This is a genomic window from Desulforhopalus vacuolatus (genome assembly GCF_016918505.1).
Taxonomy (GTDB): Bacteria; Desulfobacterota; Desulfobulbia; order Desulfobulbales; family Desulfocapsaceae; genus Desulforhopalus; species Desulforhopalus vacuolatus.
In genome coordinates, this window is sequence record NZ_JAFFPZ010000025.1 from 1 (window position 1) to 40,389 (window position 40,389).

At 49.7% G+C, this 40,389-nt stretch carries 35 protein-coding genes and 2 pseudogenes; 26 read left to right on the top strand and 11 right to left on the bottom strand.

Features of this window, described 5'->3' with window-relative positions:
* Window positions 1–180: 180 nt before the first annotated feature.
* From JWG39_RS12735 to JWG39_RS12755, 5 genes are read left to right on the top strand one after another with little or no spacing between them, the layout of a single operon-like run.
* A complete protein-coding gene (locus JWG39_RS12735) occupies window positions 181–1,050 on the top strand; it encodes a menaquinone biosynthetic enzyme MqnA/MqnD family protein (protein ID WP_205219796.1) in 870 nt (289 codons plus the stop codon).
* A complete protein-coding gene (locus JWG39_RS12740; protein ID WP_205219797.1) occupies window positions 1,050–1,616 on the top strand; it encodes a UbiX family flavin prenyltransferase in 567 nt (188 codons plus the stop codon). The genes JWG39_RS12735 and JWG39_RS12740 overlap by 1 nt, the downstream gene beginning before the upstream one ends.
* A complete protein-coding gene (locus tag JWG39_RS12745) occupies window positions 1,616–2,491 on the top strand; it encodes a UbiA-like polyprenyltransferase (RefSeq protein WP_205219798.1) in 876 nt (291 codons plus the stop codon). Before JWG39_RS12740 ends, JWG39_RS12745 begins: the two co-directional genes overlap by 1 nt.
* On the top strand, window positions 2,491–3,378 hold the full coding sequence (locus tag JWG39_RS12750; RefSeq protein ID WP_205219799.1) for a DUF3108 domain-containing protein: 888 nt from the start codon (window positions 2,491–2,493) through the stop codon (window positions 3,376–3,378). The genes JWG39_RS12745 and JWG39_RS12750 overlap by 1 nt, the downstream gene beginning before the upstream one ends.
* Window positions 3,375–4,268 carry a phosphoribosylaminoimidazolesuccinocarboxamide synthase gene (locus JWG39_RS12755; RefSeq protein WP_205219800.1) on the top strand — a complete coding sequence of 298 codons (894 nt, stop codon included), beginning with the start codon at window positions 3,375–3,377 and terminating at the stop codon, window positions 4,266–4,268. The genes JWG39_RS12750 and JWG39_RS12755 overlap by 4 nt, the downstream gene beginning before the upstream one ends.
* A gap of 512 nt (window positions 4,269–4,780) precedes the next feature.
* Here JWG39_RS12755 and cysS read toward each other — a convergent pair.
* Window positions 4,781–6,253 (bottom strand): cysteine--tRNA ligase, encoded by a 1,473-nt coding sequence (cysS, locus tag JWG39_RS12760; RefSeq protein ID WP_205219801.1) that lies wholly within the window; start codon window positions 6,251–6,253, stop codon window positions 4,781–4,783.
* 110 nt (window positions 6,254–6,363) lie between these two features.
* Between cysS and JWG39_RS12765 the strand changes: the two genes are divergently transcribed.
* Window positions 6,364–7,956, top strand: a complete 1,593-nt coding sequence (locus tag JWG39_RS12765) for an AmpG family muropeptide MFS transporter (RefSeq protein WP_205219802.1) — start codon at window positions 6,364–6,366, stop codon at window positions 7,954–7,956.
* 183 nt (window positions 7,957–8,139) lie between these two features.
* On the opposite strand, the gene JWG39_RS12770 is transcribed toward JWG39_RS12765, so the two are convergent.
* Both JWG39_RS12770 and JWG39_RS12775 read right to left on the bottom strand, forming a co-directional pair.
* The gene (locus JWG39_RS12770; protein WP_205219803.1) at window positions 8,140–8,601 is read right to left on the bottom strand and encodes a PGPGW domain-containing protein; all 462 of its coding nucleotides are present in this window, start codon (window positions 8,599–8,601) and stop codon (window positions 8,140–8,142) included.
* A 1-nt stretch (window position 8,602) separates the two neighbouring features.
* On the bottom strand, window positions 8,603–11,941 hold the full coding sequence (locus tag JWG39_RS12775; RefSeq protein WP_205219804.1) for a DUF748 domain-containing protein: 3,339 nt from the start codon (window positions 11,939–11,941) through the stop codon (window positions 8,603–8,605).
* A 799-nt stretch (window positions 11,942–12,740) separates the two neighbouring features.
* Here JWG39_RS12775 and cdaA point away from each other — a divergent pair.
* The 12 genes from cdaA to murA all read left to right on the top strand — a co-directional run bounded on the left by cdaA (window position 12,741) and on the right by murA (window position 24,660).
* Window positions 12,741–13,535, top strand: coding sequence for a diadenylate cyclase CdaA (gene cdaA / locus JWG39_RS12780; RefSeq protein ID WP_205219805.1), 795 nt, complete (start codon window positions 12,741–12,743; stop codon window positions 13,533–13,535).
* 1 nt (window position 13,536) lies between these two features.
* Window positions 13,537–14,607 (top strand): CdaR family protein, encoded by a 1,071-nt coding sequence (locus JWG39_RS12785; RefSeq protein ID WP_205219806.1) that lies wholly within the window; start codon window positions 13,537–13,539, stop codon window positions 14,605–14,607.
* Complete coding sequence (gene glmM, locus JWG39_RS12790) at window positions 14,604–15,953, top strand: phosphoglucosamine mutase (RefSeq protein ID WP_205219807.1); 1,350 nt, start codon at window positions 14,604–14,606, stop codon at window positions 15,951–15,953. Before JWG39_RS12785 ends, glmM begins: the two co-directional genes overlap by 4 nt.
* Window positions 15,954–15,955: 2 nt before the next feature.
* Window positions 15,956–16,552, top strand: a complete 597-nt coding sequence (gene pth / locus JWG39_RS12795; RefSeq protein ID WP_205219808.1) for an aminoacyl-tRNA hydrolase — start codon at window positions 15,956–15,958, stop codon at window positions 16,550–16,552.
* 306 nt (window positions 16,553–16,858) lie between these two features.
* Entirely contained in the window at window positions 16,859–17,338 is a 480-nt protein-coding gene (locus tag JWG39_RS12800; protein WP_338032217.1) for a CarD family transcriptional regulator, read from the top strand.
* A gap of 65 nt (window positions 17,339–17,403) precedes the next feature.
* Entirely contained in the window at window positions 17,404–18,384 is a 981-nt protein-coding gene (locus JWG39_RS12805) for an RluA family pseudouridine synthase (protein WP_205219809.1), read from the top strand.
* Window positions 18,381–18,974, top strand: coding sequence for a dephospho-CoA kinase (gene coaE, locus JWG39_RS12810; protein ID WP_205219811.1), 594 nt, complete (start codon window positions 18,381–18,383; stop codon window positions 18,972–18,974). Before JWG39_RS12805 ends, coaE begins: the two co-directional genes overlap by 4 nt.
* A 715-nt stretch (window positions 18,975–19,689) precedes the next feature.
* On the top strand, window positions 19,690–20,940 hold the full coding sequence (rho, locus tag JWG39_RS12815) for a transcription termination factor Rho (protein WP_205219812.1): 1,251 nt from the start codon (window positions 19,690–19,692) through the stop codon (window positions 20,938–20,940).
* Between the two features lie 143 nt (window positions 20,941–21,083).
* Window positions 21,084–21,314 (top strand): 50S ribosomal protein L31, encoded by a 231-nt coding sequence (gene rpmE, locus JWG39_RS12820; RefSeq protein ID WP_205219814.1) that lies wholly within the window; start codon window positions 21,084–21,086, stop codon window positions 21,312–21,314.
* A 107-nt stretch (window positions 21,315–21,421) separates the two neighbouring features.
* Window positions 21,422–22,498, top strand: coding sequence for a peptide chain release factor 1 (gene prfA / locus JWG39_RS12825; RefSeq protein WP_205219815.1), 1,077 nt, complete (start codon window positions 21,422–21,424; stop codon window positions 22,496–22,498).
* Between the two features lie 11 nt (window positions 22,499–22,509).
* Complete coding sequence (gene prmC, locus JWG39_RS12830; protein WP_205219816.1) at window positions 22,510–23,373, top strand: peptide chain release factor N(5)-glutamine methyltransferase; 864 nt, start codon at window positions 22,510–22,512, stop codon at window positions 23,371–23,373.
* A gap of 18 nt (window positions 23,374–23,391) precedes the next feature.
* Window positions 23,392–24,660, top strand: a complete 1,269-nt coding sequence (gene murA / locus JWG39_RS12835; RefSeq protein ID WP_205219817.1) for a UDP-N-acetylglucosamine 1-carboxyvinyltransferase — start codon at window positions 23,392–23,394, stop codon at window positions 24,658–24,660.
* 282 nt (window positions 24,661–24,942) lie between these two features.
* Here the strand turns inward: murA and JWG39_RS12840 are convergent, their stop codons facing one another.
* From JWG39_RS12840 to JWG39_RS12850, 3 genes are all read right to left on the bottom strand, one after another.
* Window positions 24,943–26,691 (bottom strand): two-component system sensor histidine kinase NtrB, encoded by a 1,749-nt coding sequence (locus JWG39_RS12840; protein ID WP_205219818.1) that lies wholly within the window; start codon window positions 26,689–26,691, stop codon window positions 24,943–24,945.
* Entirely contained in the window at window positions 26,691–28,217 is a 1,527-nt protein-coding gene (locus JWG39_RS12845) for a sigma-54-dependent transcriptional regulator (RefSeq protein WP_205219819.1), read from the bottom strand. The genes JWG39_RS12840 and JWG39_RS12845 overlap by 1 nt, the downstream gene beginning before the upstream one ends.
* Window positions 28,218–28,411: 194 nt before the next feature.
* Complete coding sequence (locus JWG39_RS12850) at window positions 28,412–28,714, bottom strand: GIY-YIG nuclease family protein (protein WP_205219820.1); 303 nt, start codon at window positions 28,712–28,714, stop codon at window positions 28,412–28,414.
* A gap of 95 nt (window positions 28,715–28,809) precedes the next feature.
* Between JWG39_RS12850 and tatC the strand changes: the two are divergent.
* The 4 genes and pseudogenes from tatC (at window position 28,810) to JWG39_RS12875 (ending at window position 31,741) form a co-directional block, all read left to right on the top strand.
* Window positions 28,810–29,633, top strand: a pseudogene (gene tatC, locus JWG39_RS16575) (twin-arginine translocase subunit TatC).
* A gap of 56 nt (window positions 29,634–29,689) precedes the next feature.
* Complete coding sequence (locus tag JWG39_RS12865) at window positions 29,690–30,703, top strand: NAD-dependent epimerase (RefSeq protein ID WP_240192135.1); 1,014 nt, start codon at window positions 29,690–29,692, stop codon at window positions 30,701–30,703.
* Window positions 30,660–30,956 carry a DNA cytosine methyltransferase gene (locus JWG39_RS12870; RefSeq protein ID WP_205219823.1) on the top strand — a complete coding sequence of 99 codons (297 nt, stop codon included), beginning with the start codon at window positions 30,660–30,662 and terminating at the stop codon, window positions 30,954–30,956. Before JWG39_RS12865 ends, JWG39_RS12870 begins: the two co-directional genes overlap by 44 nt.
* Window positions 30,957–31,294: 338 nt before the next feature.
* Entirely contained in the window at window positions 31,295–31,741 is a 447-nt protein-coding gene (locus tag JWG39_RS12875) for a very short patch repair endonuclease (RefSeq protein WP_205219824.1), read from the top strand.
* Here JWG39_RS12875 and dxs read toward each other — a convergent pair whose 3' ends face one another.
* From dxs to JWG39_RS12890, 3 genes are read right to left on the bottom strand one after another with little or no spacing between them, the layout of a single operon-like run.
* Entirely contained in the window at window positions 31,742–33,685 is a 1,944-nt protein-coding gene (gene dxs, locus JWG39_RS12880) for a 1-deoxy-D-xylulose-5-phosphate synthase (RefSeq protein ID WP_205219825.1), read from the bottom strand.
* Window positions 33,685–34,581, bottom strand: a complete 897-nt coding sequence (locus JWG39_RS12885) for a polyprenyl synthetase family protein (RefSeq protein WP_205219826.1) — start codon at window positions 34,579–34,581, stop codon at window positions 33,685–33,687. The genes dxs and JWG39_RS12885 overlap by 1 nt, the downstream gene beginning before the upstream one ends.
* Window positions 34,571–34,807: an exodeoxyribonuclease VII small subunit gene (locus JWG39_RS12890; protein ID WP_205219827.1), complete on the bottom strand. Its 237-nt coding sequence runs from the start codon at window positions 34,805–34,807 to the stop codon at window positions 34,571–34,573. Before JWG39_RS12890 ends, JWG39_RS12885 begins: the two co-directional genes overlap by 11 nt.
* A gap of 168 nt (window positions 34,808–34,975) precedes the next feature.
* Here JWG39_RS12890 and xerC point away from each other — a divergent pair, with 168 nt between their 5' ends.
* From xerC to JWG39_RS12910, 4 genes are all read left to right on the top strand, one after another.
* Complete coding sequence (gene xerC, locus JWG39_RS12895; protein WP_205219828.1) at window positions 34,976–35,881, top strand: tyrosine recombinase XerC; 906 nt, start codon at window positions 34,976–34,978, stop codon at window positions 35,879–35,881.
* An 87-nt stretch (window positions 35,882–35,968) separates the two neighbouring features.
* Window positions 35,969–36,511, top strand: coding sequence for an ATP-dependent protease subunit HslV (hslV, locus tag JWG39_RS12900; RefSeq protein WP_205219829.1), 543 nt, complete (start codon window positions 35,969–35,971; stop codon window positions 36,509–36,511).
* Complete coding sequence (gene hslU, locus JWG39_RS12905; RefSeq protein WP_205219830.1) at window positions 36,508–37,905, top strand: ATP-dependent protease ATPase subunit HslU; 1,398 nt, start codon at window positions 36,508–36,510, stop codon at window positions 37,903–37,905. The genes hslV and hslU overlap by 4 nt, the downstream gene beginning before the upstream one ends.
* 22 nt (window positions 37,906–37,927) lie before the next feature.
* Window positions 37,928–38,500, top strand: a complete 573-nt coding sequence (locus JWG39_RS12910) for a zinc ribbon-containing (seleno)protein DG (RefSeq protein WP_205219831.1) — start codon at window positions 37,928–37,930, stop codon at window positions 38,498–38,500.
* A gap of 96 nt (window positions 38,501–38,596) precedes the next feature.
* On the opposite strand, the pseudogene JWG39_RS17135 reads toward JWG39_RS12910, so the two are convergent.
* A pseudogene (locus JWG39_RS17135) lies at window positions 38,597–38,758 on the bottom strand (neutral zinc metallopeptidase); the annotation flags it as partial.
* Window positions 38,759–38,996: 238 nt separating this feature from the next.
* Entirely contained in the window at window positions 38,997–40,001 is a 1,005-nt protein-coding gene (locus JWG39_RS12920) for an integron integrase (RefSeq protein WP_205219832.1), read from the bottom strand.
* Window positions 40,002–40,389: the final 388 nt, after the last annotated feature.

A 40,389-nucleotide genomic window follows, 5' to 3' on the forward strand; every position in this document is an offset into this window, starting at 1 on the left:
GGGCGGGTGTCTTGGGGAAATTAGACGAATATGGTAGAATACAACCTGGTTGCAGGGGCCATTTAATACTTGTCAACTCGCTGGAAATTACGGCCTGTCGCAGTGGAGAAGAGCTTGAACGGGTGCTGGTCAGTATGGGGCGCCCGGAAACAATTATCCATCTTTGAAGAGTCGGAGAACATGACGAATGATAATAGAGCGGGCGGAGAGCCCGCTGCACGGATCGGCATGGTGAATTATCTCAATGTTGCACCAATTTACGAAACGTGGAAAGAGAGCGTAAATCAACCGGAATGGGAGATTGTTGAAGATCATCCTTCAGGGTTGAACAGGCGCCTCCTTGAGGGGAGTATCGACCTCGGTTTTGTTTCAAGCTATGCCTGTGGACTCAATCCGGAAAAATATCTCATCCTGCCGGGACTTTCTATCTCGGCCAATGGCGCTGTCGGCTCCGTTTTTCTTTTTTCCCACGTTCCTTTTGAACAGCTTGGCGGGGCGCAGATACTGCTTACCGCTCAGTCTGCCACCTCGATTGCGCTGGTGAAGGTTATTCTTGAAAAGTTCATAAAAGTGAAACCGAAATATACATCGGGTAATATCATGGAACTGGAAAATGAGCACGACTATCAGGCCGTGCTCGCCATCGGGGATGATGCTCTCAAGCTGGTGGACGGTTCCGATTATCTCTATCAGTTTGACCTTGGTGATATCTGGAAACGGGAGACAGAGCTGCCCTTTGTCTTTGCTGTTTTTGCCGTGCGCCGTGAGTTCGCCGAAGAACAGCCGGAGCTTCTGCATCGTATCCACAAGGAACTGGTCCGCTGTTGTGATGATGGCCGCAGGGCGCTGCCACGAATCTGTGAGCTTGCAGGACCTCGTGTTCCCATTACTCAGAGCAAATGTGTGGAGTATCTCAAGGGAATTGAATATGACCTTTCTGCAAGGAAGAGAACGGCACTTGAAACATTTTTCTCCATCCTTATTACACAGGGGGAACTGCCAAAAGAGGCGCTGCCTCTGCAGTTCTTCTGCTGGGATCAGGATAAATAATGTCTGCTGATTCTCCCTTTGTCCTTGGCATAACCGGTGCAACAGGGATGCTTTTTCTACACGCTTTCCTTAAGGTTGCCCGTGAAGAAAACATATCCCTGCATGCCATTATTTCCCAGGCTGGTCGACGGGTACTTGAACTGGAGAGCGGTGTTGAAGCTGAGGCGCTGCCGGGTATTGAGCGCTGGTTTGCTGCAGACGATTTCGCGGCAACGCCCTCTTCAGGGTCGAGCTGTTACCGCGGCATGGTAATTCTTCCCTGCACGATGGGGACCCTTGCCGCAGTAGCCAGTGGTTTTTCCATTAACCTCATCCACCGTGCCGCTGCCGTTGCCCTGAAAGAGCGGCGTCGCCTTGTTCTCGCCGTTCGCGAAACCCCCCTTGGACGAGCTCATTTACAGAACATGCTGACTGCTCACGATGCCGGGGCCATCATTTGTCCAACCATGCCGAGTTACTATCTTAAGCCCGCATCCCTCGAAGAGGCGGCAGAAACATGGGCCTGGCGGCTCCTTGATCAGCTTGATCCAGAGCTTGAAATTACCGGCAGGAGGCGCTGGAAGTAATGAATTTTGTGTCATTCAAAAAGAAGATTGAGATTTTGCTGGAGATGATCAAGTTTAAGTTGACGATCTTTGCCCTGCCTTTCGCTTTCATGGGAGCAATGCTTGCTGCCAACGGTCTGCCTTCCCTGCGCACTGCTTTCTACATCCTGCTTGCCATGGTTGGCGCACGTACCTGCGCCATGGGGTTCAATCGTATTGTCGACCAGCACTTCGATGCTGCCAACCCCCGTACCGCCAGTCGTGCACTGCCAGCTGGTGAGGTGAAGTCCTCTGAGGCCTGGGCCATGATTATTATTGCGGGCCTTCTCTTCTTTTTCGCCTGCTGGAATCTCAACAACCTTACCTTGACACTCTCTCCGCTGGCCCTCGGGTTAACGCTTTTTTATTCACTCACCAAACGTTTCACTGTTCTGTGTCATGTCGTGCTCGGTGCAGCTCTCGCTTTTTCCCCTCTCGGCGGCTGGGTTGCAGTCAGCGGAAGCCTGAGCGGCTACCCTGCAGTGCTCTCTTTAGCTGTCCTTTTCTGGGTTGCAGGTTTTGATACCATCTATGCCTGTCTCGACGCTGATTTTGACCGCAATGCCGGACTGCACTCCCTGCCGTCTGTCCTGGGACGTCGCCGCGCCTTCCGGCTTGCCGGCCTCTTTCACCTTTTTGCCTTTATCTTTTTTGGACTGACCGGAGTGCACTGTGGTCTTAACTGGGCGTATTATGTTGGCCTTGCCCTCGCCGCCGGAGCACTTCTTAATCAGCATCGCCTTGTCCGGCCCAATGATCTTGCCAATATCCAGGCATCTTTTTTCTCTATGAACGGTTTTATCAGTGTGGTGCTTTTCACGGCCACGTTCACCGCGCTCTATCTCAATAAATTGTAATGAAAATTATTGTTTTTGCGGTTTTCCTGCTTGCCCTCGCTCTTCCTGTTACGGTTTCCGCCGATGAGGCTGCCTCTGTAACTCGTGAAGCAGAGGGGCTTGACGCTTTTCCTCTGGGAAAAATTCTTCCGCAGCTTGTCGCTGCGGGTTACTCGGGGAATGAACATCTGCACTATGATGTCTCGTGGAGTGGCGGGGTAAAGGCAGGGGAGCTGGATATGAAGATCACCGCTCTTGACGATGTGAAGGATGGTTACAAAATTGATGTCCATGTTACCACGAAAGGGAGCCTTATTGATCTTGCATATCCCATCCGCGACCGCCATATTACGTTATTAAAAGGTGCTGAGAAGCTTCCTTTCAGATCGGATCTATGGCAGAAAGAGGGCCGCAGTTACCGGGCACATCGAGAAATGATCTATGATCAGGAGAAGCATCGGGTGGTCTACTTTAAAAATGGGAAACAGCAGGGCGACTGGCATCTCAAGGGGCCTGCAAATAACGAATTTACCTCTTTTTTAAACAGTCGACTGATGGACTTTGTGGTAAATAAACCCTTTATTGTTCCTACTTTTGCGGATAAAAAACGGGTTGCTGTAAAGGTAACCCCTCTAAAAAAAGAAAAGATGGAAACCCTGCTCGGGAAGGTTAACACGGTGGTGATTATGCCCCGACTCACCTTCAAAGGGCTGTATGAGAAGCAGGGGGATACGGTTATCTGGTATACTGCGGACCACTGTCGTGTTCCGGTACAGGTCAATTCAAAAATAAAAATAGGCTCGCTGACCGCGCGCCTGAGTGGATATGAAAATCCCGCCTGTGATCTCTATCCCGGGCGATATGAACAGAATACAAGACCATACAAAAGAAAGGAGAGTATGAAATGACACAATCCGTTGAACTTGCAGGACTCACTCATGTACACAGCGGTAAGGTGCGCGATATGTATGCCATCCCAGGCCACGATGACAAACTGCTGATGGTCGCTTCTGACCGTATCTCGGCTTATGACGTCATCATGACCGATCCCATTCCTTCCAAGGGAAAAGTGTTGACCGCACTTTCACTTTTCTGGTTTGATCTCCTCGGCGATATTATTGAAAATCACCTGATTACCGCCAACGTGGATGAAATGCCGGAAGTCTGTCATCAGTATAAGGAATATCTGCAGGGACGTTCCATGCTGGTGAAAAAAAGTAACCCGCTGCCGATTGAGTGTATTGTGCGTGGCTATATTTCCGGATCTTTCTGGAAAGCCTACCAGAAAAATACTACTGTCTGCGGATTTCAAATGCCTGAGGGTTTGAAGGAGTCTGACAAACTTCCGCTGGTGATTTTCACTCCTTCCACCAAGGCGCAACTCGGGAGCCATGATGAGAATATCTCCCTTGAACGGCTTGAGGAAATTGTCGGAGCGGAAAAAGCCAGGCGGTTGTCTGAGATCAGTATTGCTCTGTATACCCGTGCCGCTGATTATGCCCGCTCCAAAGGAATTATTATCGCTGATACCAAGTTCGAGATAGGTGAGGTGGATGGCACGTTGATTCTGATTGATGAGGTACTTACTCCTGACTCTTCCCGCTTCTGGCCAGCGGATGATTATCAGCCGGGCCGTTCGCAGGCAAGTTTTGATAAACAGTTCCTGCGTGACTACCTCTCAACCCTTGACTGGGACAAAGAGCCGCCGCCGCCGGTACTCTCCGCCGATATTCTCAGCAAAACGAAGGCCCGTTATGAAGAGGCTGTTGAGAAGATTACCGGTAAAAAGCTCGTTTGATGTTTTAATACCATTTACATTTTGTATTGACCAGATAACGCAACTGCGTAGACATCTTTTTTGGCGATTGCGAATGAGTACTAATTCGTGTTTATCCGTGGTTTACCAGGAGCATGAGAACAGACCCTGCTCCAGATGGATCGATAAGCAGAAACAATACATTGCCACAATACTCATGTAGTTTGCTACCACGGAAAACACGGAAGGACACGGAAAACATCAATTACCTCAAAGCAATCACAAGGGCATTCTCTTATGGTTTTTTCAGTAATAATTCGTGTTTATTCGTGTCCATTCGTGGTTCCTTTTGTCGTTTGTAACTACGAATGGATAAACAGGATGCAAAACGGGTTACAACTTAATAGGAATGGTATAAGACGAAAGAGTAACTTGAAGAACCTTGCAGATGGGTGATTGTTCGATGTTCCATGAAGAAAAAAGGCGCCACTCCCTGTTGCAGGGGTGGCGCCTTTTTTATGAAAAATATCTCTGGAAACGTGGTATGGAATTCCTTATTTTGGACTCCAGGTGGTGCCGTCAACGTTATCTTTGAGAACAACCCCCTGGTTCAGGAGTTCATCCCGAATTTCATCGCTTTTTGCCCAGTCTTTTGCAATGCGGGCAGCAAGGCGTTCTTTGATCTTTGCCTCAATCTCCTCCGTACTGATTTTTATTCCGGCTGAACGTTCACTTTCCCGTGCCTGCAGCCAGGTGACAGGATCCGCCTGCAACAGGCCCATGACTGTGGCGAGTTTTCGCATCTTATCCATGCAACCACAGATTTTCTGTACGTCGGAGGCCAGCGGTGTTTCAGGGAGAGAGCGCAGTGCTTTGCCGAGACTCTTACTGGTATCAAAGAATATTCCCTGTGCCTGGGCAGTGTTGAAATCGTTGTCCATGGCTTCGAGAAAACGCTGCTCAAGGGTTTTCATTCTTTGCCATACCTTGTCAGTGATGGCACTTTTACCTTTTTTAATTACCGGGCGTGAAGCCAGCGCATCGCAGTCGGCGGCGGTGTGATAAAGCCGTTCCAGTCCGCTGGAGGCCTCTTTCAGAGCTGTTTCGGAGAAGTCGAGAGGATTGCGGTATTGCGTTGAAAAGACAAAAAAGCGCAATACTTCAGGGTCGTAATTCTCACGAACGTCTCGGATGGTAAGAAAGTTGCCGAGTGATTTCGACATTTTCTCATCCTTGATGGTAACAAAGCCGTGATGAATCCACAGATTGGCAAACGGTTTGTGGTTTGCCCCTTCACTCTGGGCGATTTCATTTTCATGGTGGGGGAAGATCAGATCCTGTCCGCCACCGTGGATATCAAAGGTCTCGCCCAGATATTTTCGGCTCATGGCGGAGCATTCAATATGCCAGCCCGGTCGTCCGGGACCCCAGGGGCTTTCCCAGCTTGGTTCTCCGGGTTTTGCTCCCTTCCACAGGACAAAATCAAGGGGATTTCTCTTCTGCTCGTTCACTGCAATGCGTGCTCCAGCACGCATATCTTCAATATTTCTGCCGGAGAGCTTGCCATATCCCGAGAAGCTTTCTACAGCATAGTAAACGTCGCCACCAGCGGGATAGGCTTTGCCCTGTTCCACCAGTTCGGCGATGAGCTGGATCATCTCCTGCACGTTCTCAGTAGCCCGTGGTTCGAAGGTGGGGCGGTCGGCTCCCAGTCCGTCCATATCGGTGTAAAACTCTTTGATAAAACGCTCGGCGAGCTCGTGAGGTGTGGTCTGCTGTTCAGCTGCACGGGCAATAATCTTATCGTCTATATCTGTGAAGTTTCGTACAAATGTAACCTTATATCCGCGATGACGCAGATATTTTACCACCATGTCAAACACCAGCGTGGAGCGGGCGTGTCCGATATGACAGTAATCGTAGGAGGTTATGCCGCAGACGTAGATTTTAACGTGACCGGGTTCGATGGGAGTGAGAAGTTCTTTTTTTCCACTGAGAGTGTTATGAATACGGATAGTGTTTTCCATGGATTTGCCAGATGATTTTTCGTGGAGGTTGGTGTAATTTCTGCGATTTGTGTAAACCCTCTAAAATACCCGCAAACCTCGGAAATTACAAGACAGCGAGAGAGAAGATAATGATGCGTAAGGTGAAAACAGACGGCAGGGCCGGAGTGATGAAAAACTGGCTGCGGCGGGAAGCGTGGGCGATGCTCTTTCTTGGTTTTTCGGCGGGACTTCCTATCCTGCTTATCTTTTCAACGCTGTCTGTCTGGTTGAGAGAGGCTGGAGTGGAAAAGTCGTCCGTGACCTTTTTTTCCTGGGCAGCTCTGGGATATTCTTTTAAATTCCTCTGGGCGCCGCTGGTGGATTTATTGCCGCTGCCGGTGCTCACCGCCCGTCTCGGACGCAGGCGGGCATGGATGCTCATCGCGCAGTTTGCGGTAGCTTTTTCTATTGTCGGCATGTCGTTTATCAATCCGCAGGATGGCAGACAGCTCTCTCTTGTGATGATGGCCTTCGCCGCGGTGGCGCTCGGCTTCTCTTCCGCCACCCAGGATATTGTCATTGATGCCTACCGCATAGAGTCTGCAGAGGCTTCTCTGCAGGCTTTTCTCTCCTCCATGTATATCGCCGGATACCGTATTGGCATGATTGCTGCCGGTGCCGGCTCACTTTTCCTTGCCGACAGCCTTGGCACCAGTGCTGCTCATTATGATTATGGATCCTGGCAGGTTACCTATCTTGCCATGGCGGCGTTGATGGGGGTTGGGGTCTGTACCACTTTATGTATCCCGGAACCCGTCGTGGAAAGGTCAGTGCAAAACAAATTCGGGGCCGGAGAGTATCGACAAATTATTATTTTCTTTCTGATCTGTGTTTCTGTTTTTGCCGTTTCCTTTTTTTACGGAGGTGCTCTGCTGAAGGATGCCGTCTCTTTTGAGCGGGGAGTTGCACAATTTCTTTTTGAGGCCCTGCGCTTTGCGTTCAGTCTTCTTCTCGCCAGCGGAGCTGCGATGATGTTGATTCGTCTTGGAGTTATAAAAAAGGAGATGGTGAGGCACAGTTATGTTGACCCGGTTCTCGACTTTTTCACTCGTTATGGTACAAGAGTTGCTCTAATTCTACTGCTGCTCATTGGCTTCTACCGTCTTTCAGATATAGTGCTCGGGGTTATTTCTAACGTTTTTTACCTTGATATGGGGTACAGCAAAACACAGATTGCTACGGCAGCTAAAACCTTCGGTCTGCTCATGACACTGCTTGGAGGTTTCCTCGGTGGTCTGCTTACCCTTCGTTATGGGGTGTACGCTATCCTTATGCTCGGCGCGGTGCTTTCTTCACTGACCAATCTGCTCTTTATGCTGCTCGCTTCAGTTGATGCTCAGATTGCCTTTCTCACTTCTTTTTTCGGGGCTGATTTTGCGGCTGCTTTTCAAAGTGTGGAGCTTTATGCGGTTATCGGGGCGGATAATCTTGCAGCAGGAATTGCCACCACCGCCTTTGTTGCTTTCCTCTCCAGCCTGACCGGGGTTTCTTTTACTGCAGTGCAGTATGCGATCTTCAGTTCCCTGATGACGCTGATTCCCAAAGTCGTCGGAGGGTATTCAGGAACTCTTGTCGAGGGTTTCGGCTACAGCGGATTTTTCCTCAGTACTGCAGTAATGGGTGTTCCGGTAATCCTGCTCGTCTGGCTGGTGAAAAAAATGATAGAAAAGGGTGCGGTGTAAAAGTTTTGGCTTTGAGATTGAGCGTTGTTTCTGACACTCTAAGGGGTATCTTGAATAATCTTGTATTTCGTTCATATTCAAGGCACAGGAGAAAATTTACCGGAGCTATATGTTTGATATCGCGAGGATAAATTTTTGACTGTAACGAAGAAGATGGGCGAAAGACTGATTATTCAAGGTTCCCTAAGGTAAAGGTGGCGTAATTTTACCGCCCCGCTGATTATCACCGCGACAGCGGGGTGGCCAGCGAAATTCACTCCTGCCTGTTTTTCGCCGAATCCAGTTGAGACTGTTGCGCAGAGCGGGACGGGTAAGCAGGCCGAGCAGCAGTCTCTGTTTGCCGGGAAAGGAGAGGAGTATAAGGCCGAGGATGATGGTGAGAAGGCCCTGGCCGGGGAGAAAGAGCATGGCGATACCGGCGATTACGAGTAGAGCTCCAAGGGTATTTTTAATGAGAAGGAGAACGAGACCGGGTCTGGCTGGCTGATGCCTGCGGACGACTATGAGAAAATAGTCCTGTGGCATGTGCGCGATCATTGCCGGGATCAACAGAAGGCTGAGCAGAAACGTTATCAGCGAAGCAATTGCGAGGAAGGAAAAGAAAGGAGCTGCTGAAGCAACAAGCTTGAGAAGGGTTTCCTGCATGTTATTTTATCTCCTGCGAAATGGCTGCGCTCTTTTCCCGGATAAAAATATGCACTGCGGGACTGCTTTCGATCAACATGTCCGCTGACTCAATTTTGATTCTTGCGATCGCACTTTCACCTTTGAGCAGCGTTTGCAGTGCCTCTGCTACAACAGCGCACCGTTTTTGTGCGAGGGCTTTAATAAGTCTGTCGGTTACCTTCACCTGTTTTACCGCCTTTCCTTTCAACTTTTTACGGAGCTGCTTCAGCAGCGCCTCATTATCTTTCGTATTGCTGGCGGAGGAGGTCAAGACGAGAATAATATTTGGATAAGCCCTCAATAAATCAGCATAACTGGCGATCAGCGAGGCACCTTCGGCACCAATTTCGCTCTTGCCGGGTGCAAAAAGAATGGATGGCTGTGTTGCAATATTTTGAAACTCTGGTGCAGCCATCAGCAGGGGGGCTGCTTCGCCGCGCAGAAGCTTTTGCTGCAGGTCCTGCAGGATAAAACTGATAAGGGAATCTTTTTCTGCTTTTTCTCTTGAAAAGTTGAACATTATTTTGAAGTTTTTTTCGTCATCGTTGAGCAGTGCAATTGCTGTTGCGGTCTTACTTAACGGGTCGAGGGCTTTCAGCCCATGCAGGAGAAGAGAGCCCTGGCTGCCTGCTGTACCATCCATCCACCGGGTATTCATTTCAAGGGAGGCCACGCCGGAGCTGCCACGTATCAGCCCGCCTTCTCCTATCTGATTTTTAAAAAGAGAGAGAGGAATCTGATCGGCAACGAAGGCAAGGCGTGAGTCCTGTTGCGGGTGCACAGTATTGGTTGTTCCCTTGAGGGAAAATTTGCCTTCATCAAGAATGCCGGTAAAACGAATTTTACTGCTTCCCCCAGGGAGAAAAGGTGCTATCTCCCCCGAAAATCCACTGACAATGGCCTTCCACGGAGGCATCGTCCGGCTGTCTGAGATGACCAGGTTTCCCTGCTGCAGCTTGAGACTGTTCACCTTCTGAAGAGAAGAGGGAAGGGCGTCAAGGGCAAAACTGCGCAACTCTGCACCTCTCTTCAGAGGTGGAGAATCCGTGGAAAAATTGAGGGGTATTGAGGGTTGAAGAATATTGACCATGCCGACTTTCATTTTTTCGCGGTGTTCAGAATCATGACGCTGATAGAGGACTTCCTCTGCCGTAAGTTTTTTCCAGCGTATCAGAGGTGTGTTTGTCTTGTTGACGAGAGCTCCGTCGGTAATGAAAAGTTTTCCTTTGTATCTGAAATCCGGTAATGAAATGAACCCCCGTCCGGAAAGAGTCCCGGTTACGGCAGGCTGATTTGGTTTTCGTGTTGAAGTAAGAAAAGCCAGTTCGTGTTCGAGCTGAAAATCTTTAAAGTCAATTCCACTGGAAAGCGTAAAGGGCCAGAATCCAATTTTCCCCCGTCCCTCAACGGTGGCGCTTTCAAGAGGGGCTCGGCCGTCACGAAGAATTGCATGGTAACGGATGTTCATTTGTCTCGGCCAGCCGTTCCCTTGGATGGAGGGATCTTCATCCAGGGTGAAGTGGACTCTGGAAAAGTTCCAGTGGCAGGGTGTGTCTTTTCGCTTGAGGTGCAGATCAAGGTCACCTTGATAATGCAGGGCCTGCAGGGAAAATGGTGGCGGAACAGAGAGCAGAATCTGTGTGGTCAGCGGTATATCATCCGGAGAGAGGGTTACGTTTGCGTGTTGCAGATTGACGGTGCCGAGTTGTATCGGGACGGAGCGGGTATCGATGGGGCCGATGTCTGTTCTGCCTGCTGTCAGTCTGAGAGCCTTTCCACCGAGCAGGGGGGAATCGAAGAAACTGCTGAGGTCCCCGGGACCCCTCAGGTTTTCTGCAACAAGCCAGGCATTGTGAATCTCCGGAATTCCCGCTCGGTGATACGGTGCGACAAGACCGCGCAGAGAGAAGTTGAAGAACCTCTTACCACCAATTTTCCTTGCAATCTTCACATCGCGGGTGGCTGTGAGATCAAAATTTCCCGAGGCTGTAGAGGGGGCATCCGCTTTATGGCAGGTATCGGCGAACAGGTTTTCAGCATTGAGAGAAATATCTTTCCACCTGTCGGCATGTGTTTCTCCCTGAAGAAGCAGTGTTCCCCTGCTGAGTTTAAATTGTTTGACCACAAGGGTGAAAATGTTGGTCTCCGGGATAATGTTGTTGCTGTTTCCCGATGTTCCGGTTGAGGCTGCTTTTCCTGGAGTGGGAAAAAGTGCATGCATATAAAACCCGGCATCCGGCAGAGAAGCGGTGATATCGGGGCTGAAGAGGCTGGCCTTTTCCAGGGTCAGTGTGTTGGCGATTGAGTTATAATTGCCGATCAGCTGCGCCGTGTGAAGACTGATTTTCTCAACTCCTTCACGGGCGGTCAGAGTGAGATCTGCAGCGTTGACAGCAAATATAAGATTGAGGGTTCGGTGGTTGTCGGTATCAGGTGAATGGAAGGCTATCTCCACTGTACCGTTGAGAATACCGCTCGACACATGAAAAGGGATTTGTCGGGGAATAAATTTATCATATTTTGCAATATCGAAATTGTGAATACGGGTGCTTAATACAGCGTTTTCTCCTTTCCCCCTGCTTTGAATCTCCACCGGGGTCCCATCGACGACCGCAGAGAAGGCGGGGGTAACGTAGCGGGGGAGTTCCCAGTTAAAATTGGAGATGGTTGGCAGATGCAGGGAGATCTGATCGACGCTGTGGGTTTGGCCGCTCGGTATATCTGAAAAAAGCAGGCTTGAGTTCTCAATCTCAATGTTATTCAGGGAGAAGTAGAACGGCAGCTCGGAGAAGTCCATGATCTCGTAATCACGATTGCGCCCATACGTGTGCAGGAGAGATCCCATATTATACAGGCCATTTTTCCGATGGCGAATATCCATATCTGCCTGCAGTACCTGGATGTCTCGGCAGACCCATTCGGCACGGAGAAGCGGCAGCGGTGAGAGTCGTGTTTTTACCTCGCGAATGGTAAGAAGGGGAACCTGTCCTTTTTCTGAGAGTACGAGATTGTTCCCGGTGAAGGTGAAAGTCCATGGATTAAAGGTGAGTTTCCCGGTGGTGAGGGTGAGTCCGGTGGACTGCTGCATTCGATCAACAGCAATATTTTTAAAGAGAGCAGGGATGCCAAACCAGCCAACGACAGTATAAAGAGAGAGAAAAACGATGAGACAGGACGTCCACAGGAAAAGCCTTCCGCTTGAATTCTTTCGGTGGCTGTCCTTCCAGTCTGATACCCGTTCATCTCCTCTCTTTTCAACTGGAACAAAAAGGGAGGGAGGGGAAGATTTTTTTTCTCGTTCGACTTTTTTTTCTTTCACGGGGTCTCTGGTACGTTATGGGACTGTATTGTATAGAATGTAACCGGGATACATTCAAGGCGGTACGGTGATGATCTTCCTGGTGAAGCAATCATTGTCAGGTTCCCAAAATACTGCATTGCAGGTATTCTGGGAACATTTCTGTTGTCTGTGCCCTGAGGGGGGAAACCTTCTTACTGTAAAGATACAGAGATACAGCCAAAAAAGAAGAGAGAAGAAAATTTCACTTCCAATAAACCAAAATTCTGCGTAAAATATATCCATGGGTTCCTTGAAACAGCCTGCATTCGTTCATATTCGAGGCTCAAAAAAAATTTACCAACAGTAGGGTCCCTTGAATAATCTTGTATTTCGTTCATATTCGAGGCACAGGAGAAAATTTACCGGAGCTATATATTTGATATCGGAGTCTGGCGCTTACCTGCGAGGATAAATTTTTGACTGTAACGAAGAAGATGGGCGAAAGACTGGTTATTCAAGACACCCATGGGTACTTCTGAAGTTCCCGCTGTTCAGCGCAGGGATGTAGAGAGTAAACGCCGAAGGCTTCAACGTATTTTTCTTTTCTAAGGACAGGACATGCCCGGTCAGCCTGTGAAGTGAACGGTGCGGTAAAACCGTTAATAACAGGTCCCCCCGCTGAAATGACTTACACAGAAAACGCGTGATCACCGCAGGTTTTTTCCCCTGGGGTGATATCTTCAGGGTACCTTGAATCAGGTATTTGAATTTCCGCTAAATTTAGAACAGACGCCATGGCGTCTTCTCACTATTAACGTTTTCCTCCCGGGCAGGAAGCATGTTGCTGGAACATTTCTCTTATATCAGATGGCAGGACATTCTTGATATCCTGGTCGTCGCCATCGTTATCTATCAGTTGATCTCTATCATTCGGGGCACCCGTTCCGTGCAGATGGTTGCCGGTCTCGGTGTGTTGACGGTGATTTATTTTCTCGCCAGTGTTCTTGATCTCTCCACGCTCAAGTGGATAATGCAAACTTTCCTCAGTTCCATCTTTATCATAATTATAATTGTCTTTCAGCACGACATTCGTCGTGCGCTGTCACAGGTTGGCAAGTCGCCGTTTCACCATCATAAGGATGTTGCTGTCCGTGAACTGGATGAAATTGTGCGAGCGCTGTTTTACCTTTCAAAACGTCGTATCGGCGCATTGATTGTCGTTGAAAAGGATGTTGGTCTGGGTGACTTCATCGAATCTGGATTTGAACTTGATGCACGGCTTTTCAAGGAGTTGCTGATTTCAATTTTCATGCCGGTTTCGCCTCTTCATGACGGGGCGGTGATTATCCGTGACGGACGAATTCTACATGCAGGCTGTATTCTGCCACTGACTCAGAATCCATATATCAACAAAAAATATGGGACAAGACACCGTGCAGCTCTCGGACTCTCGGAGGAGACTGATGCAGTAGTGCTGGTGGTCTCTGAAGAAACACAGGAGATATCCATTGTTCGTCATGGGACCCTGACGACGATCGAGGATGAAATTCAGCTTGCCACTCACCTGAAAAATACCCTCTCAGGACGCGGCACTGTCAGTACAACCGGGTTGAAAAGCTGGTTTGGGAGATAAAATGGCCCCTGTGAAAAAGAACAGCATGTACGGGAAACGTTTTCTTAAGTTCATCTCTCACGACTGGCTGTTGCGCCTTGCCTCACTGTTTCTTGCCGTCATTCTCTGGTATTTTCTTGGTGGCGAAGATCGTATTGATAAAAACATCATGGCTCCGGTGGAGATTATTAATCTGCCGCAGAATCTGGTGATTTCCAATCAGTACAAGCGTGAACTGGAGGTTACTCTGAGCGGGCCGCGTTCAGCCCTTGCCGAGTTGTCCCAAAGCGGGGTTACGCGGGTTATTGACCTGACGGAGGCACAACCCGGATCCATGGTTGTGAACAACACCAGCAATTCGATAGATGTCCCGCGAGGGCTGACCGTGCAGCGTATTCAACCCTCTTCAATTATCCTCTCACTCGACAAACTGGTGCACAAGGAGTTTCCTATCCAGGCACGAACCTTCAACAAGGTAATGAGTGGATTCTATCTTGAATCAGAACATATCAGCCCGGAAATGATTTCAATCACGGCCTCGCAGACTGCGTTGCAGCGGATTGAGAAACTTTATACAAAGCAGATTGACCTGACCGGGATGAAATCCTCTGTCAGTCTGCAGGTCCCTCTCGAACTTTCACCGGAGTTTACTGACCTGATTGGCGAAACTTCGGTTACTGTCAACCTGCGTGTTCTGCCGAATTCGAAGAATATCACTCTCAGAAATGTAACGGTTCATGCAAGTACAGGCGGGGAAGGCGTTGAGGTGTATCCACCTGCAGTGGATATGGTCGTTGCCATTCCTGAATGCTACCTTAATGAGGGACGCAAACCTGCCAGTCTGCTGACCGCTGCGGCAATTGGAGAGGCAGGACAGGATGAACTTGCGGTGAAGGTGGTTCCGGCAAAGGACGTTACGCTGCCTCTCGAGGTCATCTCTATTACTCCTGAGAACGTTAAGGTTGTCCCTGCCGATGTTGTCGGTCCTCCAGGTGAAGATGTAACAGGCCAGGAGGATGGAATCTTAAAGAACATCCCGTTTCTCCGTCCGGATAAAAAGAAAAAGAGAGTGAAAGAGAGCGAAAAAAAATGAGAAAACTGTTTGGAACCGACGGAATCCGAGGAGTGGCAAATACCTACCCCATGACAACTGAGATCGCCATGCAGGTGGGGAGGGCTATCGCTTTTATAGTGCGGGAAGAGAATCGACGTCGACGGATTGTTATCGGCAAGGATACCCGCCAGTCCTGTTATATGCTGGAAAATGCGCTTGCTGCCGGAATCTGCTCCATGGGCGTGGATGTATTGCAGGTAGGGCCGTTGCCAACGCCGGGCATTGCCTTTATCACGACTTCCATGCGTGCTGATGCGGGTGTGGTGATCTCCGCTTCACACAATCCTTTTCAGGATAATGGTATCAAAATTTTTTCCAGTGATGGTTTCAAGCTTCCTGATGCGGTTGAGATGGAAATTGAGGAACTGATATTTTCTCAGAAAATGTCAGCGCTGTGTCCGGTTGCCGATGAAGTTGGCATGGCCAGACGCATTGATGATGCCTGTGGCCGTTATATTGTGTTTCTCAAGTATGTCTTTCCCAAAAATTGTACTTTGGATGGGGTGCACATTGTCCTCGACTGTGCCAATGGAGCAACCTACAAGGTCGCTCCTCACGTCTTTGAAGAACTTGGTGCAAAGGTAACTGCCCTGGCCGTACATCCTAATGGACGGAATATCAACGATGAGTGTGGTGCGCTTTACCCTCAGAAAATGGCGGCTGCTGTCAGGGAGCTGGGGGCTGATATCGGTCTTGCGCTGGATGGTGATGGCGACCGGCTGATTGTCTGTGATGAGCATGGTGAGATCGTTGACGGGGATCATATCATGGCTGTTTGTGCCAATGATCTGATGAAGCGGCACAAGCTCAACAAAAACACCCTTGTTACCACGGTAATGTCGAACCTCGGGCTGGAAGTGGCAATGAAGGAGATGGGAGGGGGGCTGGTGAGAACCGCTGTCGGTGACCGTTATGTTGTGGAAGAGATGCGGCGCGGTGGCTATTCTTTTGGTGGTGAACAGTCCGGTCATCTCGTTTTTCTGGATGAAATTACCACGGGTGACGGTATTCTCGCCGCACTGCAGCTCCTTGCTGTTATGCAGAAGCAGGGAAAACCACTCTCTGAACTGGCAAAAATCATGACCAGCATGCCGCAGGTTCTGAAAAATGTCCGCATCTCAAGAAAAATGGATGTAAAGACCCTCCCTGGACTCAGTGCAGCTGTTGCGCTTCTCGAAACTGAGCTTGGCGAACGCGGCCGTATACTTATTCGTTCTTCCGGGACGGAGCCACTCATTCGGGTTATGGTGGAAGGGGAAGATGAAACACATATTAATGGTGTTGCTGATGACCTCTGTACTCTTGTTGAGAAGGCTGGCAATTGAATATGGCGATGAAACGGGAAGTTCTTGTTGTTGGTCTTGGTAATCCTGGAGCGGAGTATGAAAACACCCGTCATAATGCAGGTTTTAATTGTGTTGATGATCTCTCCAATCGGTTTCACTGTGGTATGTGGAAAGAAAAGTGGAATGCCCTTTACTGCGAAGCCACCCCTGGTGGGAACCGTCTTTTTTTTGTAAAACCTCTTACATATATGAATCGCAGCGGGGACGCCGTCTGCCGTTTCACCTCTTTTTTTAAAATTTCTCCTGAGAACATGCTGGTCATTCATGATGACCTCGATATGAATCCCGGGCGGATCAAACTGGTACAGGGTGGCGGGCACGGTGGTCATAATGGCATTAAATCGCTGGTTGACCGTATTGGCAGTCGCGATTTCTTCAGGCTTAAGATTGGTATCGGTCGACCGGGCCGGGGAGGGGTACATCCTGACTTTCCTGTGGAGAAATATGTTCTCAGTTTGCTGACTGATCAGGAGCATCTGATCTTCGATGCGAGAAAAGAACCAATTTTTTCAGGTGTTAAACAAATTCTTGCCGGAGATGTCGCCCGTGCGAAAAATACTCTCAACAGTCTCAAGTAGAAAAGTACGGCAAAAAGCCGACTTTTATGTTATATTGTCCTCTTAATGTGGAACCGGTTGTGATTTGTACAATCTCTCTGTCGCGCTCTTTCCCTTCCTTTTTTCCGTTCAGCCGAGAGTATTCTCAGACGGTAGAACTTTACAGAAAAACTGCAAATCAAATGTCCGTCTCTTCTGTTGACAGTGTCTTGTACAGGGTCGCATTTTAGTTTTTGCTGCTTTGCGGTCTGGGCATTGTTGTACTGCCCTACCCAATTTCGGGGCGCCGGTTCTCTCATACCCTTGTAATCCATAAAGGAGATTCCTGTGTTTGCAAAAGGCGATATGGCTGTGTATCCGGCCCATGGTGTTGGTGTCATCAAAGATATTGAAACGAAACATGTTGCCGGAGCTGATCACTTGTTCTACGTCCTTGAGATTCTTGAGAACAGAATGAGAATTATGATTCCCACGAATAGCAGCAAAAAAGTTGGATTGCGTGCTATTGTCGGCAAAGACGAAGTCGCTGGTATCTTTGCCATTCTCTCTGAAAAAGATGTTGAGCTGGGGACTCAGACATGGAACCGTCGTTACCGCGAGTATATGGAAAAAATCAAGACCGGTTCTGTGCGGGAAGTAGCTGTTGTTCTTCGTGACCTCTTTTTACTCAGCGTTGACAAAGATCTCAGTTACGGTGAGCGGAAAATGCTTGATACTGCCCGTAACCTGCTGGTCAAAGAGCTTTCCCTTGCTCAGGACGTTAAAGAAGACGAGGTGAGTAAAGATATTGAAGCTATCTTTTCCTGATTTTTTATCTCTGAGGTGAAGCCTCCCGCTCTGTGTGGCGGGGGCTTCACCATCTATTTTTTCCCATGAATGATTACAGTGCTTCACGTGTTACCGTATCAACACCAGGCCCTGGCTCAGGTTCACTTTGTGTAAATTCTCCTGTTGCAGGAATGCGGCTTGACCAGTTTCTTGTGCTCAAATTCCCTGAACATTCGCGAAGTGTGCTGTCAACGGCTATTCGCGAGGGATGGGTTCTGGTGGACTTACTGACCAAAAAAACCAGCTACCGCCTGAAGACGGGGGAACAGGTTGTTTTTGATTTCCCTGCGCTGACGTCCTCCCCCGGAAAATTACTGGCAGAACCGATTGATTTCCCTGTTCTCTTCGAGGATGAATATCTGCTTTTCCTTTCCAAACCTCCCGGCCTGGTTGTTCACCCCGGCAGTGGCAATCCGAAGGGGACGCTTGTTAATGGCCTGCTGCATTACTGTGAGCAGATCAGTACGGCGGGAAATCCCGATCGTCCGGGTATTGTTCACCGTCTTGACAAGGACACCTCTGGAGTTATGGTGGTCGCCAAGACCCCTGAAACCCACCGGGAGCTCTCCACTCTCTTTAAAAACCACCAGTTACAGAAAATATATCTTGCCATTGTTTGCGGGATTCCTTCACAGGAGAAGGGACGGGTTGTCGCTCCCATTGGCCGACATCCGGTGCGCAGGCAGAAAATGGCTCTGGTGTCGCAGGGTGGCAGATATGCAGCCAGTAACTGGGAGTTAGAGGAAACTTTTAGTGGATTTTCTCTTCTGCGGGTTGAAATTGAGACTGGCCGTACCCACCAGATTCGTGTTCACCTTGAAGGTGAGGGATTTCCGGTTGCTGGAGATCAGGTCTACGGCGGCAGCCGCAGACAGCGGAGAGCAGAACTCTTCCCGCGCCAGATGCTCCACGCCTCAACCCTTATCCTTACCCATCCTGTTACTGGAGAGACGTTACATATTACTGCACCTCTCTGGCCGGATTTTCAAAAAACATTGACACAACTCCGGAGTGAAATGAAATGATGATCGCAGTGACCGGTGGCCTTGGCAGTGGCAAGAGCACCATCGCACGGATTCTCGCTGCATTACTGCCCGCAGTTTTTATTTCAAGTGACGCCGTCTGCAGACGGGAACTGACCCCCGGCCATGAAGGTTTTGACCAGTTTGTCTGTGGGGAGGGGAAAAGATTTCTCGAAAAAGATGGCAGCCTCAACCGTCCAGCACTCAGCAGGGCGGTTTTTGCTGACAGTGGCCTGCGTGAAAAACTTGAGGCAATTCTCCACCCCATCGTTCGTAAAAGGATAGCAGAGGCCGCTCCTGCGGCAGGCTTTCTGGTGGCGGAGGTTCCTCTTGTTTATGAATCTGGCTGGCAGGGTGATTTCTCGACAACAGTCTGTGTTAGAAATCGTCTGGATTTAACAATCTGCCGTGTAGCGCAGCGTGATTTTCGCAGTGATGAAGAAATCCGAAATATTATGTCTGCCCAGATGTCACCCGTGGAGAAAGAGCGATTGGCAGATTTTTGTATTGATAACTCAGATACCTTTTGCAGTACCTTCGAACAGGTTTCATTCCTTGCCCTGCAATTAAAAGGAATCCTGAATAAAATGTAAAGTTGAGAAAAAAGGAATGGGGGGCATTTTCTTCGATTTTTTATTTTGTTGCGTTGTAATTTAAAAAAAAGCCTTGACACAGTTAAATGTTCAATTTATAAAACCTCAAATAACATCTTACAACCTTGCTCTACGATATTTTATTCCAAATAAAGGTTGCTTGTTCCTGCCATTCACCATTCCAGTACAGTTTGTTTTTCTCACCAATTTCATGATGAAAGTGAAACTGGTCACAAGGGTACCTTGGATACTCTTGTATTTCGTTCATCTTCGAGGCACAGAAGGAAATTTACCGCCCATAACTTTGATATCGGAGTCTGGCGCTTACCTCCGAGGATAAATTTTTTAGTGTAACGAAGAAAACAGGCGAAAGACTGGTTATTCAAGATACCCGCAATTCATTATTGATAGCCAGGCACCTCAACTGGAAGTAACACCGACAGTAGTCAAAACTGCAGGCGAAGGTCTCTGCTGAAAATCTCTTCAGACCAGTTTTTTCCCTATGTGCTTCCAATGTTGCGTATTCAAAGAGCCCTGCAATTTTTTGTGATATCATTTTGTGGCTGTAAAATCTTTGTTACATGCCGTGGATTTGATGTAACCACCTGATAAATCAAATAAATAAGTATTCCGTTTGTCGAAATTCCGGAAAGAATATTCATTTCTATTTAATATCTTTTACCATCCTCCCACCTGAAAAAGGAGAAGTACATCCATGAATCTGGCAGAGCTTAAACTGCTGAAAATCGGCGAACTGGTTCAGTTCGCCCGAGAGCACAAGGTCGAAAATTACAACTCAATGAGTAAGCAGGAGCTTATCTTTGCTATTCTCAAGGCACAATCTTCCAAAGATGGACAAATCCGAGGCAGTGGTGTCCTGGAAGTTTTGCCCGATGGTTTTGGATTTCTCCGTGCTCCTGATTACAACTATCTTCCCGGTCCGGATGATATTTATGTCTCTCCCTCACAGATTCGTCGATTGAGTCTGCGTACTGGAGATACGGTGGAGGGTCTGGTTCGTGCTCCCAAAGAAGGGGAACGCTACTTTGCTCTTCTCAAAGTTGACAGCATCAATTTTGATCCTCCCGAGGCTGCTAAATCAAAGACACTTTTTCAAAATCTCACTGCTCTTCATCCTAACAAGGCCTTCAAACTTGAATGGCAGCCGGACAATATGTCCATGCGCATCATGGATCTCTTTGCCCCCATCGGCAAGGGGCAACGTGGTCTTATTGTTGCTCCGCCGCGTACGGGGAAAACAGTGCTGATGCAGAAGATTGCCAATTCAATTGTGCGCAATCACAAAGAGGTCTATCTCATTGTCCTGCTCATTGATGAACGGCCGGAGGAGGTTACCGAGATGCTGCGCAGTGTAAAAACTGCCGAGGTTGTCAGTTCCACGTTTGATGAATTACCTCAGCGGCACATTCAGGTCGCGGAGATGGTTATTGAGAAAGCAAGACGTCTGGTTGAGCACAAACGGGATGTTGTGATTTTACTTGACAGTATTACCCGTCTTGCACGTGCCTACAATACGGTTACCCCTGCGAGTGGCAAGATTCTTTCGGGTGGGGTGGAGGCCAGCGCACTGCATCGGCCCAAACGTTTTTTTGGTGCTGCACGGAATATTGAAGAGGGCGGTAGTTTAACCATTATTGCAACGGCGCTTGTCGAGACCGGAAGTAAGATGGACGATGTCATTTTCGAGGAATTCAAGGGAACTGGCAACATGGAACTGGTGCTCGATCGAAAAATGGCAGAAAAACGTATTTTTCCGGCGATTGATTTGAGACGCAGCGGTACTCGTAAAGAAGATCTGCTGCTGGCTCCGGATGTACTCAACCGTATCTGGATTCTGCGAAAATTGCTCAGTTCCATGAATCCGGCAGACAGTATGGATTTTCTCCTTGATAAACTCAAGTCGGCCAAAACCAACGTTGATTTTATTGAATCCATGACTGGTTAAGGAGAAGACATAAAAAAGGATCTTGAAATATTCCTTCATCATGGTAATATATGGGGTCATATTTTTGAGAAGATGCGTGGATCTGGGCTGTAGAGTTCCTGTCCACGGATAATACCGTCACAATGCATGTTGGAGGAAGTACAATGAAAGAAGGTATCCATCCGGAATATCATAAAATCACGGCTGTATGTGCCTGTGGGAATGAAGTCGAGCTTGGTTCTGTTATGAAAGATATGAAGGTTGAGATCTGCTCTGCCTGTCATCCTTTCTACACCGGTAAACAGAAGCTGGTTGATACTGCGGGACGGATTGAGAAATTCAAACAGCGTTATGCAAAGCACTTCGCACAAAAGGAAGAACAAAAAAAAGAGTGATGCCTTTTCTTTTTTTTTTCGTCTGATTGATCTCAATGTCCACGTGGATGGCGGATGCCGTTTCGTGGACATTTTCTTTTTTTCCCTCCGGAACCTGCCTTCTACTCATGTCTCTTTTTGATAAATTTACCAATATCGATGAAAAGATTTCTGTGCTGGAAGGACGCCTTTCTGACCCCTCCCTCGTCAGTAATCAGAAAGAGTATCAAAAGGTGGTGTCTGAACACACCCATCTCTCCAGAATCAATGTAATATACGGTAAATACTGCTCTGTTCTCAGAGAGCTGGAAGAGAACAGGGTACTGGCTCATGATGAGTCTGAAGATGCCGAGTTGCGTGAGATGGCCCGAGCGGAACTGGAGGAGTTGGAAATACAGCGTGTCTCCCTGGAGCGTGATTTGAAGATCATTCTTCTGCCGAAGGATCCAAACGATGAGAGGAATATTTTTCTTGAGATTCGTGCGGGGACCGGCGGAGATGAGGCTGCACTTTTTGCAGGGGATCTCTTTCGCATGTACAGCCGTTTTGCCGAATCTCAGGGCTGGCATGTAGAGGTGGTAAGCACCAATCCCATTGGTATTGGCGGCTTCAAGGAGATTATCAGCCTTATTCGTGGAGATAAGGTCTACTCCAAACTTAAATATGAGCGCGGGGTGCATCGGGTTCAGCGTGTTCCGGAAACGGAGACTCAGGGGCGTATCCATACCTCGGCGGTCACTGTGGCTGTACTCCCGGAGGCCGATGAGGTTGACGCCCATATTGACATGAATGAGTTGAAGTTTGATGTTTTCCGCTCTTCCGGGCCGGGCGGCCAGTCGGTGAACACCACCGATTCTGCAGTGCGTATTACCCATCTGCCTACAGGACTGGTGGTGACCTGCCAGGATGAAAAATCTCAGCACAAAAATAAGGCCAAGGCGCTCACCGTTCTGCGTGCCCGACTTCTTGACAAGATTGAGCAGGAGCACCACAACCTCATCAGTGAGCAGCGCAGGAGTCAAGTCGGCAGTGGCGATCGCAGTGAACGCATTCGCACCTATAACTTTCCCCAGGGACGGATGACCGACCACCGTATTAATCTTACCCTTTATAAGCTTGATGCCATTATCAACGGGAAACTTGAAGATGTTATCTATCCCCTTATCGCTGAGGACCAGGCAGCGCAGCTCAAAGCGCTGGAGTAACGGCTCATTCCATGCGTTATTCTGAGTTATGGGCCAGGGGCAGCGAGAGACTTGCTGCTGACGGTATTGTTGAGGCTGAGTTTGATGCCCGGCTTCTGCTTGAGGCTGCATCCGGCATGAACTATACCGCGCTTCTCCTTGCTGCCAATACTGAGGCCGATCCAACTGCAGCCGGAAGTTACCAGAAAATGCTGGCTCGTCGTCTGCTCCGGGAACCCGTCGCCTATATTGTTGGTGAACAGGAGTTCTGGTCGCATCCTTTCCACGTTACTCCCTCTGTTCTTATTCCCCGTCCCGAAACAGAATTCCTCATTGAACAGGTGCTGCAGCTGGCCTCACCGGTAAATCTTGCCGGTAATGTCCTTGACCTGTGCACAGGCAGTGGTGCAATCGCCGTGGTACTCGGCCTTGAGCTGCCGCAGACTGCGACACTTTTTGCCAGTGATATTTCTGCCGCTGCCCTTGCGGTTGCTGTTGAGAACAGTTCTCGCCATTTACCAGTAAACCGGGTATCTTTTTTGCGGGGAAATTTGCTGGAACCCATTGCGGGTAACAGCCTCTCGCTTGTTATCTCTAATCCCCCCTATGTTTTGCGCCACGAAGTCGAATGCGAAATTGAACCCGATGTACGTGATTACGAGCCCCATCTTGCCCTTGACGGTGGAGAGGACGGGCTTGACCTTATTCGACAGATTCTTCTCCATCTGCGCCGCGTGCTCAAGGCTGATGGAGAGTTCTTCATGGAATTTGGGTCAGGGCAGGGGAATGCCGTGCGAGAACTCTTTGCCACAGATTTTGACCATGTTCAGATATATCAGGATTACGCCGGACATGATCGTGTTCTGCACGCACGCCTTGCTCCTCAACCACCATAAAAGAACCGGAAAGAAAAAATGGAAAAACTTGTGATTGAAGGGGGCATCCCCCTGTATGGTGATATCCGGATAAGTGGCGCGAAAAATGCCGCGTTGCCCCTTATGGCGGCAACCCTGCTTTGTCCGGGAAAACATACCCTGCGCAATGTCCCTGATTTGCGCGATACCTGCACCATGATACGATTGCTGGAGTATCTCGGCGTAAAGACCGGAAGAGAGGGGGATGTGCTGTACCTCGATTCTACCTGTCTTGAGCATGATGATGCACCCTATGAGATGGTGAAAACCATGCGTGCCTCCGTTCTGGTTCTCGGGCCACTGCTTGCCCGCTGCGGTAAGGCAAGGGTCTCTCTGCCGGGAGGATGTGCCATCGGCGAGCGACCGGTTAATTTTCACACGGCAGGCCTGCAGAAAATCGGAGCCCGCTGCAACATTGAGGATGGCTATATACAGGCTGAGGCTGAAGGAGGACTCAAGGGTGGGACCGTCTATTTTGATCTTCCCACCGTCACTGGCACTGAAAATCTGTTGATGGCCGCCACTCTTGCCGCAGGAAAGACGATTCTCAAGAACGCAGCACGGGAGCCTGAGATTGGCAACCTCGTTGATATGCTTAACTCCATGGGCGCGAAGATCTCCGGTCGCGGCAGTGATACCCTGACCATCGAAGGGGTGTGTGCGTTGAAACCTGCTGACAATAGTATCATCCCGGACCGTATTGAGGCTGGGACTTACCTTATCGCTATCGCTGCGAGTGGCGGGGCTGGGCGGGTCACCAACTGCTGCCCTGCACATCTTTCCTCACTGGTGGAAAAACTTCGTCAGGCGGGGCTTGATATTGAAGAAGGAGAGTCTTTTATCTCCATTGATTCCCGCCAGGGTTCTGCACTCACCAGTGTTGATATCCAGACTCGCCCCTACCCTGGTTATCCCACCGACCTGCAGGCTCAGTTCATGGCTCTGATGACACTGGCTGAAGGGAACTGCACCATCCACGAAACTATTTTTGAAAATCGTTTTATGCACGTTGCTGAACTGCGGCGCATGGGGGCAAAAATAAAGACTGACGGCCGTCTTGGCCTTGTCAATGGACTGGGGCGCAGTGGACTGCGCGGTGCACCTGTGATGGCTACTGATCTGAGGGCCAGTTCCTCACTGGTTATCGCTGCTCTTGCGGCTGAAGGACGCACAGATATATCTCGCATCTACCACCTTGAACGCGGGTATGAAAATCTGGTGGAAAAACTCAGCGCTCTCGGCGCAAAGGTATGGAAAGAACAGGAATAATACCATTTACATTTTGTATTGGCGGATTTAAAGACAGGGACGGGGACGGGGAGACAGGAGAAAGGAGAAAGGAGAAAGGAGACGGGAGACAGGGAAAAGCAAAAGACAGTAAGACAAAGACTGGATGACCATCGAAATACGCTAAGCACTCGGAAGAAAGCAAAAATCTTTATTCTCAAATTTTTTTTGCCTTTCTTCGCGTTCTTCGCGGTAAAAAATTGTCTTACCACTTTTCCCTGTCAACCACAGACGGTTGAAGCTTCGAAGAACTCCTGATGTTTTCTATTCTGGTAACGGGAGCCAGAAGGTAAAGCAGGCCCCCCGTGCTCCTTCGGAATTTTTCAGACCGGTGTTTTCTGCCACAATTCCACCGTGATGTTCTTTAATAATCTGGTGCACAATGGCCAGCCCCAGCCCCGTGCCGTTCGGTCGGGTAGTATAGAAGGGGTCAAAAATGGCCAGCAGAAAATCATCCGCAATTCCCTTTCCGTTATCTTCCACCTCAATTCGGATCACTGCCTGCCCGCCCCTTCTTTCTTCGAGTGCTGTCTCCTCAGCCTTGATACGAATAAGCTCCCGCCCCCGTGGACAAAACGGAATGGCGTTCTGTATGAGGTGATCCAGTACTGTAAACAACTGTTTTTCATCTGCCCAGACGGCGATATTGGGCGGGTATTCAGTGTGCAGGAGAGCCGTCTTCGGAAAATTCCCACCTGCTCGCAAGACCTGCATCACCTCAGTAATACAGGCGTCGAGGTGAATAAACTGAGGCTGCAGTTCCTCCGGGCGAGCGAATTTGAGAAATTCTCCGATGGTGAAGGAGAGTCGGTTGCATTCACGAATGATGATACTGGTCAGTTCAATGCCGGAGTTATTCAGCATGCTGCTCTCCTGAAAATCTGCAGCAAGGAGTTGCGCTGAGCCGGAGATTGCGGCAAGCGGATTGCGGAAATCGTGGGCAATGGAGGCGCTCATGGTACCAATGGCAGCCAGCTTCTCTGACTGGCGAACCTGTCGTTCAAGGTTCTCTACTTCAGTAATGTCACGCATGGTGATGATTATACGGGCATAGTCTTCCTCGTGGCTGAGATGGTCATCATGGGCAACATTCATGCAGGAAAACCCGAGCCGGCAGTGCTTGCCGCAGCGGGTTGTAAAATCGGTGGAGAGGCGTTCCACATTGGCTTCAATGCAGGTGCCAGGGAAGATTTCTTCGAAGGTTTTGCCGAGTATTTTACGCACTGTATAGCCGGTTATATCGGCGAGGGCCTTGTTGGCGGAGGTAATAACATGCTTTGAATCAACAGTAAGCAGGCCGATGGAGATGTTGTCGAAGATACGTTTATAGATTTCGGAAAGGTGGTCAAATTTTTTCAGCGACAAGTCCAGGGCAGTTTCTGTTCGACGCAGGCGAATGCCAAAAAAAATACTGAGCAGGCCGGCAAGAAAAAAAAGCAGGCCATGGACTGCAAAGATATTGAGGCTGTTATCCCATTCAGTATGAACAAAGAGGTTGTAAGACTCCAGCCAGGGGGGAACTGTCTGCTGCTCCAGAACAAGCAGACTGCCATAAAGGAGAGTAGATGCTGCTGCTGCTACCAGTCCCCCCTTGAGCGGCAGCAGCAGACCACCGGCGATAATTGGGAAAAAATAGACAGGGGTGAAATTTGACGCCGAGGTCCCGGTGAAGAAAACCAGCGTAGTTACAAATAAGGAGTCGGCAAGGATTTGCGTGAAACCAAAGGACTGCCCTTTATGCGGAGAAATGAGGAGATAAAAAGCGGAGAAAATGGTGAAGATATATACTACCAGAATGAAGGTAAACGTTACCTCATGGGGGACAATCAAGGTAATGCAGGGAGACTGTCCGACAAAGTAACTGGCAACGAGCAGCAGCGTGTAGAGGATGGTGCGCAGAAAGAGCATCCACAGAAGCTGTTGCTGCAGAATATAGTGTGTCACCTTTAAGACAGGGATGTCCCGTTTAAGACAGGTCCAAAAGGTCTCTGCCAGCCTCGTCTGCAGATTCATCAGTTAATGCCATACTTTTTGGCCTTGTAACGCAGGGAGCGGAAGGACATCTTCAACAGCTCGGCGGCTTTCATCTTCGAGTTTGTTTTTTCTATTGCATGGCCGATGAGACGTTTTTCCAGCGCAGCAAGAGCCTGTTCTATTCCAATATTATAGAGTTCCTGCTCACTTGAGGCGATCTGCAGCAGTGATGCAGTTTCGCCGGGCAACGAAAATCTCGGGGCGGTGAAGGGATTTTCTATGCCGGATGTTTCAGATGATGCCGTTGCCACTTCTGGAGTATCGGAAGTGGCTGCATGCCTGTAATGAATCACTTCTGTCAGGAATTGCAGCTTCCCTGATTTCGACTTGCGCACGGGGACTTTATTATGAGTGACCCGGCCATGAAAACTGAGGCTTTCCGGCAGAATGATGTTGGAGTTCTCCAGTGCTACTCCGCGTTCTATGATGTTCTCAAGTTCCCGCACGTTGCCGGGGAAGTCGTAATTCATTAATACCTGCATGGCGTAGGATGAGATCTCCTGTATATCCTTGTTGAGCTGCCGTGAATATTTCTCGAGAAAATAGTTGACCAGCAGAGGGACATCTCCTTTGCGTTCCCGTAAAGGAGGTATGCGTAAAGGGACAACGGCAAGACGGTAGAAAAGGTCTTCACGAAAACGTCCTTCGCGGATCTCATCTTCAAGAATTTTGTTGGTGGCCGCCACGATGCGTATATTCAGTTTGGTTGCTTTCGTCCCGCCAACAGGTTTGATTTCCCGTTCCTGCAGAACGCGCAGCAGCTTGGTCTGAATCATTGGAGTAAGCTCGCCGATTTCATCGAGAAAGGCTGTGCCGTGATCTGCCTCCTGGAAGAGCCCGGCTTTATCACTGATGGCTCCGGTAAAGGAACCTTTGACGTGGCCAAACAGTTCGCTCTCCATTAAATCTTCCGGGATGGCAGAGCAGTTTATTGGTACAAAATTGTTCTCAGCTGCGCGACTGTTGGCATGAATCGCTTTCGCGATCAGCTCTTTTCCGGTTCCAGATTCTCCGTAGATCAGCACGTTGGCCGGGGTGGGAGAGACCCGCCGGATCATATCAAAAATCTTCTGCATTTCACGACTTTGACCGATGATGCCGGAAAACGAGGTGACTGGAGTAGAGGGCTCTTCGGTATAACCGTTGCCGCTGTTGATGGCTGCGTGAATCACTGACTTCAACTCGTTGACATTAAACGGTTTACTGATGTAGTCAAAGGCTCCGTTGTGCATTGCCTGGACAGCGTCGTCCGGGGAGGAAAAAGCAGTCACCATCACCATTGGCAGACCGGGGTAGAGTCCCTTTACCTGCTCCAGCAGTTCAATCCCGTTCATTCCCGGCATGCGAATATCACTCAATACAAGATCAGCACCGCGCTCGGCGAGCATCTCCAGCGCCTGCGTGCCATCGCCGGCGGTACGCACGTCAAAACCCTCTTTTTTGAGAAGGATCTTCAAAAAGTCGCGCATTGAGCGCTCGTCGTCCACAAGGAGTACAGAAAGCATTATTATTATCAGAGAACACCACATAATTATCCATCTTCTTCGTTACAGTCAAAAATTTATCCTCGGAGGGAAGAACCAGACTCCGATATCAAAGTTACAGGCGGGTAAATTTCCTTCTGTGTCTCGAACATGAACGAAATACAAGCTGTTTCAAGGTACCCATAAGTTGAGGTGAATTATTACTCAAAAATATCTTATTTACCATGGAAATACAAGGAAATCAGTTCTCTTCCCTTGTATCTTGAGATAAGACTTTTCTTTTGTACCCGGGTGAGATGCTTGATCTCCCATTCGCGTCGACTGGCGGCGGCGCGATCTTCTGCCATTTCGCACCAGATCATCTCCACGGGACGGCGGGTGCGGGTGTAGCGGGCGCCCCCTCTGCGCTCTCCGTTGTGTTCATGCAGACGTCGTGCAGGATCGGTGGTTATGCCGGTATAGAAGGTCTCGTCGGCACAGCGGAGAATGTAAACGTGCCAGTCTTGTGTGGTCTTCATTTTTTTACTTTGCAGGGAACGTGGAAGAGCGTGTTGCCAAAGGGGACGTGAAATGGTAAAAGTGGCTGAAAATGAACCAACCTCAAGGCGACAGCATGACACAAAATATTTCAGAAACCGAGAAAAAAGCAAGGCCGGAAGAACCGCAGAACAAAACCACGCAGGAAGAGCATCAAGAACAGCCTCTTGTTGAACATCTGCGGGAACTGCGCTCCTGTCTTATCATTTCCCTGATTGCCGTCTGCACCGGATTTGTGGCTGCCTATTCGGTGATTCAACCCATTGGACGCTGGTTCTTCAAACCGCTTACTGATGTTCTGCCGAAAGGAACCTCTCTTATCTTTACCTCTTACCAGGCAGGGTTTTTTTTTATCTAAAACTTGCCCTTACGGTGGGTCTTCTCCTCGCGGTACCCATACTCTTTTCCCAGCTCTGGCGGTTTATCTCCCCCGGTCTCTATCGACGTGAAAAGAGGGTGCTCATCCCCTTCGTTGTACTTTCATCCCTTTTCTTCCTCGGGGGAGCTGCCTTTGGTTATTTTGTCGTTTTCCCACCTGCTTTCAAATTTCTCGTCGGGTATAATAATGAATTTCTTGTTTCTCTGCCGGGAGTAAATGAATACTTCAGCCTTGCCGTGCGCCTGCTGCTCGCCTTCGGGTTGATCTTTGAGATGCCGCTGCTTTTTACCTTTCTTGGCAAAGCAGGAATGGTCAGTGTAGAATTTCTCACCCGTAACCGTAAGTATGCGATTCTTATTGATTTTATAGTTGCCGCTATTCTGACGCCAACTCCAGACGCTGTGAATCAGTTGATGATGGCCGTTCCTCTGATATTGCTCTACGAGGTAAGTGTGGTTGCTGTGCGTATTTTCGGGAGAAAACCTTTTACCGGGTTTGACGATGAGGATAAGCTGGAGTAATATAACGCGCTGTTGCACAGCTTTTTCTTTTTTTATTCTTTACTACAGAGATTTCCATGAAAAAAATTCTTATCACCGGCGGAGCTGGCTTCATCGGTACTCACCTTGCCAAACGACTGCTTGCCGATGGGGGGCGTGAAGTTGTCGCCCTCGACAATATTAATGACTACTATGATCCCAATCTGAAACTGGCCCGCATGAAGGCGCTGGCAGAGGGACCAGGGTTCCGCCATGTCAATATCAACCTGCAGGATCGGGATGACGTGGCAAAACTCTTCGCCGAAGAAAAATTTGATGCGGTGGTCAACCTCGCAGCCCAGGCCGGAGTCCGTTATTCTCTGGAGAATCCAGGTTCTTATGTGGATACTAACCTCGTTGGTTTCGGCAATGTTCTTGAAGGATGCCGCCACAACAATGTAAAGCACCTCGTTTTCGCTTCTTCCAGTTCGGTATATGGCGCGAATACCCGCATGCCATTTTCAGTGCATGACAATGTAGACCATCCTGTTTCTCTCTACGCTGCTTCGAAAAAGGCTAATGAGCTGATGGCTCACACCTATGCTCATCTCTTCGGTTTGCCAGTGACCGGCCTGCGTTTCTTCACAGTTTACGGTCCCTGGGGCCGGCCGGATATGGCACTTTTCCTCTTTACCAAAGCGATTCTCAGCGGCACGCCGATTAACGTCTTCAACAACGGCAATATGGAACGGGATTTTACCTATATCGACGACATTGTCGAGGGTGTCTACCGGGTGCTTCACAAGGTACCCGCTGCCAATCCCGAGTGGAACGGGGATGAACCTGATCCGGCGACCTCCTACTGTCCTTACCGTATCTACAACATCGGTAATAATAATAAAGAAAAACTGATGCGTTACATTGAGGTTCTTGAGGATGCTCTCGGTAAAAAGGCCGAGAAAAATTTCCTGCCAATGCAGCCCGGAGATGTGCCTGCCACCTGGGCTAATGTAGACGACCTTGTCAAGGAACTCGGCTACAAACCCGACACCACACTGGAATATGGCATTGGCAGGTTTGTCGAGTGGTATCGCGGCTATTACAACGTGTAAACAACTCTGGTTGAAATCTGCCCGTTACCACAAGGACGGCGCGGGGATCTTTATCGCCCAGCCAGGTGACCGCCCGCGTCGCCTCACCGTGAAAGAGGCCATGCAGCTGCAGGGTTATGATCCCCGGCGTTATGTCTTCCCTGTCTCGCGTCCCCAGGCCTGCCGGCAGATTGGGAACAGTGTGGTGATTCCCGCTGTTGCGCCCTGTGCCAGGGCTCTCATCCGCTTTCTTCGGGAAAAAGGGAGTCTGTAATACCATTTACATTTTGTATTGACCAGAGAGCGCGGCTGCGTGGACATCTTTTTTTGTGATTACGAATGAATAAACAGGATGTAAAAAGAGCATAACTTAATAGAAATGGCCTAATCATGCGAAAAAGGGCATTTTTTATAAAAGCGTAACTTCTTAAAGTTTTTTGCTTTTATTCGCATGATTAGAGCTTTTATTCGTTGGCAAAAAGTTTTTCGCTGTTCCGTCTTTTGCTTTTCCCTGTCTCCCGTCTCCTTTCTCCCATCCCCCTGCCTTTGAATTCGCCAATAGAAAGTGAAAATGGCATTTAGTACGGTCACAACTTAATAGGAATGGTATAAATGGACAATCTGACACCAGAGCGGCGCAGCTGGAATATGGGTCAAATCAAGTCAACCAATACCAGGCCGGAACGTGCCGTCCGCTCGCGGCTGCACCGACTCGGCTATCGTTTCCGAATCCATCGCCGTGATCTTCCCGGCTGTCCCGATATCGTCCTGCCGAAATATAAAAGTATTATCTTTGTGCATGGCTGTTACTGGCATCGTCATGAAGGATGCCGTTACGCCTATACGCCGAAGTCGCGACAGGATTTCTGGTTGAAGAAATTTGCCAGGACCGTGCAGCATGACGTGGATGTGCAGGACGAGCTCAAACGGCTTGGCTGGCGGGTGATGGTGATTTGGGAGTGTGAAGTAAAGCAGATGGACGAGGTCGAGAAACGGCTCCTGCAGTTCCTGCGCGGCCCGGTCGGAGAAGAGACGACCGGGCACGACGCGAAGAAATGATCAGTCGGCTGCAGGGCGGCGGCCGAGAAGTGCAAGAGCGGCGGCGGTGATCGCCGGGGTGTCGATGCCACCCTCTTTCCATAACTCCTTCTGCGGGCTGTGTTCGATAAAGTGGTCTGAATAACCGAGCAGGGTGCTTTTTACGTTGAAAATCTGCTGTTGCGACAGCATCTCCAGAACCCCGCTGCCAAATCCCCCGGCAACCATATTGTCTTCCACAGTGACAAGGTTTCCTGTGTGCTGCACCCATTGGCAGATCAGCTTCGTATCAAGCGGTTTAATGAAGCGTGGATTGATCACCGCTGCACTTACGCCTGCCAGTTCCAGCTCTTTCGCCGCCTTCATGGCCGCAGTTACTCGATTTCCCACCGGCAAAAGGAGAACGTCATCTCCCTCCCTCAGCAGTTCCCCCTCACCTGTTTTGAGCATGCAGAGCTGTTCGTCCATCTTTACACCATAACCGGAACCGCGTGGATAGCGCACCGCAGAGGGCCCGCGATAGTGCATGCTGGTGAAAATCATGTGCTGCAGCTCGTTCTCATCTTTCGGAGCCATCATTACCATATTGGGAATGAAACGCAGGAAGGAGAGATCGAAGACACCGTGGTGAGTGGGGCCGTCGTCGCCGACTACACCGGCCCGGTCGAAGGCAAAGGTGACGGGCAGGTTCGGCAGGCAGACATCATGGATGATCTGATCCAGAGCCCGTTGAAAAAAGGTCGAATAGACGGCGATCACCGGTCGCATCCCCTGAGAGGCCATACCCGCCGCAAAGGTAACAGCGTGTTGTTCCGCAATGCCCACATCAAAGAAGCGTTCGGGAAAGCGTTTGGAGAATTCACTCAGACCGGTACCGGAAGTCATCGCCGCAGAGATGGCGGTAATGCGGTTATCGTTCTCCGCCATTTTGCACAGAGTCTTGCCGAAAAGCGAAGTCCAGCTCGCGGGGCCGGAAGAGGGCAGTGATTTGCCGGTGGCAATATCAAAGGGTCCAATACCGTGAAAGAGGCCGGGATTGTCCTCCGCCGGCTTGTAACCGCGCCCTTTTTGGGTAAGGACGTGTATCAGTACCGGTCCCTGAGAAATATCGCGCACCTCGGAGAGTGTCTCGATAAGTTCGTCGAGGTCATGACCGTTGATCGGGCCGACATAGTTGAACTTGAATGCCTCAAAGAGCATACCGGGGGTAAAAAAGCTTTTCAGGCTCTCCTCTGATTTCCGCAGAATGTTAAGCAGATTTTCACCTGCCTCAGAGTCACTGAGTTTTTCCACGAGGTGATTCTTCACCCTGTTCATGGTCCGCCCGGCCAGTTTCCGGCTGAGGAAGTTTGAGATTGCACCAACATTCGGTGAAATCGACATCTCGTTGTCGTTAAGGATGACGATAAGATCGCGGTCGAGATGCCCGGCATGGTTGAGAGCCTCATAGGCCATACCGGCAGTCATTGCACCATCGCCAATTACCGCGATGGCGCGGCTCTTCTTCGCCTGCAGGTTGTGGGCAACCTCCATGCCGGAAGCGGCGGAGACAGAGGTTGAGCTGTGTCCGGTTTCAAAGGCATCGTAGGGCGATTCTTTGCGTTTGGGGAAACCACTCATGCCGTTACGCTGGCGCAGGGTGGAAAATTCCCTGAGGCGTCCGGTGATGATCTTATGGGCGTAGCTCTGATGGCCGACATCCCAGACAATCTTGTCCTCCGGAGTGTTGAAAACCTTGTGCAGGGCAAGGGTGAGTTCCACCACGCCAAGGCTCGGTGCAAGATGACCGCCATTTTTCGAGACGGTGGTGATGATGGTTTCGCGCAGTTCGGCGGAAATTTCTTCAAGCTCGGAGATGGTGCAGTCGCGCAGGTCAGCGGGAGAGTGGATTTCTTCAAGGCGGGGAGTCGTGCTCTTCTGGCCTGCTGTTCTGGTAATGCCTGTTCTGCTGTCGGTAAATCTCATTATTTTGTCCTTAAATATATATAGTCTGCGAGGCCGCGAAGAGGATCGGCAGAAGATCCAAAGGCAGTGATGGCAGCCTTTGCTTCAGCAACAGTTTCTTCGGCCATTTCCCGGGTTTTGTCAATGCCGAAACAGGCGGGATAGGTTGCCTTGCCGTTTTCGGCATCGCTGCCGGCGGCCTTGCCGAGCTGCTCTGTGGTGGACGTGGCGTTGAGCAGATCGTCGACAATCTGAAAAGCCAGTCCAATTTTTTCGCCAAAGCTGGTGAGAGCAGTGAGCTGTTTCTCACTGGCACCTGCGCCAATGGCTCCAGCTCGCACTGCGGCGGTAATCAGCGCACCAGTTTTGGCGCGGTGAATGGTCTGCAGGGTGGAGAAGGGGAAATCAGTATCTTCCATGGCAATGTCAAGCGCCTGTCCACCAACCATGCCGAAGGGGCCGGCGGCGCGGGCGATACAGTGAGTGATGGCCAGTTGTTTCTTTGCCTCAAGAGTGCTGAGCGTGCTGTCACCGAGGAGATCAAAGGCCCAGGTAAGCAGACCGTCACCGGCAAGTATTGCCGGGGCCTCGCCGAAAACCTTGTGGTTGGTGGGCTTGCCGCGACGGAGGTCGTCGTTATCCATAGCCGGGAGATCGTCGTGGATCAGAGAATAAGTATGGATGCACTCAAGCGCGCAGGCGGAGGGCAGCAGGGCGGTTTCAATCTCCTCTGTGCCGTGAACGCAGACACCACCGGCAAGGCAAAGAATCGGGCGAATCCGTTTTCCACCGGCAAAGAGACTGTAACGCATGGCGGCAAAAAGGGAAGCGTATGTACTCTCTTCCGGCGGAGCAAACCGCAGCAGAGCTTTTTCAACAATCTCTTTTTTCGACTGAAGATACTCTTTAATCTCCATCGTTTTTTCCTTCATTGAAAGGAACTGTCTTGAGAGTCCCGTCTTTCTCCATCAGCATTTCCACTTTGGCGCGGGCATGTTTGAGCTGTTCGTCGCAATAAGAGGCGAGTTGAACGCCTTCATTGAACCTCTTGAGACTGGTTTCAAGGGTGATATCTCCCCCTTCAAGCTCTTCGGTGATCTGTTCCAGCCGCGTAAGGGCGGTTTCAAAGGATTTTTTTGGCATGATATGTAGAATTATGAAAAATATGGGTATAATGTTCGCGCGGGATTACGTCTGCAGTCAATAGCGTGACGACCGCGAGGGGGCTGTGGAACTGCAGCAGGGTGGCGCGCCCGCATCTGTGATGGAGCGCTGAGGAACTCACAATATCTTAAATTGGCCTGTTTGAAAATGATAAAAACTACCCGCGAGTTTACAAGATGGCTGGAGACTGAAAAGCAATATTCCCCGCACACCGTAGAAGGATACCGGCGCGACCTTGAAGAGTTTACCGCCTTTCTGGGAAAAGAAACGAAAATCTGTGCGGTTGAGGTCGCCGGAGTTCGTGGTTTTGTTGCCAGTCTCTTCGGCCGTAACAGCAGCACCTCTGTATCCCGCAAGCTCTCAGCTCTACGCACTTTTTTTCGTTTCGCCCGCAAGCGGAAACTGATTGATTTTGATCCGACGCAGACCGTAAAGAGTCCAAAGTCAGCCCAATATCTTCCCACCTTTCTCACTGTCGATGAGACCTTTGCCCTGCTTGAATGCCCCTGTAAAAAAGACCGTTTTATGCTCCGTGACCGCGCTCTCCTCGAATTGCTTTATTCTTCCGGCATGAGGGTTTCTGAACTGGTTTCGCAGAACCTTGAAGATCTTGATTTCGAGACCGAAATGGTTACCGTGCGGGGCAAGGGTGATAAAGAACGTATTGTCCCGGTGGGATGTCCGGCGCTGGAGGCGGTGAATTCCTGGCTGCCACAGCGACAGCAGTTGATCCTGGATCGGGTGAAACGTGGTGGAACCCCTGAAGAGAAGGCACTCTTTCTCAACGTGCGCGGCGGCAGGCTGACCTCCCGCAGCGTGGAGCGCTCTGTAAAAAGTTATGGCGAGCGGGCGGGGATCCCCCAGGTCGTGACACCGCACGCACTGCGGCACTCCTTTGCCACTCATCTGCTTGAAATGGGGGCGGATCTTCGTGCGGTACAGGAGTTACTCGGCCACTCCAGTCTCTCCACCACTCAGCATTATACACATCTTACTCTCGACCATCTGACCGAGGTGTATGACAAGGCGCATCCTCTCTCAAACCAGTCTTAAATTCATGAGAAACAGCGGAACTTCCGCACTCTTTTATATCATGGGCCGATGGCATAACAACGGTCTGCAATCAACAGTGGAGCAGTAATGGGATTTTATCCAGAAATCAGATCAACAACTATTCTCGCAGTGCGGCATAAAGGTGAGGTTGCCGTGGCCGGAGACGGCCAGGTAACCCTCGGGAACACGGTGATGAAACATCACGCACGCAAGGTTCGCCGCCTCTATCACGGCAAGGTGATCACCGGTTTTGCCGGAGCCACCGCTGATGCCTTTACCCTGTTTGATAAACTTGAAGAAAAACTTGAGCAGTTTAAGGGAAACCTGCTGCGCGCATCCGTAGAACTGGCCAAAGACTGGCGTATGGATAAATATCTGCGCCGCCTTGAAGCCATGCTGGTGGCAGTTGATGATGAATACAGTCTGCTGCTTTCCGGGACCGGAGATGTGATTGAGTCTGACACAGGCGTGCTGGCCATCGGTTCCGGTGGACCCTACGCACAGGCGGCGGCGCTTGCGCTCATTGAACACAGTGACCTGAACGCGGAAGAGATCTGTCGTGCAGCTCTTGGCATTGCCGGAGATATTTGCATCTATACCAATCAATCTGTTACCCTCGAAAAAATATGAGCTTTCTTGATAGTCAGACCCCAAAAGAGACCCTCGCCGAACTGGATAAATATATCGTCGGCCAGCATGATGCCAAACGCTCTGTTGCCCTTGCCCTGCGTAACCGCTGGCGGCGCAAACAGGTCCCTTCACCGCTGCGCGAGGAGATTGCCCCGAAGAATATCATCATGATCGGCCCCACGGGTGTAGGAAAAACTGAAATTGCCCGCCGGCTTGCCACCCTCGCGCACTCCCCCTTTATCAAGGTGGAGGCCTCGAAATATACCGAGGTGGGGTACGTCGGTCGCGATGTAGAGTCGATGATCCGCGATCTCGTGGAACTGGGTATCAACATGGTGAAGAAGGAGGAGCGTGAGCGGGTAAAGGGGGTGGCGGAGGCGAATGCCGAAGACCGTCTTCTCGACCTGCTTCTGCCCGGTTCCGGAAGTGTTACGAACAGCCCCGAAGGGGGGGACGCCTTCACCGTTCAAAACAGCGACCTGCCTGCCACGCAGGATGTCGATTCGCAGAATGCGACTCGGGAAAAATTTCGTCAGATGCTGCGCGACGGCAAGTTTGATGAACGGGAGGTATCAATTGAGATCGCGGAGAACCGCAGTTCACCGATGATCGAGATTATGGGTGTCTCCGGCATGGAGAATATGCAAAACAACCTTCAGGATGCCCTCGGTCAGTTCATGCCGCAGAATAAGAAGTCCCGCACCATGAAAATCCCCGAAGCGCTTGAGACCATCACCATGGAGGAGATGGAGAAGCTTATCGACATGGACAAAGTGGTAAAGGAGGCACTGAAACGTACCGAACAGGATGGTATTGTCTTTCTTGATGAGATTGACAAAATTGCTCACCGTGGCGGAACCACTAACGGCCCGGAGGTCTCACGGGAAGGTGTGCAGCGAGACCTGCTGCCTATCGTTGAGGGTGCAACGGTGAATACCAAATATGGCATGGTGGTCACCGATCACATCCTCTTTATCGCCGCCGGTGCCTTTCACACTGTCAAGCCCTCTGATCTTATCCCCGAGCTGCAGGGACGTTTTCCTATCCGCGTTGAACTGCACTCCCTCGGACGTGAGGATTTTGTCCGCATCCTTACTGAGCCTGAGAATGCGTTGATCAAGCAGTATACGGCACTGATGGAGACCGAAGGGGTGAAATTGAGTTTTGAGGATGATGCCATTGATGAACTTGCCTCCATTGCGGTAGAGGTTAATTCAAAAACTGAGGAAATTGGTGCCCGTCGACTCTATACCGTACTTGAACGGATGCTGGAACAGCTCAGTTTTGATGCCCCTGAGAAGGATGGAGAGAGTTTTGTGGTGACCGCCAAATATGTGCGCGAACAGCTCTTCGAAGTGGTTGAAGATCAGGATCTGTCGAGATACATCCTGTAAGCAGAGAATTGAGGAGAAATATATGTTCTTAAAGTTCAGAAAGAAGAAGGACGCTGCTCCTCTGCGGATGGTAGATGGCGTAGATTTGACCATGAGTTACTGCCCGGAGTGTGAAACCGAATACCGCAGCGGTATGGAGAGCTGTGTCGAATGCGGAGTTCCGCTGATTTCAGGTCAGCAGTTCCTCGACCGTAAACACCAGTTGACCGCCGAATTTCAGAGTCGCTCAATGATCATTGATCCTGCTGATGAGATGGTTACCCTTCGTCAAGCTCCTGTGCTGGATATAAAAGAACTGCAGCGTCTGCTGGCCGCACAGCGGATCCCCTCCATCCTTGCCGGGGATGGGAGTCCCTCCTGCGGCAGAGGCTGTGCATCAGTACTTGCTCTGCAGATCAAAAAGGTAGATATGGAGGCGGCACAACTGGTGCTGGCTGAGGAGTTTGTCAAAACCACCGGCGTTAACCTCGCTGATCTTGAGAAGGCCGAGGTGGTCTATGACATTCACTCTGAAGATGTTGTTTGTCCCGCCTGCGGCTGTCACTTTTCATCCTCCGTGGGTGCCTGTCCGGACTGTGGTCTGAGTTTCGGTTGAAGGGCTTCTGCGAGACAACAAAAAAGGCGGCGGGGATGAATATCCCTGCCGCCTTTTTTGTTTGAATTCTCCCCTTATAACAAGGTGAAGGTGTTTGCACTGCCCCGGATCACCGGACTGATAGCCGCGTGTGAACCATTTCATCCGCTGCGCCGAGGTGCCGTGGGTAAAGGAATCTGGAACGGTATAACCGCGTGCGTTCTTCTGCAGGGTATCATCCCCGATCTGGCTGGCGGCGTTCAGAGCCTCTTCCCGGTCTGCCAGCGCATGGCATCTCTCCTCAGTGTTATATTTCAGCGATGAATTTATCGGATGACTTCATGGTGGTCTGTGGTGCGTTGTGGGAAGAGACTGTTTCAAGGTTTCCTTGTGAAAGGCAGGAGAGAGAAAAGATTTTTTTGTCAACTAACTACTCGAAGCTGCACGGTCTTTTGTCTTTCCGCCTTTTGCTATTTCCTGCCTCCTTTCTCCGTACGTCCTCTCTTTTGATCTCATATTATTTATCATAGATACGATCTAAAGGACTTTTTGACCCCTCAAGATCTTTTCGCATTACATGGGTATAAATTTCTGTTGTCTTTACATCTGCGTGACCGAGAAGTTCCTGGAGCATACGAATATTAGTCCCATTTTCGAGCATATGGGTTGCAAAAGAATGGCGAAGGGTATGTACGGTTCCCTTCTTGTCGATGGCAGCTTTTTTTACTGCCGCTTTTACCGCTTTTTGCAGACCCGATTCTAATACATGGTGTCGTCGTTCTTTTCCGCTGCGGGGATCAATCGAGCGTGTTTTACTCGGAAAAACGTATTGCCATACAGTTTCCCAGGCAGCATTACGATATTTTCTTGCAAGGGCATTTGGTAAATACACTTCCCCAAAGCCTTCTACCAGATCCCTTCTGTGAAGTTCTTTGACCCGCTCGATGTGTTGGTGTAATTCACCGGCTATTATGCGCGGCAAGAAGGTGACTCTATCTTTTCCACCTTTTCCCGCACGGACAAAGAGTTGGCCCTGTCCAAAATCGATGTCTTGTATTCGAAGGCGAATGCACTCCATGAGGCGTATCCCTGACCCATAAATTAACTTGGCCATTAAGAGATGGGTGCCCTTCATTTGGGCAAAAATCCTCTGTATCTCTTCTTCAGTTAATACCGTAGGAGGATGACGCTTGCGTTTAGCTCGAACCGGGGCAATGGAATGATCTAAAGGGGTCTGCAGAACGTCTCGATAGAGGAAAACCAATGCATTTAATGCCTGCCTCTGGGTAGATACAGCGACATTTTGAGCAGAAGCCAAATGGGACAAAAAGCTCTCAATCTCTCGTTCTCCCATATCTTTGGGGTGGCGTTTTTTTCCATAAAAATAGATATAGCGTAAAATCCACTGGCAATATGTTTTTTCTGTTGAGCGTGCGTAATGATAGTATTTCAGGGTCTCACGCACTTGATCCATCAGTTTAAGCTGAGGGTTTGGAGTGAATTTTGGCTTGTTTTCCATCATAGCTGTGATAATATCAGATTATGTGGACAAAATGGAAGATAAAAGTAATATCTGGACATAATTTTCCATTTTTCGCCTTCAATACAAGATATCGTGGAAAAAGAGTCCATATATAGGGTGATATTATCCTGAAAACAGTATAAAGCGTACACTTTAAGTCGAAAACGCAACTTCACGAGATCTATTTATCTAAGAATACGTATTTTTCCCCTTGCACTATTGTGTGTATGTATTATATTTATACGTACACTTTAAAGGGGGATATACTCATGTCTAAACCATTAACAGGAAAAACTCACGTCGGCGAACGGCGTGAAAAGCGTCCCAATGGCGATATTTATGTCTATGAACGGATTACGGCCTACAACGAGAAGACCAGAAAGACCTA

Coding starts and splice junctions, on each gene's coding strand:
- JWG39_RS12805 (WP_205219809.1), top strand. CDS start 17,404: ATGAATGATTACAGTGCTTCACGTGTTACCGTATCAACACCAGGCCCT.
- JWG39_RS12785 (WP_205219806.1), top strand. CDS start 13,537: ATGGCCCCTGTGAAAAAGAACAGCATGTACGGGAAACGTTTTCTTAAG.
- JWG39_RS12755 (WP_205219800.1), top strand. CDS start 3,375: ATGACACAATCCGTTGAACTTGCAGGACTCACTCATGTACACAGCGGT.
- JWG39_RS12850 (WP_205219820.1), bottom strand. CDS start 28,714: ATGAAGACCACACAAGACTGGCACGTTTACATTCTCCGCTGTGCCGAC.
- hslV (WP_205219829.1), top strand. CDS start 35,969: ATGGGATTTTATCCAGAAATCAGATCAACAACTATTCTCGCAGTGCGG.
- JWG39_RS12845 (WP_205219819.1), bottom strand. CDS start 28,217: ATGCTTTCTGTACTCCTTGTGGACGACGAGCGCTCAATGCGCGACTTT.
- JWG39_RS12840 (WP_205219818.1), bottom strand. CDS start 26,691: ATGAATCTGCAGACGAGGCTGGCAGAGACCTTTTGGACCTGTCTTAAA.
- JWG39_RS12885 (WP_205219826.1), bottom strand. CDS start 34,581: ATGGAGATTAAAGAGTATCTTCAGTCGAAAAAAGAGATTGTTGAAAAA.
- pth (WP_205219808.1), top strand. CDS start 15,956: ATGGCGATGAAACGGGAAGTTCTTGTTGTTGGTCTTGGTAATCCTGGA.
- rho (WP_205219812.1), top strand. CDS start 19,690: ATGAATCTGGCAGAGCTTAAACTGCTGAAAATCGGCGAACTGGTTCAG.
- JWG39_RS12865 (WP_240192135.1), top strand. CDS start 29,690: ATGAAAAAAATTCTTATCACCGGCGGAGCTGGCTTCATCGGTACTCAC.
- hslU (WP_205219830.1), top strand. CDS start 36,508: ATGAGCTTTCTTGATAGTCAGACCCCAAAAGAGACCCTCGCCGAACTG.
- JWG39_RS12740 (WP_205219797.1), top strand. CDS start 1,050: ATGTCTGCTGATTCTCCCTTTGTCCTTGGCATAACCGGTGCAACAGGG.
- JWG39_RS12750 (WP_205219799.1), top strand. CDS start 2,491: ATGAAAATTATTGTTTTTGCGGTTTTCCTGCTTGCCCTCGCTCTTCCT.
- JWG39_RS12745 (WP_205219798.1), top strand. CDS start 1,616: ATGAATTTTGTGTCATTCAAAAAGAAGATTGAGATTTTGCTGGAGATG.
- xerC (WP_205219828.1), top strand. CDS start 34,976: ATGATAAAAACTACCCGCGAGTTTACAAGATGGCTGGAGACTGAAAAG.
- JWG39_RS12920 (WP_205219832.1), bottom strand. CDS start 40,001: ATGATGGAAAACAAGCCAAAATTCACTCCAAACCCTCAGCTTAAACTG.
- rpmE (WP_205219814.1), top strand. CDS start 21,084: ATGAAAGAAGGTATCCATCCGGAATATCATAAAATCACGGCTGTATGT.
- murA (WP_205219817.1), top strand. CDS start 23,392: ATGGAAAAACTTGTGATTGAAGGGGGCATCCCCCTGTATGGTGATATC.
- JWG39_RS12770 (WP_205219803.1), bottom strand. CDS start 8,601: ATGCAGGAAACCCTTCTCAAGCTTGTTGCTTCAGCAGCTCCTTTCTTT.
- prmC (WP_205219816.1), top strand. CDS start 22,510: ATGCGTTATTCTGAGTTATGGGCCAGGGGCAGCGAGAGACTTGCTGCT.
- cdaA (WP_205219805.1), top strand. CDS start 12,741: ATGTTGCTGGAACATTTCTCTTATATCAGATGGCAGGACATTCTTGAT.
- dxs (WP_205219825.1), bottom strand. CDS start 33,685: ATGAGATTTACCGACAGCAGAACAGGCATTACCAGAACAGCAGGCCAG.
- JWG39_RS12910 (WP_205219831.1), top strand. CDS start 37,928: ATGTTCTTAAAGTTCAGAAAGAAGAAGGACGCTGCTCCTCTGCGGATG.
- JWG39_RS12890 (WP_205219827.1), bottom strand. CDS start 34,807: ATGCCAAAAAAATCCTTTGAAACCGCCCTTACGCGGCTGGAACAGATC.
- JWG39_RS12765 (WP_205219802.1), top strand. CDS start 6,364: ATGATGCGTAAGGTGAAAACAGACGGCAGGGCCGGAGTGATGAAAAAC.
- glmM (WP_205219807.1), top strand. CDS start 14,604: ATGAGAAAACTGTTTGGAACCGACGGAATCCGAGGAGTGGCAAATACC.
- JWG39_RS12875 (WP_205219824.1), top strand. CDS start 31,295: ATGGACAATCTGACACCAGAGCGGCGCAGCTGGAATATGGGTCAAATC.
- JWG39_RS12735 (WP_205219796.1), top strand. CDS start 181: ATGACGAATGATAATAGAGCGGGCGGAGAGCCCGCTGCACGGATCGGC.
- cysS (WP_205219801.1), bottom strand. CDS start 6,253: ATGGAAAACACTATCCGTATTCATAACACTCTCAGTGGAAAAAAAGAA.
- coaE (WP_205219811.1), top strand. CDS start 18,381: ATGATGATCGCAGTGACCGGTGGCCTTGGCAGTGGCAAGAGCACCATC.
- prfA (WP_205219815.1), top strand. CDS start 21,422: ATGTCTCTTTTTGATAAATTTACCAATATCGATGAAAAGATTTCTGTG.